Source organism: Collinsella sp. BIOML-A6, assembly GCF_009875845.1.
In the GTDB taxonomy this organism is placed as follows: Bacteria; Actinomycetota; Coriobacteriia; order Coriobacteriales; family Coriobacteriaceae; genus Collinsella; species Collinsella aerofaciens_H.
Genome location: NZ_WWSL01000017.1, coordinates 1,332 through 58,205, shown reverse-complemented (window position 1 = coordinate 58,205; position 56,874 = coordinate 1,332). Strand labels below are relative to the sequence as shown.

Genomic DNA, 56,874 nt, shown 5'->3' with positions numbered 1-56,874 from the left:
GTCATGGCCTTCGCGCCGGCCTTGAGCGCGCCGCCGGCGGCCATGACGCCCATGCCGGCCATGCCGCCGAGCATGGACGGGATGACGCCGCCTCCGCCGACGCTGCCCGCGACCGCCGGGACGATGAGCCTGATCATCGCGGGCAGGAGCACGATCACGCTGATGGTGAGCATCAGCGTGATGGCCTGGCTGTCGTCCCCGGATCCGGCGGTGACCATGATCGAGCAGCCGGCCGCCATGACCAGCGCGGCCACGGGCTTGTACAGCAGGAACGCGAACAGCCATCCCATGACCTTGCCGAACGCCTGCCGGCCGGTCTCCGTCCAGCTCATCGCCGCCCACATGGGCGCGACGCCGACCATGATGGGCAGCAGGCCGGCGCGCAGGTAGCAGAACACCTTGCTGATGAGGTTGCAGAGCCACATGACGATGGTGAGGGCCAGGGCGATGGGCAGGTCGAGGTTGAAGAACTCGCTCGCGGCGAGGGTGTTGTGGCTCCACGCGGTCTTCATCATCGAGGAGGCCGCCTTGAGTACGCCGGCGGTCCACGTGTCCACGGTGCCCTGGAACAGGTTGACGAACCCCGCCAGGCACACGCTGGTGAGCATGGCCCACATGAACGCCTTGCCCAATGGGATCAGGTCGCGGCCCTCCTGCGTGGTGATGAGCTTGAAGCCGGCCGCGAGCACGCCGCACACGGCGGCGATCAGGAGGAACGGGTCGACCTGGAGCCTCACCCAGTCCGACACGAAGAACGAGGTCCCCTCGCCGGGCGTCCATGACATGAGCGACGGGTTCGTCACATGCGACGCGCCCGCAGGGTCGCCCATGTACGTGGTGGACGCGCGTTTGAAGAACATCAGGGCGATGGACGCGGCGGACGAGCCCATGAACACGCCGAGGAATATCCATCCGACCCGGCCGAGCAGATGCCCGTCCATGCCGCCGCCGGACGCCTCGCCGATCCGCCAGACGATGCGCGCGCCCAATATGGTCAGGCTGATGGCCGCGGCGATGACGAGCACCGCCTGCGCGATGTTGAGGTACTTGTTGGCGTTCGCGTCCCACGCGTCGTACATGGGGGTCGCGTTGGCCTGCAACGTGGACACGGTGCCGGACGATGCGACGAGCGTGTTGCGGCTCGTGCTCAGCCAGTCGATCGTGTCGTCGGACTGCTGCTCGTACATCGTCCACATGGTCTTCTCGAGCCAGCTGAGCTTGCGGGTCTTGTCGCAGGAGCCGGTGGACGCGTTGTAGGTCCAGGGTCCCTGCTCGGATGTCTCCTCCTGGTAGGTGTTGGCGAGGGCGACGCACTGGTTCGCGGGGACCGCCGCGAGATACGCCTTCGCGCTGCCGTTGAAGTACGGGTTGATGGCGTTGGCCCAGTTGGCCTGCGCGTAGGCGAGCTGGTTGCCGCGGATCAGCTTGCCGACCCCGCCGGACGGGATCTTCATGGAATACACGGTCTGCGTGTCGGAGATCTCCTCGTCGCCGAATTTGAGGTCGCCCTTCAGCGAGTCGAAGTTCGGCCCGCCGCATGCCGTGAGGGAGAGCGTCGCCGCCAGCGCGAGGAGGATCGCGGCCAGGCGGCCCTTGCGCCGGCCTGCCATCCGCTCAGCAGCTTTCCGCGACGGACAGGCCGAGCGCGCTCATGAACGCCAGCGCGCCGGAGACGATGAAGATGCCGACGACCCAGTTGATGAGCTTGTCGAACGTGTCGTCACGGTCCGGCACGCCGTCGCCCTGCTGGCGCAGCACGTGCACGCCGATGCGGATCAGCGCGACGATCGCGACGACCAGGCCGAGGGCCTTGACCCAGCCGAGCGCGGTGGCCACGGGGCCGGAGAAGCCCGGCGGAAGGCATGCCTTCGGGTTCTGCAGGTCGGCGAGGACCATGCCGTAGGCGGTGGCCTCCGCGGCCGTGATCGTGGCCGTGATCTTCGCGGCAAGGATTTCGGACAGCATGTTCTTCTCTCCTTTTCGGATGATGGTCATGTCCATCCCATCGTCGGCCCTGACGGTAGGGCCGACGGGGCACGGCGTCTACAGGTTTCCGTCCCGCCGGCCGAGTTCCCCGGCCATCCGCGCATAGGCACGCGGATACCGTTCGGGGAACCCGTCGAGGTCAAGGCCCCTGATATGGGGCAGACGCCACAGATACGGTGCGACGGAGCCGACGAGCAGGACGCCCCTGCGCAGGGCACGCGGGGTGCTCACGGTCGGCATGGTGACCGCGACGCCACACAGGACGGTCGGGCCGAACAGTCCCGCATCCCAATCCGCGAGCAGGGAACGCAACGATTCAAGCCCGCGCCCCGTGCACATCGAGCACAGGACGATCCGGCTTGGTCTCGACGGGTCCGTGCTGACGGGCAGGGCACGGCCCGCCTCCGCATACCGATCCCTCGCGCTCATGAGGATGGTGGTGCATCCCGCTCCCCCATGAGCGGCGACGAGCCAGACCCTGTCGGTCGGCTGCGCCGGAAACGACGGCAGGAGCCGTGTCATGGGCGGCCGCGACGGCAAGGCCGGACCGGTGACGGGGCGTGGTGGCAAGGCCGGCTGGTTCATCATCTCCATACCTCCCGTTCAACGGCGGACGGTATGGCCGTCGGTGGACGGGCCCGTATCCGCCATGGCGTCGGCGCGCGGCCGTTCGCGTTCTCCGTCCGGCCCGTCCGTTCCGGTCCGATGGTTCGGTTCGATGCCGTGGATCAGGGCGGCCGACAGGTTCCTGAGCATCTCGTCCTCAGGTTTGACACGGAACAAAAGATCCGCGAAATGCTTGCATCTCGCTGCGGAATCGCCTTCCAGATAGCTGATGGACGCGGCGATGCGGTACGCGCCGGCCCGATCGGCGGATGGTTGGATCAGACACGCGAAATCCTCGAACAGGGCCGGGATGTCCTGGAGGAACGAGCAGGCGATGGCATGCGACACGTCGTAGTCGGACGGCAGCATGATGGAGCGCAGGTTCTCGAACACATTCCAGGTGGACCGCCCGTCCAATGCGGCGATGACGTCGAAATCCTCGAACGGGGTGTCCGGCCGGGTGATCTTGACGATGACCGCGTCCATCAGCCCGTTCGGTTCGACCATGCCCCGCAATGCGGAGACGACGCGGTCGTCCGCAATCCTCGAGACGCCCGTACGGTATCTGCTTGCCTTCATATCCTCGAGGAGCCCGTACATGTCCTCGACTTGCTGGCGGGTTGCCTGTGTCATTTCACCGGCCTTTCATCGACATTGTCCTTGATCCGGATGCCATTCCATCCTGATCCGTCGGGCGGGCCATGACGGTGCACCACGTCTACAGGTTTCCCAACCCACGAAGCAATGTGAAGACGGCCGAATATATATTGTGAGCATGCATATACGTATGCGAGTGGATAGGGAGAAGCGGGCGGGGGAAGCACAGCCAATGATGATGCTGATTGATTCGAGTGTCGGCTTTGCGGGACGGCAATGGTCTTGGGAACGGGAGTGCGATACGATGTGGTCGCCACTGATCGTCTGCGGAACCTGGTCGCCTAACGACGTGAACGCGCTGCCTCCTCATGGACGAGATTGGGGTACATTGAGCTTGTGCTTTTTACGGTACTGTGGATTGCTGGATGTTGGCGTGGGCTTCTCCGACAGATGTAGGTAGAAGGTCATGGCTCTAGCTCGATTGGTAGTGCACATGAGGTGTTCGGGTCGTCAAGCTTGCCATGGCTTTGGTCGATGACGTATCCGGCAGCGGTGGATCCGATGAGTTCCCGGGCGCTGCCGGTCTTTTTCCGGAACGAAACGCCTCTCGCCCGCCACTGACCCAGCCTGTCGCATTCGCTTGCGGCTTGGATTCGCATCTACCGCATTGCCTCCCTTTTTTTGACGTTGGCACCTGCTTAACGCCAAGGATCAGGGTGCATTCTCAACTGACCTATAAGGCCCATCCATGTATCGTTAGTGATTTCGCGCTTGAATATCGCTTCAAGCCGGGATGGCACAATGAGCGGAGTATAAGGCTATGCCTTCCAGATTGAAGTCGCATTCACGGGTCAGTGGCGAAGAATCCTAGTGGTCACTGAATGCGGAACGACGAATCAACGTAGAAAGATAGTAGCCGACACGACCCTCTATGAATGGTGCGAGTTAACATTCAGTTCGGCGTTCAGAATCGATTCGATTGGTTCGTAATGGTCAATCACTGCCTGACGATACGCTGCGACATTCCCGGCAATCGCCGCATCGAGCATACGATGATGAGATTCGGCCGTCTGGCTCAACGAAGCGGATACCTGCAAATCAAGCTGTGGCAAAACCGCCATATGCACTTGCCACAGACAGCGCACCATCTGCTCGGCCACTGCGTTATTGAGATTGCGCAGAATGCCGATATGGAAATTAATATCCTCACGGAGGAAAGTCTTGCCGGCAAGTGCGTCTTGTGTCATTTGTGCCGCGATCGCACTCAGTTCCGGCTGCGGAATCCCGTGTAACGCGATGCACACTTCGTCGGCACATCCGATGTCGAGGAAGCGACGTAGTTGCACAACATTACGTAGGTCCTCGAAATTCTGTCCAACGGATACCATTGAACGCAACGCAAGGGTCTCCACCATTGGATCGAGCGATAATGACCCTACAAAGGTTCCTTTGCCATGCTCCACACTGACGATATTTAATGCTTCGAGTTTGCTCACCGCCTCCCGCACGGAGGAACGCGACGTTTTCATCATCTCGCAAAGTTCAGTTTCAGTGGGTAGTGAATCGCCTGGATGCAATCGTTTACGGACGATATATGCCTTAATCGTATCCATCGCCTCATCACAACGGCTGCGTTGGGAAGCACGTGTCGCTATCGCGGGAGTGAGGTCATCTGCCGCGACACGAGACAGAAATACTAAAGACGGGGGGACGGTATGATTCTCTTCTTCCCTGTTTGTCGCAGTTCCTATCATGGCGATTTCCTTTCCTCTCCGACGGACGCATCATCACAACGCATTTTTGCCGAACCATTGGGACGGCAGAATGGTAAAATACAATCCCGCGGTTTCACGCTCCCATAACAATCCTAGTGAATGATCCGGGAGAACGGACATGCACTGATATACGTAGTGATATGGATTGAAACAGCGATTTACATCCCATGTGTTGCCGCCATCATGGCTTAAACGCAGTACGCCACAGCCACGATACGGACGCATCATCGAGGCGTTCGCAAAGACGACAGTATCCGAGGCTTCGCCAATCCGCCAATCCTTGCGGGTGGGGTCGGGCATCATGACGGCGTTCGGCTGGCAGAAAATCTCGGGAATCACGGGATCGAATTTAACTTCATCCCAAGTCTGGCCTCCATCATGGCTGATGGCCCGGCCCACGTGACCGCAAGGATGTTGATTACGGAAGAACACAACCACATCACCATTGGCGCGTTCTATGAACACTGACTCATGTGTGGTGTCTTCGTCACGATCGATGTGTCGTTCGTCAATGATCCGACCATCGTTGATTCGTCCTTCATTGATCGACATTCCACGGTGCCATGTTTCTCCATGGTCATCGGAATACAACGCACCGCCAGCATTATACTTGGCTGAATCGCCTGTGAGATAGTATGGAATCAGCAGACGCCCTTTGTGGTGCCCTTGCGACAGCTGGATGCCATTGCCCGGTGAAACGCCAAGGAATCCCATCCACTCCTCCTTAACCATGTGGCTGATTACCCGCGGAGCGGACCAGGTTTCGCCGTCATCATCAGAATGCACCTCCACAAGATAACTTGTTCGTTGGGTCAGCAGACTCTCATGAGGATCGATACCCGACTTGAGGTAGATGTTGCCTCGCGGCTTGTCGCCTTGGGTCACATTTCCTTTATCATCAACGCGATACTGAGTGGCGACGCCCTCTAAATCAGTAACCGAACCATCCTCCTGCAACAGGTATTGCGCGCCATTGGTATCGTGCAGCACAAAACGGCCTTCAGCATCGACGCCCATAGCTCGTTCGGCATTCGCGAATCCGACGCCGCCAGGAAAATGATCAATCAAAACCGTCACGCGGCCGGTCTCCCGGTCAGCCACCAGACAGGAGTCGATGGTGGAAGCTCCATTCAATCCCTTGCCGGGATAAGCAATCACCGTCTGCATTGGCAACCAAGTCGCGCCGCCGTCAAGCGAACGACGAATAACGAAATGGATTTCATTGGGCGAATCATTTGATATCGTCACACGCTGATCGGCGCCTGCGATCAGTACGCCCGACGCAGTGGTGATTAATGAAGGGATGCGGTAGCTGGCGGACCCTTCGTACCCCTTATCGAAAATGGCGGTATCAGTCGTAGGTTCGACACCGGCAAGGGCCTTAATCTGTCCATCAGTTAGCGCATAGCCAAATATGCCGCCATTACGCACTTCGCCATACAGTCGAGAACCAGATGTGTCCTCGCCGATGGAAAACTTAGTCAATCCGTTCAACGTATCTAGGAAAAACTGTCCTGGCTGATGCAACTGCAGGTAGCCATCTACATAGATGTCGATGGCGCCGCGGAAAGCCCTGATGGCCAGGTCATGGAACCCGCCGTCATTCCATAGGCCGGCAGCATGGTAGATGGCCCATTCACCATCTACCAGTATTCTGTAGGTGAAGCCTTCGTCGTCGATGGACACGTTCATCGCCTCGCCCTGCTCATTGGCCGCGGCCACAATGGTGCCGAACTGATTCATGCCGCGCACGCGGAAGCAGGCGTAAATGGTTCCGGCAGACAGTTTCTCGATGCGTCGTAGGTCATGTCCAGCCAAATACGCGGCGGCGAATTCGACATCGGCGATCGGCGACACGGTAGAGGCGGCAATCCATTCGCTATTCAAGGCCTCGTCATGAATCGTCATATTGGAGACGACGCCCTTCGCCGTCTCGATGATGCCTTGTTCGGCATAACGGGTCGGCACCAGGTTAGTGGCATTAGCGAAGCATTGATAACCGTCAAGATACACACGCGTGCCAAATTCGCCGAAGGTCAAGGTAAGGTCATGCCTACCACCAAGGCCAACGCCAAACGTGTCCTCGATATCGAGTTCAATGGGTGGCTCATTGGACGGAGACTCGACCCACAACGCGGCATGTCTGACCGCGACTGACATCAACACCGCGTCGTCCGAGCGAATCACCATGAGCGGCGTGTCGACTGACGTCTCGAATCGTATTGATATAGAGCCTGATTGATGAGGAAAATCATTGGCGGACCATGCGTATGACGAGACCACGGCAACTCCTTCGTTCTTGGTCACCACCCAGACATATGATGTCTGATGACATAACAAGTGTATCATGACTTTCTGAAACACAAAGGAATCAACGCCAAGAAGCGCTATGGCTCATATTCAACGACCATCAATGTCCACTTTGACGATAGTGTTGCGGGGCATCTCGACTTGCATGACTCTTATATGAGACGAACCGCCAAGCAGACAAGGCGAGGTGGCTGAATCCGCCGGTGGATGGCGTGCCGTTTCGCGGAGGGAACCAACGAAGCGTGCTCCGTATTCTTCTGTTGGATCGACCATAAGGTCCCAATCTTGGCGCTAGGGCGGCTATCAGCCTCCTGAGCAGCAAGGATGGTTCTTGGCGACACCACCACCGAGCAGATGTTCGGCCATGCGAAAGACCGGTTCTACACTGTGCAACGAGTTTGACTCGTACGAGCGATCCAAGGCCAGGTCCGACACATTATGCGTTGGAACATATGACATCGGATACGGCTGCGAGGGACATGCCACGGAATTCCTCCAGGGCATGTCCCTCGCGGCCTGGCCCCTCTATCTTCACAAACAACACCTAGCAAAACGGAACACTGTTCCATGGTCGAGGCCTTGGAGGGGTGCGGGTATTAGCGGATCGGACGTCCCGCACACCAGACATGATCGACGGATAGAGTGGCTGGATCAAGCAGCAGCAGGTCGGCCGCGTACCCAGCGGCCACCAAGCCGAGCGGGGCACCGGTGATCGCATTTGGTCTATCAAGTCCGATTGCCCGGGCAGGTGTCAGCGTAACGGCGGCGATCGCGTCAGGAAGTCCTATACCTAGCTCCTTGACGGCACGTTGGACGGCGACTTCAAGTGTCAGAGTGGAACCGGCAATCGCACCATTGGATATCAGACGAGCATGGCCATCAACTACGGCGACATCCAACGCACCGAGTTTATAGGCTCCGTCAGCGCAGCCGGTCGCGGCCATCGCATCGGTGACGAAGGCCACGCGGCCGGGGGCCATCGACATACCGAGGGCGACCATGGGGTTCCGGACGTGGAAACCGTCGTTAATGAGTTCGATGATGATGCGCGAATCATTGACGGCCGCCGGGATGGGTCCAGGTTCGCGGTGATGCATGCCATTCATCGCGTTGAACATGTGGGTCATGATCCGCGCACCCCGATCGAAGGCACGGCGGGCCGTGTCGTAGTCGGCATCGCAATGGCCCACCGCGGGAGTCACACCGGCCCCGGCGAACCGGGAGATGGCTTCGAGGCCATACTCACGCTCGGGTGCGATGGTGATTTGACGCAGACATCCGTCGGCGGCTTCCAGCAATGCGTCCACCCGTCCGGGTGTAGGATCAACAAGGCAATTCGGATCGTGGGCGCCCTTGCGCCCCAGCGCAAGGAATGGTCCCTCCAGATGCGCACCCAGTACATCGGGGCGCCGCGACGTCTCGCGCGCGACGACGGCGAGGTTGGCGCACATCACGTCGAGCGGATTGGTAATGAGGGACAGCACTTGCCGCGTAGTTCCATGGTTCATATGCCAGGCACGCGCCACAGCGATGGCGTCGGCCCCATCATCGAAGGAACATTCCCAAGCGCCATGGGCGTGAATATCCACATAACCGGGCGCCAGCCATGCCCCTTGTCCATCGATCACGCGGATATGATCCGCACCGCCCATCATCTCAATGTGCGTGGCGAGATCATCATCGAAGGTGCCTGACGCATCGATGGCGCCATCGACAACGCTTACCCAGCTATGCGGTATCACGCCACGCGCATCGACCAGCTCAACTCCCTTAATCGCGAAAGTCTGTGCGGATCCGCACACGGCTTTATCGATGCGGCGACCCTCCTCGATATGTCCGATCATGGTCTTGCTTTCCCGTTTCAGATGCCTTGCCAGTCCGGCTTGTTGTCAGTGACCCAGCGGTAATAGTCGACATTATGCAGTTTGCCGGCCGCCGCCTCATCGATAACCACCGTGACATGTGGATGTAACTGCAGCGCTGAGGCCGGGCAACTGGCGGACACCGGTCCCTCCACCGTTGCGGCCACAGCATTCGCCTTGCCCGTGCCGAAGGCAAGCAATACCAGATGCCGGGCTTTAAGAATCGTGCCGATGCCTTGGGTGATGCAATGGGTGGGCACTTCGTCGAGGTTGCCGCCGAAGAATCGTGCGTTGTCGACACGAGTCTGTCTGGCCAACGTCTTGATGCGCGTACCGGAAGCCAGTGAGCTGCCTGGCTCATTGAAACCCACATGGCCGTCGGTGCCTATGCCGAGAATCTGCATATCAACGCCACCAGCCGCCTCGATGGCGCGATCATAAGCCGCCCCGGCACCACGCATCACCTTGGCATCATTCATTGATGCGCCATTTAACGCGTCACCCGGCACATGAACCTTCTGCGGATCAAGCCCGATTACATCGGTAACCGTACGTTTGATGGTAGCGTGATACGACTCCGGGTGAGTCAATGGCAACTCGAGATACTCGTCGAGCGCATAGCCGCTGACCTGAGACACATCGATGTGGTTGGCCTTGACTCTTCCGGCCAGATGCCTATAAACCTTAAGAGGACTAGAGCCCGTGGCTAAACCCAGTACGGCATCCGGCTTCGATTCGATGAGCGTGGCGGCGCATTGAGCGACCAATTCGCCTGCTTCATCCTCATTTTTGACAATGACTACTTCCGCCATGGCGGTTCCTTTCCAACGATTCTCGATATCCCCCAGTTGGAGCGGGACCATTCCGGCTAGGGGGATCATCGACTCTTAGCGCGTCGATGCGCTCACCTCGGCCGGTGTACGTTTCAGCTCCATACCGCAATCGACAAGCACTCTTGCGATAGCCGCAACATTCTCGCCTTGAAGCGGCAATACGGGGTTAGGCATCTGATTCGTATCGAATACGCCCAGTAGTGCCATTGCCGTCTTAAATGCGCCGACACCCGCGCCGAAGCCGGAAACTCCTTGCGTCACATTCACAATGGCCATCAGCCGTGCTAATTTGGCCTGCTCAGCACGTACGGTCTCCCAGTCACCGGACTGATAGGCATTCCACATGCGCACGTACCCTGTGCACTCCACATTGCCCAGCCCCGGCACCGAACCATCGGCACCCGCCATATAGGCACCATCGACTACGATCTCCTGACCAGTAAGCAGGGTGAGTGGGTGGCCCGCATCCGCGTTGGCATCCACGAGGAACCTAAACGCCACATCGTCGTTTGAGGAATCCTTGACGCCCGTCAGAACACCATCCCTACCAAGCCGAATCAGCATGTCATTCGATAGCTTGACATGCACACACACCGGAATGTCATAGGCGAACAACGGCAGTTCAGGCACGGCCTCGTGAATGAGACGAAAGTGGCGCTCGATTTCCGGTAATCCGCCCAGCGCATAGAAAGGCGCGGTGGCGACAATGGCCGAGGCACCGAGTTTTTCGGCCTCAATGGCATGTTCGATAACACGGTCGGTCTCGGTATCGATGCAGCCGACAAACACCGGAACACGGCCATCGACGATCTTCATAACGGCCTCAATGATGTCTTTGCGTCGCCCATCGGTGGAGAAAGCGACCTCACCAGATGAACCGAGGGTGAATACACCATGCACGCCGGCCGTAATCATACGATCCAACGAACGCCGGAAGCTCGACAGATCCAGCTGACCGTCGGCAGTCAACGGAGTGACGACGGGGGGAATGACGCCGTGGAAATGTTGGGTCATAGTAGTGTCTCCTTAGTGATTAATGGATGTGGTGATTGATAGGATCACGCGCATTCAGCGGCGGTCGGATGCAACAGCGAGGGCGCGGCGCCCATGAGGATTTTGGTATAGTCATCCTGCGGATCGCGCATCACCGATATGGTTGCGCCACGTTCGACGATCGTGCCCTTGTTCATTACCACGACTTGGTCCGAGATGTAGCGCACGGTTTGGATGTCATGACTGATGAACACCATCGACAAGCCCAATGTTTTCTTCAGATCACTCAATAGGTTGAGAATCTGCGCACGGACGGACACGTCCAGTGCCGAGGTCGGTTCATCGGCGATGATGGCATCCGGGTTGAGGCTCAAGGCGCGCGCAATAGCCACACGCTGACGCTGACCGCCGGACAGCTGGCCCGGCAAAGCACCCAGCACCTGGCTAGGGAGTCCGACCATATGGATCAGTTCCTCAGCCCGATTGAGTCTGGCTTTCCTGTCACCCAGCTTATGCACGACCAGTGGATCAATGAGCTGGTCGATCACGCTCATGCGCGCGTTGAGGGCAGTCGCCGGATCCTGAAAGACCACGGAAACCACGCGACCGATGGCCATGCGTTCTTTGGCGGTGCGGTGGGTCACGTCTTGACCTTTGAAGAAGACCTTGCCCGACGTAACCTGTTGCAGTCCGCACATGATGTTAGCGGTGGTGGATTTACCGCAGCCGGACTCGCCGACAATGCCGATGGTCTGACCGGGCATGAGCTTCAGGTTCACCTTATTGACCGCGGTGATTCTGTTCTTGTGGAACAATCCCGAACCGGCTCGCGTTGTGAAAACCACCTCCGCATCCTTAAGCTCGATGATCGGAGCGCGGGGATCAGCCTGCGTGTGATCTGACATGACCTGACTCATCGTGCACCTCCTTCGGTTTCGACAGTGGCGACTATGCCGGACGTCGCATCAGAGTCTGATGGCAATGGCAATGCCGCATAGCAATGGTAGGTTCCAGGCACCTGCTTCATAATGGGTCGGGTATTGAGTCCGACATCAGGGTGACTGCTACGTGGGGCGAATCGATCGCCCTTCGGGAAGTCGGCCGGACTGGGTACCGTGCCAGGCACTTGATGCAAGCGGGCGGCACCAGCCTCAATTGATGTGACCGAACCTAGCAGGCCGCGGGTGTACTCATGACGGGGATCTGTGAGAATCTCCTTGGTGGAGCCCTGTTCGACGACCTGACCGGCGTACATCACGGTGATCGAGTGAGCGACCTTGGCCACCAGAGCGAGATCATGAGACACGAAAATCATTGCGAAACCCAACTTCTCGCGCAACTCGTTCAAGAGTTCTATGACCTGCTTCTGCACGGTTACGTCAAGCGCAGTAGTAGGCTCATCACACACTAAGAGCTTAGGGTCACGAGTCAGGGCCATGGCGATGAGCACGCGCTGACGCTGACCGCCGGACAACTCATGGGGATAAGACTCCAATGTACGCTTGGGATCAAGTCCTACCAGTTCAAGTAATTCCTCAGCACTGCGCGTGCCGCCACGACGAGTCAGCTGCTTCATCTGTGACTTGATAAGCATTGAGGGGTTCAACGAACTCAAGGCATCCTGATAGACCATGGCCATCTCGTGGCCTCTCAAGGCATTGTGCTCCTTGGCGCTGAGTTTGACCAAATCCTTGCCATCGAACAGAATCTGCCCGCTGATTTTGGCCTTGGGATCCAGAAGGCCCATAATGGCCAGAGAGGTGATGGATTTGCCGCAACCGGACTCGCCGACCAGGCCCATCGTCTCGCCGGGACGCACCGAGAAGCTCAGGTGATCCACAACATTGACGTCTCCATGACGAGGAAACTGGATGCATAGATCCTTGACCTCGATCACTGGGGGTTCGGTGCTCGTTGGTTGGAAACGGTCCGTACGCTTCAACTCGGCTTCGCGCAGCTTGGTCAAGGATTCGACCAGCGCCTCATGCTGCTCCTTGTATGCAGCAACGGGATCGGTGAGGATACGATCCTCCTTACGCTCAGCCTCAGCGTCCGCGGCCGTCTTGGTAACGGTCGCAGTGGGTGCGGCCACCATGGCATCGGTAATGCCTTCGGACAGGATATTGAGACAAAGTACCGTGATCATAATCGCTAAACCAGGGAACATCGCCTGCCACCAGTAGCCGAAAATCACACCTTCCTTGGCGGAGGACAGGATATTGCCCCAAGTGGGGGTCGGCTCAGGAATGCCCAGGTTGATGAAGCTCAGTGAAGCCTCGAATACGATGGCATCAGCAACGCACAGCGTGGTGAATACCATCACCGGGGCAGCGATGTTACGCGTGACGTGCTTGTAGAGAATCCACGGGGCGCGAGCACCGGAAACGATTACGGCACGCACATAGTCCTTGCCATATTCGCTGATGATATTGGCACGCACGATGCGGGCGATCTGCGGTACATACAGAATGCCGATGGAGATGATGATGCCAATCATCGACTGGCCGAGAATCGAAACGAACACAGCGGCCAAGGCGATGCCCGGCACCGACATAAACACGTCGAGAACTCGCATGATGATCTCGGAAATCCACGTACGGCTCACCGCTGCGACGGCACCGATGATCACGCCAAGAATCAGGGCGAAGAGGATCGAGAGCAGACCGATCACCAACGAATAGCGGGCACCGTAGAAAACACGCGACATCACGTCACGACCCACTTGGTCGGTTCCGAAAAGATGATCGCTGCTAGGTGGCTGATAACTCAAGGTGATCGCCAACGGATCCTGTGGGGAGATCAACGGAGCGAACACAGCCACCAAAACCAATAAACCCATGAAGGTCAGAGCCAGCTTGGCACCGATTGTCATATTGCCGAATTTATGGAACCCGACACCAGGCTTGGAAACGGCGTCGGCGATTGTTCGTTTGCCAAATAACATATCAGACCTCCCTGATACGCGGGTTGATGAGGACATAGAGCAGATCAACGACGATATTGATCACGACGAACGCAAGCGCCACGATTAGTACCACGCCTTGGACCAGAATCGGCTCATTGCCATTAATGCCTTCGAACAGCGCCGTACCCATGCCGGGCAAGGCAAAGATGATCTCAGTGATGATTGCGCCTCCCATGAGGTAGCCGATCTTCATGCCGAGGGTAGTCACCGGGGTGATCAGCGCGTTACGAAACACATTGCGCGCAATCACAACGCTCTTAGGTACGCCGGAACCGATGGCAGTGCGCACATAGTCCTTGTCCAGTTCCTCGACCATCGAAGTACGGATGATGCGTGTCAGCTGGCCGGCAACCGGTAATCCCAGCGAGAAGGCCGGCATGGCCATGCGCCTCAGATAAGCGGTCGGATTATCGAGAAATGGCTGCAACATACCAGCTCCAGGCAGCCAAGACAACTTGATCTGGAAGATGTAAATCATCAAAACACCCAGCCAGAAGCTCGGGGTCGCAATCGCAACGATGGAAATCACTCGTATGGCCTGATCAACCCATGTATCGCGGTACAGGGCTGCGAGCACGCCAAAGATCACGGCGAAGACCACCGCAATCACCAATGCGATGAACGTCAGTTGCAGTGTAATCGGGAAGGCCTGGGCGATACGTGATGATACTGAGTCACGATTAACGCCATATGTGCCGAGATCCCCTCGGAACAAACCTCCCAGATAGGAGAGGAATTGCGCATACCATGGTCGGTCGAATCCCATCTCATGGCGATAGGCCTCGAGCTGGGCCGCGGTGGCATTCTCACCGAGCGCCGTGGCGGCCGGATCATACCGTGAGAACGACATGAGGAAGAATACCAAGAAGACAACGCCGAACGCCACGAATGGCAAGGAGACCAATCGTCGCCCCAGTAAACGGAGTAAGTTACTCAAATGTCAACCCTCATTTCTCATATGAAAATTGATGTGCGCCCCGGGCACGGTAACGTCCCAAACCGTGCCCGGGAACGATGCATCAGCCGATTTTGCTGTTGAGTAGGTACAGACCCGTGGTACCGATGGGGCTGACCTTGGAGAAGGACCCCTGACGGACGGCAGTGGAGATATTACGATGGAACAGGCCGTATATCGGTACTTCGTCGGCGACAACATCCATCGCCTGATTCCAATAGCTTTGGCGCTGGTCCGTGCTTGAGGTCGCAGTGGCCTTCTCCATGAGTTCGTGAAGCTTGTTGTATCCATCCGTGCCATACCAGAAAGTGCGTTGGCGAGTCCATGTCGAATCGCCAAGCCACCAATTCAGTAGCACATCGGGATCGTTGCCGAACACAGTCGGATCTCCGGGGGCGAGCACCATTGAGAAATCGGCGTCATCCTTATCGGTAATTGTCGGGAACAGTGCGGAAGACTTCATCGACTGGATATCCACATTCATGCCAATGGCCGCCAAATCATTCTTGATCTGCGGAGCCAGCTGGGTAATCCAAGTCTGATCAGTGGTATATAGCGTGAAACTGATTGGGGACGTCACACCGGCTGCCGCCATCAGCTCCTTGGCTTTATCCACGTTGTAAGAGTACACGGTGGAGGCCTTATTATAGTATTTGCTGTCTTCCGGCATGAAACCGGTCAGCGGCTTGGCCTCTCCGGAAAGCTGGTTCTTAATCAGATTGTCCACATTGATCGCATAGAACACTGCCTGACGCACACGCTTGTCATCGAAGGGCTTCTTCTTCGTATTGAACATGATAAAGGCCTGGTTGAAGCCGCCGACGGTCTGAATGTCGGAACCGGCAGACTTCAAGGTCTGGAAGGCATTAGCGGGCACATTCTCCATGATGTCGTTCTGTCCCGATTGCATGGCGGTGACACGGGCGGTGTCATCCACGTTGACATTCCATACCATGTGGGCGGCCTGCGCCGGGAAGTCGCCGTTATACAGGTCGTTCCTGTCGAATTTGACCTGTTGATCATTAATCTCCGTGTACTTCCACGGACCCGAGCCGATCGGCTTCTTTTTCAGATCTTCGTCCGATTGCGAGGCTGGTACCACGTGCACCAGCGACATGCGCTCCTTGACCAAGTTGAATGGGGTCTTGAGCTTGAAGGTCAAGGCGTTATCCCCGTCGGTCTCGATGGTGTCGATGAATTTCAGCATCGGCTGATATACACTGCCTTCGACCATCATGCGGTCGAATGATGTTTTCACATCGTTGGCGGTCACCGAATTGCCATCGGAGAACTTGGCCCCGTCACGAATGGCGACCTTGTACTCGGTGTCGGAAATCTTCTCGGGATCGCCCTTGGCCAAACCGGAAGTCAAATTACCGGTGGACATATCAAGAGTGTACAAGGCCTCGGTAACATGCCAGTTACCGCTCATCGGCAGGGCCATCGACGTTGACAACGGATTAAAGTCACGGCTGGAATACGCCACTTGCGCGGTAATGGTGTCCTTCACCACCGTACCGGATGCCGAGGTACCACCCGACGAACCACAACCAGCCAACGCCATCAACCCGGCCACCGTGGCGGCGACCGCTACTCTGAACATTTTACGTTTCATGGTCACTCCTCTTCCTCGAGTTTGTTGCGAACCTGTTCTGCGGCGCCAGACGATTGCCGCCCGGACCGTCGGACACTCCCCAGCTAGGCTTCTCTGCCACGGATAGTTATCTGACGTCAGAACTATCAAAATCATATGATGTCTGATGTCTGTTGTCAAATTGTGTCTCTTTCTGGTTCCTCAGCACGCTGACATCCGTCGGCTCGCCACAACCGTGTATCGGGAGGCACTCTTCCATCCGCCATCGCGCCGGTGCACGCGCATCATCTCAACGAGACGTAACTCTAATACCTGGCTACTTAACCAGTCGGCGGGAGGGCCTCCTCATGCTGATATCCGGGCGATTCCGAACACCGAGGTCACAAGGATGCTATGTCTCACATACGCGCCGCAAACCAACGCGTAATCGATGTGGGATGTGTGATGGCGGTGCCGACAACCGCTGCCCACGCTCCCATGGCCATCACCTGGGTGAGTTGGTCAGGTGTATGGATACGACCTTCGCACAGTACTGGCGTGGCATCGCCAAAGGCCGCGACCATCCGCCCGAGCAGGTCGAAATCCGGACCATCGGTTTTCTTGCGCTCCCCTGTGTATCCGGACAGCGTGGTGGAAATAATATCGCTGCCGGCTTCGACCGCACGCTCAGCATCGGCAAAGGAACCACAATCAGCCATAACAACGATGCCTTCGTCATGCAACGCACGGACGGTATCGGCATAGGTGCGGCCGTCAGGCCGTGGCCGACCGGTCGCATCGATGGCGACGATGTCGGCGCCAGCGGATGCGCAGCAACGAGCATGGCGCAGTGTCGGCGTGATATACACTCCCTCACGGCCGTCTTTCCAGATGCCAATCACCGGCACTTCAACCTGTCCCTTGATGGCGGCGATATCGGATAGGCCTTGGCAGCGGATACCGACCGCGCCACCTTCCACAGCCGCCATCGCCATCTGCGCCATGGTCTCCGGATGGCGCAGCGGCTCGCCCGGATATGCTTGGCAACTGACCACCAGTCCACCTTTTATTGCTTCGATCGCAGGATGCATAGCTAGTTCCCTTCACTTGGTTTCGATGTACAGGATTATTTATAGACATGCGCGCTTTGGTCGCGCTCAACGGAGCGGCGGCGCACCCAGCGGATCACGCATGGAAGAAAGATCGTTCGGCGGCGACAGCGGCACCGATCAGTGGGGCCGAACCACCGAGTTCGCCTTCAATTAATGGTGTCGGACGAATCAAGGGCAGGGCCGAGGCCACGAATCCGCTGCGCAGCGCATCCCACCACTGCGGGCCCGCTTTGACCACCGAGCCGGAGACAATGACCACATCGGGATCGACAGTATTAGCTATGCCACCAAGTACGAAGCCCAGAGCATGAGCGCTGGCCTCAATCGTACGCATGGCGTGTTCCTCGCCGGCCATAGCGCGGCGTGCAACCTCGACTCCGTCAGGGACCATGGTGGCGTCGGCGACATTGACCGGCAACGTAACGTTGTAAAGATCTCTGAGTCCCGTACCGGAGGCGACCGGCTCAATATGGCCTTCCATAGTGCCGCAGGAGCAACGGAATCCCTTGCCCAACCTACTAGCGACATGACCCAAGTGTCCGGCCGCGCCATGCGCACCAGTAAAAAGACGTCCATTAACAATCAGCGCACCGCCGATACCCGTACCCACTCCTAGCGACAGCACCACTTCATTGCCACTTCCCGCTCCGAATATGGCTTCGCCAATACCATGGGCACCGACGTCACCAATCATATGGACCGGGATGTCGGTAGCCGCGGCGAACGCGTCATAGACGCGCTGTCCACGCCATCCCGGCAGAATATCGGTGGCCGAGAGGATTACGCCATTGCGCGAGTCGGGAACACCGGCAGTCGCAATGCCGATGCCGGCGATAGGCATTCCACCGGGTTTTGCCGCCTCTTTCAGTCGTCCGCGGGCGCAGTCGACCAACCTCCTACACAGCACTGTCCCCCCGAGGTCAGCTTGGGTGGGTATTTCTTGGAGGTCCTGCACTTGCGGCTTTTCGTCGCGCTCGTACTTACCCTGATGAATACGGTCGGGCAATGTCACGAAGGCTGAGGCGATTTTGGTACCACCAATATCAAAGGTGAGATAGGTTCGTGCGGTCATCAGAGCACCACCGCATCGTGAATGTGAGATAGGAATTCGAGACGTTCGGTCAGCGTGGCGTCCTCGGGCACCACGACTTTGGCGCCGATATAGTCTACGGCATCGTCCGCCGCACATACGCAGGCACGAATCCGTTCAACATCCATCAGCGAGGTTGGTTCATCAGGGGCCATCGGCAGGTGACCATCAATCCAGGCATAGCCATATTGCGTCTCATCAGGGCCTGCTCCGGAAAACATCAGCCCTTTAAGTACTCCTGCTTCACGGGCGGCACGGACATGATCTTCGGCTGTTCGGGCGACACGACTCTCAACCACCGAACGTCCCCAATTAATGATGATTCCGATGCCGGTGTCTCGTGCCAGCTCAATCTCCGACTCGATTGGAAGGAAGCCCTTTTCCGGTTTCTGCCCTTCGACGTAACGGTCACAGTGCTCAATCACCAGCTTGGCGCCATGCCAGTCCCAGTCAGCCATGGCTTCCAAAGACATGGCCATAGCACTGGCATCACTCAACCTGGTTGGCGCAGTGTGGATTTCTACATAGGCCACGTCGGCCGAACCCCTGCGTTGGGTGAAATCTTCGAACGCCGTATGCAGATCACCCATCATCATCAACGCGGCCATGCGGCCGTCCACGTCGGGACTGGCCAGGCCGAAGTTCGGATTCTTCCATACGTGCTGCATGGTACCGGGAATAGCGGTGATGGTATTGGCATGCCAATGTGTGGGCAGTACCTTGGCCAACCACCGCCGCGACTCAACATCAGCTAAATCTCCTGGAAAGGGAATCTCGGCACCGTTAATCCATCTCTGGCGACCGAGAAGCCGGTAGTAGTCGCACTGATCCTCACGGGACCGAGGCAGTGAGGCATATGCCCCGACAATGAATACCGATTCCGCCATGATTCCTCCTTGAATTCGATGTGGCGCGACACCACTATTCATCAGACATCATACCTCTTAACTGTCGCTCCTGCTACTCGCTACCCACCGTATAGTCACATTCCCGTGCATCACAGACGCACTCCGGCGCCCTCTTTTTATTGCCCTGGTTTCCTCCAGCAATGGCAGAATACCGCCGCTCCGTCTCCCCTGCCATTCCATGATGCTCTTTATACACTCAAATGCTTATACGCTTCATCCGACGCTCGGGTGAGCCGACCCATATGGTGATTAGACTGGGGGACAATGCCACTCGATCCATGAGGAGACCATGTCGCTCATGGTCACACCTTTCATAGCGGCTGTGAGCTTGAGACGGCGATGCAGTTCCGCCTCGAGGCTGAACGTCGCGTGAACGGTCCGTCCGGCACCCCGCGCGTCACACCCGTCGGAGGATGCCGCGGTGAAGGTCGCCTGGAGTCTGGATGCCGTGTCGATCGGCTTGCTGATGTTCATAACGGGTCACATCCTTCCCTGTTCGAGTCCCGCGAACGCTTCGATGAGCTCGTGGGCCACCAGCCCGTACCCGCTTGCGTTCGGCAGGCGGCCGGATTCGCTCGACCTGCGTATCGACTCCCTGAACGGGATCATCGCGTCGAACCGCGCCAGCCCCCGCTCGGCGAGGTATCGTTCGGCCCGTCTCAACGCGACGGTGTTCGCCCTGACCTGGGTCAGGAGCACGCTGCTGGGCCTGTCGATGGCTTGGGACGTCTCCCACATGCGGTCTAGGTCGAGACCGCCGGGCGTGCTGACGAGCACGACCAGCGTGCTCGCGTCGACCGCAGCTGCGATCAGGTCGGACTGGCTGGGCGGGGTGTCGACGAGCACCCACGTGTCCGGATCCGATGGCGGGACGGCGACCGTGAAACGGTTGGCGACCAGTACGTCGAACGGCAGAGGGTCGCCCGCGGCGCGGGCCTTGGACGCCCAGAGCGTCGCACTGCCCTGCGGGTCGATGTCCCTGACCTCGACCTTGCGGCCGAGACGGCTGAGGGCGAGGGCGGTGCAGATGGTGCTGGTGGTCTTGCCGACCCCGCCCTTCATGTTCGCCATGGCGATGATGCGTGGAATACGCGCTGTGCGGCTCATGTCCGGTCTCCTTTTCCGTCTGGTTGTGTTTCCCTCTCGCTCCCGCCGTTGTCGGCATGGGTCCGGATCCAATCGGAGGACCGTCGGACCGCGACTCTCTGCCGATAGGCGTACTGGTCCTCGCTCCTGCGCCGGCGGCCCTCGCGGGTCGAGGACTGCATGCGCACCTCCCTGACGAGTTCGGGATGCTCGCGCACCCATACCGTCAGGTTCCGGAGACGGGCGGGACTGGAGTCGGACAGGTCCACGCCGTCCTCCTCGGCGCGGTGGCGCAATAGACGCCTTGCCTTGACGTCGATCCCGCCCACGCGCCCGTGCTGTTCACGGGAGATGATGGTCTGCGCGATGCATTCGGCCTGGATGGGGCACATGTCGCACAGGATCCGCGCGGTGGTCTTCAGGACGCGACGGTCGGACTTGTTCTTGACCCGTTCGTTGTCGGTGCCCCACATGAGGTCCTGGATACCCAACGGCAGACCGGCACAAACCCCCGCCACCCGGCCGTTCGTCTCGTTCATCATGTCATCCCGATCCCTTCCCGACGGTTGAGTTCGTCGGCATGCCGCCTGCACGCCGTGTACCATTCGCTAGGTTTGCCATGGCGTAAGCTTCCTTCATGGCTATATTCGCTTTCGTGGGGTTTCATGTCGGCCAGGACGTGCGTGCAGGTCACGGAATGCACGTGACGTGTCACATGCGGCCCGGACGGCGCAGTCGCATGGGCCTGCCCGTCATGGGTGTGTGTCGAGGCGTCGAACGAACGTCGGCGTTCGATCCGGGAGACCGCGTAGTCGTTCGCCAGACGGTCCCAGACACGGGCGAGGTCCCGGACCGTGAGGATACGGGCCAGCCAGTACGTGTTCGCAGGAATCCAATCAATGACGTCGGCGACACGGGCCGCCGCGACCGTCTCGTCGATGCCGGCAGCATCAGCGATGTGGGCGATGAGCCCGGATGCCTTGGCGAGGTCCCGTCCGGATGGTTCCGGTGTGGGCAGCGAGAGCCCGGAACGTACGAGCGTGAGCCGGTCCACCACGCTCCGTGCCGCCTCCCGTCCGCCGATTATGCCGTTTCGTGTTCCGCTTGCGAGGTCCTTCCCGCTTGCGGGGAGATCTCCCATAGGGAGAGAGGGGTATTTGTTTATATATTTGTTCATATATGGGTCTGTCACCGATGACAGGGCTGTATTGTCACCGATGACAGGGCTGTCGGAGCCGAGCCCGTGCGGTCCTGTTCTTTCGTCGATGTCGTGGATCGGCTTGCCCCCAACGTTTTCCAGCCCTGTCATTTTGACAGTGCCGTGGATCTCCTTCCTCTCGGTGCGGGCCTGTCTCGCTTGGCGGCCGGGTTTCAGGGCGACTTTCTCCAATGTGACGCCCATGCAACATTCCCACACGATGGAACGGTATGGTTTGGCGATGTATTCGCCGTGTTCGTTCCATTGTGCGAGGCTCTGGTTGCCACGGCGGATCACGCCGGCCTTCTCGAGATCACGCAGGGCGCGACGGACCGAGGCCTCTGAGCAGTGGGCCTCGAGCATCAGCGTGTCAATCGTGGGCCAAGCGCTACGCCCGTCGGGCTGGCAGCGGTCGGCCAGGGCAATCAGGACAAGGCGTGACGTGGCGGTCGGGCACGGGGCCTCGCGCAACGCCCAGCTCGTGCACTGCCAACTCATCGCGCACCCCTTCCGATGAGTGTCATGATGGCGTGCAGGAGACGCGCGAGCAGACTTCCCGCCGTCAGGACGGCGTATAGGAGCGGGGTAAGCAGGCCGAGGCAGCAGAATACCGCGATAGTGAATACCAGATACATGGCTTCCATGTCAGTCTTCCCTTTCCGTTGCTTGTGAGGCCGTATGCGACTTCACAAGCCGGGATGCGATCTCGTCACCGACCGCCGCCGGTCGGCACAAACTCCATGTCATGAGCAGACCGGGAACGAGCAGAATGGCAAGGAGGATAAAACATACGGTCCACATGGGTCAGTTCTCCTTCCACGCGGGATGGGCGAGCATGGATGCGATGCGTCCGCCTCTATCGGTCATGGCATCGAGCTCATGCATGGATTTCCCATAGGATTCGGCATCGACGATGCCACCTAGGACGGTTGGTTTGATGGACGAATGCTGGCTGATGAGCCGGCTGAATCCACGGAGTGTGTCCCCGATACCCTGTAAATAGGCGAGACGAACGATCTCGCCGATAGTCATCGTGGCGTCAACCTCACCGACGATGCCCGTGATACGCTCCATAATGTGGTCGAGGTCGGCATAGAACTGTTCCGACATGGGATCGTTATGATTGACGGTCATCTCTGCTTCCCTACTTCCTCAATGTGTGTTCCCATGGACCACATGGACAGGTCACGAGCGTCCAGTGGGTTCCCATGGCACCACAGACCCATGGCTACAAGGAGGACCCCGAGGAGAGCCAACGGGATTAGAATCAGGATGGATACCATTATGCCGGCCGTAGTGCCGACATCGGACAAAGCCACAGCCGAGAGGAGACAGACCGTCGCTCCGTGTCCATAACGGATGGACAGGCACATCCAATAATCCGATTCATCCGGCACTGAACCCGTGAGCGGCATATCTCGCCCGACGGCATGTCGAGCCGAATGACTCGGATCGGCGACATCATGGATGACTGTTTCGGCTACTATGTTCATTGTGTGGACCTTTCTTCGTTAGAGACAATGCCTGACCGGTACTTTCGCCGGTTATCGGTCGCGGGAGGTTCGTACCCCGGCCCTGTTCCGTGGTCTTTCACTTCCGACGGAACGGGGCCTTCCTTTTCTCCGCCACTGGTCGCAGAAACTCATGGACATCGCACTTCATCATCGGCACTCTCCGAGCCCGGCCCGCCCCCAGCAATCGGCCACAAGGTATCAATCCGTCCAAGCAAGTAATCGGTCGACACCTTGAAGAAATCGGCAAGTACCGAAATGTCTTTCATGGTGAAAGAACGAACGCCAGTGAGTTTGTTGGAGAAGACCTGTTCGGATAAGCCAATCGCCTCGGCGACTTCTCGTTGAGTGCGTCCGTTTTCCTTGATAAGCCCCGATGCCCTCTTGCTTATCTTGAGCATATTTAATTGATTTTGATTAGTCACCATGCAGATAAATATAACACAACTAATCTATTATGATTATTGGAGTGTCGATTTTGATAATTATTTGGTCAGAATTGCATAACTAATCGCTCATAAGTACAATTCTTAGCATGACAACTACAACTACAATGCCAGCCGTTGAGGTCAGCCCGCAGGATGTAGCCATCCTTAACCTCAATATGCTGATGCAAATTGAGGGCAAATATCGCAAAGATCTTGCGACCTACATCGGACGTAAACCTCAGAACCTATCGCGAATGATGAACGGCGACAGTAACTGGGCAATAAACGATATGTTCAAGGCTGCGCAGTTCGTAGGCGTCACCCTTGACGTCCTGACCGACCCATCTCTTACTCCAGCGAAGGCAATCGCCATCATCAGCAAGTACGAAGACGATTACGAAGGAGGTTCATCTGTCGTTGATGCAATCAACGACAGTCGAATACGCAGGGCATGGATTTTGACGGCCTGAAAACTCACGTTAGACCGCAACCTTGTTCCTAGGCTCATCTAGGTTTATGAAGCTCATAACCCAGAGGTCCATGGTTCAAATCCATGCCCCGCTACCAACGCCTCCGGATTCACATTAAAGAATTCGGAGGCTTTTTCTATATCGTCCAAGCTCCACGGATGTTTCCCAGAGAACTTCTGCGAAACTGCTGGCCTTGTAACACCAAGGACATCCGCCATGTCCTGCTGGTTCATGCTTCTTGCGGCCATCATCATTCGCAGATTAAAACTAACGAGGTCTTGCAAACCGCGTTTCTTCGTCGCCACTGGTTTCTTTTCGACTGTTTTCACATTACATATGGTAACCAGAAATTCCCTAAATTAGCAAGACGACACTCCGATGATCTCAGAAATAACCAATGGTGACTATTATATGTGACCATGAGTTACATAAAGTTATCATCAGATACGATAGGTAAAACTATCAGACTTCTACTAATTGCAAATAACATGTCACAATCCGACTTAGCTAGAGCACTCAATATATCTAGACCAGCAGTAACAAGAAAAATCAATAATCAGACTGCATTTACAACAGCGGAAATAAACATCATTGCGGATTTATTTCAGATTTCTACAGATTCACTATTAGGTCGCTCACAGGATATGAAAAATGCGTGATCAGCTTGCATACGGAAGCTCCCTCCCGGGGTTAGGCAGGAGGGAGAGTTTTCAATGTTTTGGCCATGGGCCCAAAGCGAGGAAACCCATGAACCGCTTCTCACTATACACGATTCTAGGGCCGAAGTGGTTCATTGCGGACGATGTCGATGAATACCGGAACTTTTATGGTTAGGAAGCACTAATGAGCGTTGCGGCAGTTGATTGGGCGTTGAGGCGAGCCCCTGTAGGCGCGGATGCGTCTGCGCGTCTGGTACTCGTGTATCTTGCGGACCGTGCGGACGATGAAGGGCGGGATGCTTTCCCGAGCATTGCCACTCTTGTCGAGCAGTCCCACCTGTCCAGAAGCACTATCAAGCGTATTTTAAGGCGCCTTGAAGAGCAGGGGCTCATCAGTCGTGGTGACCAGTTAAAGGTTGCCCATTATCGTATCGACCGTCGTCCCGTGGTCTGGGATCTGCATGTGGAATTGACCGTGGACGACTCACGGGAGGAGCGGGGGCCCAAAATGACCCCTCGTGAAGAATCGCATGATTCCGCGGTTTCCGCGGGGGTTCAAAATGAGCCCCCGCTCAGTGAGGAAATGCGTGAGAATCGTGAGCGGAGGTTCACTGGTGCACGGAGCGGGGGTTCACTGGTGGACCACAAACCATCCTATAAACCATCCATTAAACCTCTTTATCCCCTTGAAGGGGATGAAGGCGATGTGGCGGCGATTCCCGATGATGGTTTCCCGGATGGGCCTGACGAACGGATACTCGATGCCATCCGTGAGGACGATGCTCCTACCGCTCAGGATGAGGGTGGGGATGCGCAGCGGGTTGTTTCGTTGATGGCTTCACTGCGTGAGTCCGCTCGTGTTGAGCTCGCGCCGTTCAAATCCGAGAAGTCCCACACGAGGTTCGAGCGCAGGCAGCTTGCAGCGGCTGCCCGTCTTGTGGCCGCGTTTGGCGTGGAGCGGGTGGAGCGTACCGCTCGGTGGGCGTTGGATGCTAGCCAGCCGTTTTGGAGGTCCGTGGCGTTCACTCCTGAACGGTTGGAGCGTAACTGGACACAGGTTACGAGCCAGATGAGTGTTCCACGGCCTTCCACAGGGGCTTTCGCGGATTCTTCCCCGGTCTCCCATGTTCATGTGCATTCTCGTGGTTGCGAGCATGTGCAGCAGGTTCTGGGATACACGAATCCCGGGGATTGTGTGGTGGATTCACGCGCAGCGCACGTCCTGGATTTGCTTCGGTCTGGGTATGGCGTCGAACGGATTCGCGAGACCCTTGCCGCGCGCGAAGTCACTCCTATAGCTCGATAAGCCCATGTTTTCAATGTTTTTCCAAGGTTTAAGGGGTTAATGATGGAAGGATTTAGATCAACCGGTTCAACGCGGTCGTGGCGTTCAGCATCGAAGTGTTCGACACTCTCACCGGCTCGTGCCGATGAGTTGTTTTTCGCGGATGGCGCGCATCCTGACACGGTGGCGCATGCGAAAACGTATTGCTCTACGTGTCCCGTCAAGGCTCAGTGTGCCGCGTGGGGCGCGGCTATTAATGCTGAGTTTGGTGTCTATGGCGGCGTGCCGTCGTATGCGCGTAAAAGTCTGGTGAGTTTGTACCGCCAGGCTCATCCCGATGAGAACACGGCCGCATTGAGCGAAGACGAACGTTTCACGAGATTCGCTGAATGGATAGAAAAAGATCCCAGTGTGATTGGTCAGGCCATTCATCATGCCAGCCACTCGCATAATCGCGCGTACTGGCGGAGGAAGCGTGCACGCGTAGTCAGTGTCCAGGCTGGGGATATCGAACTTAATGGGATTATTCGCGTAGCCGACATTGAGCCTGTTCCAGGCCGTTGTGTCCAGCTGACTCTTTTCTAAGGTTTTTAAGTTTTACCACCAATCAATCTAAGGAGAAAATAAGGATGATCAAAAATCATTCATGTGTTGCCGCTGCCGTCGCAGCGGGTGCGTGCGCGTTGGGGTTGGCCGTCCCGCCTGCATTTGCGGAAGATACCGCGCCTCTTCCAACGCCGTCAACCTCAACGACGAAGCCTGCTGAGCAGTCATCCGAGACGGCTCCTGGCACGAAGCCTTCCGATCCGCTTCCAGCACCAACGACAGCGCCGACTACGACGCCTACCCCAAAGCCACAGGACACGACGCCTACCGAGACGGCTCCAGCACCAGCCCCTGTTCCAACGACGAAGCCTTCCCGGCCATCGGCAACAACTCCCGAGCCAACTCAGTCGGTAACCGACGATGTGACCGTTCCCGCTCCTGGCACCGCACCGACCACGGTCGGCAAGGCGCCTAGTGCTTCCCTGCCGGTTCGTCGCTCGTATACGTCTGTGCGTTCTCGGTATCGTTATGCTACGCGTAGCGGCGCAGCGTCCGCTCCTCGCCTCGCACAGACCGGTGCGTCCATTGTTCCACTTGCTGTCGTTTCGGCCGGTTTGATGGTTTTGGCCGGGGCGGGTTTTATAGCTCGTCGAACGTTCGACCGCTAAAAAATTCATCGTTGTCTTTATGTCCTTCATCCCCGAGATGTTTCGGGGATGATGAATGAGCAGGCCGTGAGCACACCCATGTGTGCTCACGGGTATTGGAAAAAGATTGCTAAGGAGAAAATGATGTTTACTACGGTTATTGAAGTAGGTTCGGCGGTTCTTGCCGCTGACGCGAATAGTGTCGTGACGAGTGTGTTGAGTACGCTTGCAACCTGGGTTGTTGTTGGCGGTGGTTTCTGGGCGGTGTGGGGTGCTGTCACTTTGGGTGGCGGTCTGTCTGACCATAACTCTCCTCAGATTCAAAATGGCGTGTGGAAGATTGTTGGTGGCGCGATCATTATTGCCGCTGCCGCCTTGTTCAAGACTCTTGTGTGACGAAGGTCTGACCGTATCATGTTTGATTTCAAGGATGGGTTAAAATCCCTGCTGAACCAGATCAGCCAGGGGATGGATCCGACAATATCAAGCTTATTGACTCAGACTCCGGCGGGTAAATATCCTGATGCTTATCAGACGGTAACGAATATTGCTACTACCGCGGTCAAGCCTGTCGCCATGACTGTGTTGGCGGTGGTGTTTAGTCTGGAAATTCTTCATGCGAGCCAGAGCATTGATCAAGATGGTACGCAGGGTGTACGCACGATTACGAAGTCGTTATTCAAAATCATTATCGTGTATATGGCTGCAATGAACGCGTCATGGCTGTGTGAGCTTATCACGTATTTGATTCAGCAGATCGGCACGGGGGTCAGCAGGCTCATAACGCTTCCTGGAACATCATCTGATGCTCCTAAACAACTGTTGGGAAATGCTCTTGAGTCGAGCGGCGCTCTTGGCCAAGCAAATCTTGGCCAACAATTAGTCGCAATCATTATGCTGCTTATTCCCTTCTTGATTTCCAAGCTGGCGACGCAGGCGGTGCAAATCCTTATCATTGCGCGGTTTGTTGAGCTCTTGATTCTCACGGCGTTTGGCGCTCTTCCCATCGCTTTCCTGTCGTATGACGGGACGAAAAGTTGGGGTGAGGCGTATATCCGCGAGTATGCGTCGTGTGCGTTTAGCAATATCACGCTCCTGATAGGCCTAGCCGTATATCAGCCTGTTGCCAACAGCATGCTTACTCACAATCAAGATCTGATGAAGATGAATCTTAATCAGGTGGTTTTCGATAATTGGGGACAGCTCATCACGGTGAGCGTGTTGATGGTTGCACTCGTCCTCATCAGCCAGAAGGCATCTAAGGCATTGTTCGGTCAAGCCTAAATGAACAGGAGAAGTTTCATGCTTGTGATGGATGTTCCCACGGATATCAACCAAATAGACCCGAAGCAATGGTTTGGGCTTACTGGTCGCCAGTTCCTGTGCGTGTCCGGTGTCGTTGTATGCGCCGTAGGGTCGATTGCTTGCCAGTTCCTCGCGCCTGCAGAGGTTTCTCATGTAGTCGATCAGGTCATCATCATTCCTATCGTGCTTTTGGTATAGGTGGGCTGGTTCAAAAAATCCGGACTGCCTGTAGAGGATTTTCTTGTCCGGTATTGGCAGTGGCGCATCGTGTTGACGCGTAAGCCTCTTATCCGTGAGGGAGAGATCCCTCATGACAGGTATGCCACGCGGCGCGAACTCAAGATCGTCAACGAGCACGTCGAAATGGCGCCTACCGTCCAGGACGCTTAAACGTTCATCAGTTAATGGTTAAAAAATATAGTTCTTAAGGAGTTTTCAATGTTTGGATTGGGTAGGAATCGTGGGTCTCATGTAGATCAGGGGCATGTGCAGAAGGCAAAGAAGGAAGCTTTGACTGCGGCATCCATGGTGTTTCTGCATGGTATCCGTAAGGATGGCATCGCCTATGTTGGGGCTGGCTGGTGGAGCGCTACGGCACTGATTAGTGATGTCAATTATCAGCTTGCCTCTGTAGATACGCAGAAGAAGATCTTGAACGCATGGATGAGTACGTTGAACATGTTTGATGAGAATACGCGTATTCAGGTGACGAGTGCGAATCGTATGCTCAACGGGCGTAGCGTCACGCGTGGCGTGTACATGGATGCTGAGGGTCGTGATGGTTTGGATTCGTATCGTCAGTCGTTTAATGAGCTCGCTGCTGACCAGCTCAAAGGCCTGGCGTCGAGCACGGTGACGGACAAGTATATTACCGTGAGCGTCAAGGAGCTTGACCAGGACAAGGCAGTCGTCAGGCTCAATCGTCTCTTGTCAGGGTTGAAGACGCAGCTTGCTTCCATGAGTGGCTGCACGGCACATCGTCTTGATCGCGGTGAGCGCCTTCGTGTCTTGAGCTCGATGCTGCAACCGGATGAGCCTTTTACCTTTAGCGAGGAGCTCTTCGAGCAAGCGCCGAAGAATATGCGGGCGAAGGATTTCGTCACTCCATGGAGTATGGATTTCAGGAATAAAGATCAGATTACTCTATCGTCTCAAAGTGAGACGTTCATGACCCATGTGTGGTTGGAGGCATGGCCGGCACAGTTAACGGATACCCTTATCTCCGATCTGGCTGATATTACTGCTCCGATAGTGGTCAATGTGCATATCGCGCCATGGGATCGCGCGTCCGGCTTGGAAAAGGTCAAGACGAAGCAGGCAGGTGTCAAGGGCGAATATGACAGGAGCGTTCAAAAGCTCGCTAAGCAAGGATTGGGCGCGGAGAGCGTGCCTGATTCTATTACCGAGCGTGTGGATGAAATGACTACGTTGCTTGATCAGCTTCGTACGTCGAACCAGCGTATACTGGACACGCTTGTTTTGGTGAGCATGAGCGCTGATAGTGAGGATGAGCTCAAGCAAACGCTTCTGGAAGTGGAACGTGTCGCACGTCGTTTATCATGCAAGATGAGCGTGACACGTTACATGATGCCTGAAGCCCTGAACGCCATGCTGCCATTGGGCGTCGATAGACTGCCGATGAGGCGAGCATTAACAACGGATAGTGCGTCGATTCTCATCCCTTTCACCGCTCAGGAAATCATGGAGTCTCATGGCCAGTTTTATGGGATCAACGAACGCAGTGGCAACCCCGTAATCGTGAATCGCAGCGAGCATATGAATTCCAACGGGTTCATCCTGGGAACGACCGGCTCAGGTAAAAGTCAGTCCGCTAAGGCCGAGATTGCGCAGCGTGTATTGAATTCTGCCGATCGCGTAGTCATCATCGATCCTGAACATGAGTATGTGCCGCTGGCGCAGGCTTTGGGTGGACAGGTTATCACCGTTTCTGCGGGCTCGGCGCAACATATGAATCCGATGGATATTAATCTGACGGGTAGCGATGATACCGACCCCGTGCGCTCCAAAGTATCGGTTGTCTTGGATCTGTTAGGTGCTCTGATGGGCGGCACGACAGGTTTAAGCCAGCTCAAACGAAGCATGATCGATACGGCTGCGATGAACGTGTACAGGGATACGCGCGCTCAATTGGATTCGACCGGATCGTATACGCAACCAACCTTGGTGGATCTGAAGGAGCAGATCAAACGCGTGTATGTGGACGTGGAAAATCCTTCTCCTGAAGCACAGGATCTCGTCACCGAGCTGGAGATGTTTACGACTGGTTCCTCTTCTGGTTTCGCGCACCTGACGAATGTTGATCTTTCCGGACAGTTCATTGTTTTTGACGTGTCCGCTTTGGCTGGTCAGATTCAAACGTTCGGCATGATGGTCATTCTCGACCAGATTTGGAGCCTGGTACGTGCAAACCGTGATACCGGTTTGCGCACATGGTTGTATGTGGATGAGTTCCACCGTTTCTTCCATAACGAGTATTCCATTCGCACTTTCTTGGATATTTATAAGAGGGCACGCAAATATGGCCTGGGCGTTACCGGTATCACTCAGAACATCGATGAGCTCTTGGGCAATGATCAAGCACGTTTGATGCTGTCGAATGCGGATTTTCTTCTGCTGATGAATCAGAAGACAACGGATGCGGAAATGCTCCAGGATCTCCTCGAACTGTCGGATGAACAGGTGCGGTTGATGACGACCGCGCAAGCAGGATGTGGTCTGCTCAACACGAACGGTGTTTCCCTTGGTTTCAATAATCGCATGAATCAAAGGAATCTTTTAGCGAAATTGTATTCGACCAAGTTCGGCGACAGCCTACCACAAGCGGGAGGTGTGCTCTAATGCCTGCGTATGAGCCTGGAGGGCATCAGGCATCGGACAGCCTGTATATCCAGGCTGCTTCAGCTTCTCAGGTTACCCAGGTAAGTGCTGGCGCGGCTAAGAGTGTGGCGAGTTCGACCGGTAATGGCGCGGCTCGCGCGTATCAAGGCGTAAAAGCTGCTGTACGCAATGCGAAGTACGGCACTCCTGGAGGGCCAAGAATCACATTACGAGGCCGCGTGTCTCGTCGTGTTTTCCTGTTGAAAAAAGGGTTGAAGGAGTCTCCTCGATCCATACTCAAGGGCGTAGGCACAGGACTGAAGAAGTCTCCTGGAGCGTATGGAAAAGGTGTGTCGAACACGGTAGGCGCTTCTATGCATGGCATGGAGTCGGGTGCGGATGATGAGCTTACTCGGCTGTCTGCATCCTCATCTCGTCTTGTTTCCCAAGCTCCACGCGCAGGGGTGAAAACCATCCGCTCAGGCGCAAAGGCTCTCAGGAAAGCCCATGGGTCAGTCAGGCGTGCCCAGCTTGCCGCAAAACAGTTGAAGTATGCGCGCTCTACCATGCAAATGGTTAAAGCGGTCGCCCGGATGGCCGCTTCTGGCTTGAGTGGTATCGGTTTAGCGCTTCTTCCGCTTGCCGGCATTATTGTTGCGCTTATTGCCGCCATTGGTTTACTGATGAGTTTCTTTAGTGGCCAATCGGAATGCGATGCTGGGAATGCCGTTGCGTCGGGTGGTTTTGGCGCTACCAGTGGCAAGCTTGAGGGGTTAAAAACTACACAGGTTCGCGGCGTGACCGCGGTAGATTATCAAGCCTTAGGTATCAAGCCTTCATGGTTCGAGGATGATACTTCCGCGTACCAGTTTCAGCAGTGCACGTGGTGGGTCGCTAACCGGTGGAAGATGCTGGGCTTGCATGTCGACCATCACATGGGCAATGGTGTCGACTGGGCTGCGTCCGCGAAAAAGCACGGGTATCCGACAGGAGATACGCCACGTCTTGGCGCTATCGTGAGTATGTCAGGTGGCGTCCTTGGCGCTTCTGCCGGCCCTTACGGGCATGTCGCTGTAGTTGAACAGATTGATTCGGATGGCAGCATTTGGGTTTCCGAATCTGGTACAGGCGTTTTCAACACGTATGGCGCCCCTATCGTGGATAGGTATTCAAAAGCGGCATTGGACGCCTCGAAGGGCAGATACGCGTATATTTATTCCACCGGGTCCGCTCCTTCCACCACTACGGGTGATGATGCTCCCACTGGCGCTAATGAAGTGTCCTACGCGCCTGCAGGATGCCCCGTCGATGATGATGGGAATACGGGTGCGGCGTCCGCGGATGCGAAGACCGCTCAAGAGTACGCGAAGAAGACCATGAAGGAGCAGTACGGGTGGGGCGATGATGAGTATCAAGCACTCCTGAAGCTGTGGAATAAAGAGTCCGGATGGAATTACAAGGCTGAGAATAAGAGTAGTGGCGCGTATGGTATTCCGCAGAGTCTGCCTGGTAATAAGATGGCAACTATGGGTGTTGATTGGCGCACGAATTATCAAACCCAGATCAATTGGGGATTGAAGTATATTAAAGGCAGGTATGGTACGCCATCTCAAGCCTGGACGCATAGTCAGCAAACAAATTGGTATTAAAACATAGGGGTAATTTCATTATGGGTGAGTCGCAGAAAAAGGTCGCATCATTCTCTTTGGCATTCTCGCCATTATTGTGCTTCTTGTGTTGGGTATTGGTGCGGGCGTGCTGATCGGCAGCCATATGGCAGGCCCCTCGCAGCAGGCCACATCCTCATCGTCAAAGACGGTGCAGGAGTCACCAGAGTCGCCCGAATCGTTGTGGCATGGAAAGGATATTCGCAAATCCGGCAAAGGCGTGTATCCGGGCATGGATAAGGAACGCGCATGCACCCAAGCAGGCGTGGAAGCAGCATACTGGCTCATTAGTGGTTCAGGCAGTCAGCGTGAGGAAGAGCTGTATAAGCGATTCTTTCTTCCTAACCTTATAAGCGCAGATGTCGATCCAGAGTCTACCGCTCACTGGATCAACCATGGTGATCCGCCCTTTACCGGCGTTCCATTCGATATCACTACGGATATGTTCGGTACAAAAGTCGATGACAATAGTATTGCCTGCGTAGTTTCTTATGATGGTAAAGAGCATGGGAAAGATGATATACCGAATAGTTCTGACCCGTATCCGGATTCCGGCGCAATCTATTTCCAGCTTGCACGCGACGATAAGGACTCCGCGTGGTATGTGATGTCCACGATTTATAACCCTAGTGATTATCAGCGCAATATTAAGCAGCAAGGAAATAATTAACTAAAACTTCCCAACCCTAATTTATCCCTTTCTGATTCCATTCAAATAAAGTATCCAACCAATCAAAAACGGCATTATGGGCAAGTCTCAAATTGTTGACTTGACAATGGGCGTCCGCACCACTTTCCGCCTCAAATATTTGAAGTTTAGTTTGCGGATTTTTAGACTTAAGCGCTTCATAAATCGTCCTGGTCTGGTGTTGCAATTCGACGCTTTCACCTTCTCCCATGATGAATAAGCAAGGGCACAGAATTTTTTGATAGTCTACAACCTTTGCACGGCTAAACACCTCAGTAATAGCGCTCTTAAAATCAGAAGCGCCAAACTGCCAAGCATATTTTTTAAGATTTAAATCCGCAGACTCATTCAAATCTCCAGCTAACCTTAAAACGACATTCATTAACCAACTTGGAGTTTTTAAGCTTGACCCAAATTCTTTTCTAAAGAGTTCCGCAATGTCATAAATGGCTGTACTCGCAATCCATGCATGAATTCTCGAATCTTCTTCGGCAGCTTGTGCGGTAAAATACCCCCCTCCGCTGACACCATAAATGGCTAAATCATTCAGCTCGGGATTTCTGCCTTCCAACCAGTCTATGCACAGTGAAATTGGAATAGCGGCATTCACATCAAAAGTTAACCCTCTACCAGGGTTAGTCCCTTGACCAGGAAGGTCAACCATTAAAACATTGTAACTTCGCCTCCATCCAGGATAGCCAGCAAAGTAAAATAAATCTTCGCGATAAGTATCCCCGCCACCAACCATGATCAAGGTTGGACAATTATTGCCGCTGTGAAGATAATAACCCGGTAAATAGGAATCCTGATAATCAATCGTTAGTTTTTCGACTGGGGCTCCCAGCGAATGGACTGCGTCAGAAAACGCTCTCTCCATTTGATGAACGGTAGACAGATATTCGTCAGAAAATGGATTGATAAACTGGATTGCTGAACGAAATGAATAGGTCTGTGCCAGATAATACTGTGCTTTTGTTTGCCCACTCAAATCCGAATTGCTTACTTTTTGTTCAAGATAGTCCCCATGTGATAAAAAGACATTTTTCCAGTCATCGGGCTTTGGTGATTTTCCCAACTTTTGGGCAAGATAATAAAGTTCTCCGTGAGAGAAGCCAAAAACTTCGCCAATACCTAACAACCAATTAAAGAAAAAATCCGTATCACCATTCTTGAAAAATATTCGGGTGGATTGCCTTTTTAAAATGACCTCATTTTCCTTCATCACTTACCTCCTGTTTTCTGGATTTTTCATGTGGGAAGTTTTAGTAATTAAATGGTTGCCATCCAGTATACCAAGTGTGGCACTATAATAAATGAGGGGATTCTTTTCTGTCCATCCCGCCAAGCACCTCTGTCCCTGTCTTCTTCAATCAGCGACGTAGCGGATACACCTCACCTCGGAGAGGTGGAAGACGGCTCTCAGATTCAGGATGAACGAGCTGGTGATGCGACGCTATCGTCTCCCTGAGAAGCGAGGCCCTCGATTCTGGTGTGGTCGGTTTGGCTACAATTTGCTTGCGTATTTTTGTACCTTGGCGAGGAATCGTGTGCGCTTGCGTGGGGTTGATCTACGTAAGTAGGACATCTGGTGGTGTTTGATGGTCGTGACGCCGCACATGATTTTGAGAATCTGGTGATGGAGGACCTTACCATAGTCAGGCTCGAATAAGCGTGCATAGAACCCCGGAGTATCGTTCGTGGTGATAATCCATGCTTTCTTGCCCTTGAGCAACCCCTTGGGAAACACTCCCCGATACACGTAAGCGAACCCTTTGGAGAAGACACGATCGATGAAGCCCTTAAGGATGGCAGGCATGCCGGACCACCAGATCGGGTAGATGAATACGAGCAGGTCCGCGTCGGTAATGATCCGACGGTACCGCTCGGTATCCGGGTCGATGTTCAGGTTGCGGCGCAGATGGTTTTCATCGAAGCGCAGGACCGGATCGAAGTTCTCCTTGTACAAATCAACCACGGTTACTGAGTGTCTGGCGGGGTTATCTTCCAGCCCCTGCATGACGGAGTTCAGGATAGCGTGGTTGTATCCGTTGTCATTAGGATAAGCGTAAAGCACTGCGATATTCATGAACCTATTGTATGAATCGGGACGTGCCTGTTGTCATGGATATGTCCCGATAGCTTAATCCTTGATGAGCAAGGCCGTATCATTGAGATACCGTCCCCCTGAGAAGCAAGGCCCTCGATTACTGCCAAGGCATCGCCTTTCGCCCCACCCTAGGGGATTTAGCTTAATTTTCGACTGTAGAACGGTTTGAGACCGCGCAAAATATAGACGCACATCGCATTATCCAATCGTCCGAGCTCGTCCGCGGTGAGGAGTTCTCGCTTTTGTGCGGATTGCTGGATGCTGTAGGAGCCGTTCATTCCCTTGTTCTCCGTTGTTGATGTTGTCCAAATGGTTTGATTGCCCAGTATTGTGCTATACCATTTCGTGGTTGTCTCATCATTGCCGCCCAGGAAGAGCTTGCTGTCGCAGTTGGCGGTGATGGTTTCCCACTCGTCCTTGTAGAGCGCCTTGATCTGGCTAATTGTCTGGAGGATGACCGACACGCTCATGTTTCTGCTGCGCATGGTGGAGATAAGGATCGGGAATCCTGGTATCTTGCCAATGTTGGCAAACTCATCCAGCATGCAATGCAACGGAATGGTTAATGCGCCGCTCGCATTGTGGTCTGCTTTATACATGGTGGTTTCGAACAAGCATTGATAGAAGATGGATGCCAGATACGTGAATGTCTGGTTCGTGTCACTGATAATAATGTAGATGACGGTGGGCTTGTCCCCTACCTGGTCGAGCTGCATGGTGTCATTATCCAGGATGGTTTTAATACGCCTCGCGTGCAGTCCTGCTGTTTGGTTCGCAAGTGTCGTGATAATGGAGGCGCGGGTTTCTGCGGGGCCTTGCTCGTAGGTTCGGTATTGGCTGCAAGCGAAGTCGAGGCCTTCAAGCATGGCAAGGCTTTCCCCGTCATAATCATCCGCGGATTTCTCAGCGTCCTCGATGAAGGCGCGCGTTTCCGCCATAAGGTCATCGATAGGGCTCGCTTGGTCAGGGTCGGATTCACTTGCGCTCATCTGGCTGAGCATATTCATGACGGTGTTCATGTTGCGCGTTTCCGGATCCTCCGCAAAATACGTGTAGGCAAGCAGGCTGGTCAGCAGGCTTTTGGACGCTTTATCCCAGAAGTCGCCATAGTTTTTGGTGTTCGCTCCTGTGTTGGTGATGATGTTATCAGCAAGCCTTATGAGGCTTCCTTCTGGATCATCAGGATTCATATAGTTCAGCGGGTTGAAGTGGTCTGAGGTGGCCATGTCGATGAGGTTAAAGGTTTTAATCCGCCACCCAGCCTTACGCATCTTTTCGGCCGTTTGGTGATGGATTTCGCCTTTCGTATCAGTGATGGCAAGACTGATTGGAGTGTGATGGGTGGCCATGTTGGTCATGTTTGGTAGGACATAGCCGCGCGTCTTGCCCGAACCCGATGCCCCGGTGACCAGGACGTTGAGGTTACGCCTCGTCTTATATGTATCCAGGGCGAGGGCTTCACTGTGGGTCATGAGGAGTGTGTTACCCGGGTTCTTGTCACTGTAGGGTCGCATGTCCGTGCTGCTTGCCCAAGCGGCGCTGCCGTGTTCCTCACCGTCTCTTGTGACGTGTTGCCCGCTGTAGTGGTAGAGCAAAGCCAGGAGCACAATGGCTGCTATGGCGGCGCCTGCGATGAGGTCTATACGGTTCATACTGGGGACCGGGTTTTTATACGCATCCAAGCTTGCATTTATCGCGGCTAGGGCATCGTGGGACGCTATGTAGGATACGCGTACTGGCCTGCTGACGATATTGCCCGCATAAAAGCCCATGAGAGTAAGGATGAGCCATATGATGGGGCTCATTTTCTTATTCGATGTCATTAGTGCCTCCTTGATCGTCGTCCGTCATCACGGTGGCCAAGTCCGCCCATGGATTCATGGAGGGTAGTGGCGGAGTTTTCGCACGTTGGCGCCGCTGCGCCTCATGTTTGATTTTCTCGATGAGACTTGTTTTCGTCCATTGCCCTTCTGGCGGTTGGAATTTGCCGCGCACTCCTGGAGCGTAGGGTTCATGTGCATCCTCTTGTGCGGCGTCATCGACTATGGGGGTCTCGTCCCTGAGCTGACTGTGGATGAGAGCATGGCTTGGCTCCTCAGGCTGCACATGATGCTCGCCCATACATACGATATGCGGGTTGGCCAGGCTGTCTGCGATGGTGATGCTCATGCCTGTCCCGCTTGTCTGCTGGTGTGGGTGGCCATGTTCAGGATACGAATTTTCATGTTTTCGCTTCTACCGTCGAGGCCGACGGTTTCTGGGCCGGTTACGACGCCTTTGATGATGACATCTTGACCTTTCACCCATTCCTGGAAGCTGACCCATTGGGCTGTCTTTTTGACGGCTTTTGCATCCACATATGTTGTATTTCCCCGCTCGTCATGGCATGCAAGAGTGAGATAATAGACGACTGTCGAATCATCTGGAGTGTATTTGGTCGGCACCGTCACGATTTTGCCGTCACACCATACCATGTCACCGACATGCGCTTGCATCACGCACTGCTCCTTTCGCTGTTACTTTTTTATTGTTGCGGGTTTCTTCATGGTGTGGCGTTGTGCGTTGCCGGTTGTGCGGCGTGCTTGCGAGCGGGCCTGGGCGCCTTTCTTTACCGCTTTTTGCACGTCTTTTTTCGTGAGCTTGTGCCCTTTCTTCCGGGCTTTGACCTGGTTAATGTTGTCTTGGCCGTACAGGTCGAGATGGTCTACCGTCTGTGGATGCTGATTCAAAAACTCGTTCGCTTGGCTGATGGTCGGCTCGCCTTGGAGGAATTCCCGCGCCTCTTTTTCTGGGATGAATCCTTGGGCTACTTGCTCACCGATAAGCTCTTTCTGCCGCGAGGTGGCGGGAGTTGCGTGCCAGTAATCCGGCCGTTCGACCGACACGGTTGCACTCTCCACTTCTACGGGGATTCCTGCTTCTTTCAGCTCAACCTCTTCGCGGGCAAGGGACTGTTCATCGACCTTTTCCATATCAGGATCATTCAGTTCCCTGACTGTTTCTTGAGCGTCGGCGATCGTTTGGTTGATGTCGTCCGCGCTCATGGTCGGGTGTATGCGCGAGAGTGTATCTTGCACAAATTGCGATGCTTGCAGCGGGAAATCAACAAGAGCCGTACCGTTTTTCTTGTTCTGGCTGATATGAAAATCAATCCCGCTCTTTTCCAGCTCAGCTGCGAGTTTATTGCCTTGCTCGAAGTCAAAATCAAGGCGTGCGGTGGCTCCGCCTGTTTTCCGATTCAGGTTTTTCAGGCTCATCTTTCCTGTCGTCTGATGCTTCTTGATTGCCTGATGGGTCTTATGGACCGCTGCTTTCGAGATTCCAAAAACTGCTTGGATAAATGCCTGGGCACCATGGGCCGTCAGTCTTACTGCTACGCGTGCCACGGCCTCGGTTCCTTCCTTGATGGCCTGGGTCGTTTGTTCCTCCAATGGCATTTGTGACTCCTTAGCGTTAATTTCCTTGGTTCTCTTTTACCTTTTATCGTCCTCGTTTTTTCATGATTTTAGGGTCATAAGACATCTGCTTATGGACACGGATTTTTAGCGGGAGAATCCCGGTCTTTGCCTCTGATCGTGTTCACGTATTGACTCGTCGACGGCTTGAATCCGTGTCCGGAGTGTGCTGATGGTGTCTTCCAGTCTGTCCATGTGCTCATCGATTTCAAAGAGTTGTATTTCACTATCTTCGTTATCCTCATCCAACGCGATCCTGCTGATAACGTCTTGGCGCGCAATCATCAAACTGGTCAGTGTTTCATCAGCCTGTTGGAGCGTACCGGTCAATTCCTGTATCACGTTATTCGCACTTCCACCATTGCGTGCGATCAGGGATAGCGCTGTTGCTTGCCTGGAAATCTCACCTGCCATACGCATCTGATTTCTCATCCATCCGTTCTGTTTCGCGTTTCCATGCAATTCGATCCGTGGCATATGGCGTCGCACGTCTTTAAGGTCATTCCAGGTTTGCGCAGGCTGTCCGAATGCCGCGTACAAGTCACGCATACTCATTTTTCCCATGCCCTTCCCCTGCCGGTCGGAGACAGGAATCCCGGTGTCCTGTCCGAAATAGATACGGATAGTCGTACCGGTTCTTGTCGCCATGGTTTTTGGCACAGTGATACGTTTGTTGCCCTTGGTGTGCGGGATGATGATGCGGATTTTTTCGGGGTCTTCGTAGTCTATGAGTTTCCGATTGACACTGATATGCTTCAAGGCTTGATGGTTCAGTTTCATCATCACAGCACTCTCATCGTAGGCCATGCCGAGGCGATTATCACGGTACTTTCTCCCCGTTGCCAGGTCAGTATAGGTGATGTGTGCGCCACGAATGTTCGCCTCCACCTGATATTTTTTGAGCGTATTGCTGAACTCAGTAAAGGTTTTGGATTCCGTGCATGCACGGTCAATCATGTCACGAATACGTTGCTTCTGCCCTTCCCCACGAAGGCTCGCGTAATAGTCGCCACTACGCAACCACAAGGTTGGGTTCTGGCTCGTCTTCATGTCTTGTCCGTGGCGTGGACTGACATTGAACCCGTATTCTTGGCACAGTTCATCACTGATAGGTGTCCACCTTTTCATGAGTGTGTTCTTATCCAAGCGCATCTTGTAATGCGTCTTGCCATTCGTATTACAGATGATGATGTGATTATGGATATGGTTCCTATCAATGTGTGTAGCAATCACATACTTGTAGGCTCCATTGTCCGTGATTCTGTTGGCGAATTCCATTCCTAACCCATGCGCCGTGACCGGGTCAACATCGTCTTTGGGGTCAAAGGATTGGATCACGTGACGAGCTAAGGTCGTGTTCTTCTTCACGCCTGCCATGCTGTTTTTATCGTCCGTCATCATCGCCTCGGCAAGATTGCTTGGATTCCGAATATCGGGGTCATCGTGGAATAACCAGGAAACGGTCACGTAGTATTTGTCTTGTGTTTTGTCATCTCTGGTGATGTAGGCAATAGCTTTATTCAGACTCGTTTTTATCTGTCCGACCTTGACAATTGCCATGATTATTCCGCCTGTTTTCCGTACGCGTGGGCTGCTTGTTTTTCGATGAGAATGAGATTCTCTTCATGGAGTCTATCGAGTTTTTCCTGTACGAGTCGGAGTAGGAGTGTGGCCTCGCGTATCGTTTCTTGACTGATGTTTCTCCTCGCATTAGCGACATGTGCAATTTGATTAATATTGTTTGCCATTCCCCTGATTTGTTCGTGGAGCTTGTCGGTGTCAGCGTTGATCTCTACCGTGATGGTAAAAGGCTCCGAGAGAATAGAGCGCGCCCATTTACTAAAGGATTGGCCGTCCCCCGCTTCAACTTGGTAGCGCTCATAAACATGATTCCACTCCTCGTCAGTGAAGAGAACCGTTCTCCGAATATTTCTGGTTCGGCTGCCTTTCCAACTCATTTATATGCCCCTATTCATGTGTAGCTACATTCTCATCATGCACACGATCGCACACGTATAAGGAACATAAAATACGAAGGGATTGTTCATCTTCTTTCATTGCTGGCAATGAAAAACTGCGAGGGGTGTGGGTCTCCCACAAGGACAACGATTTTTATCGTTGCGCCTAGAGTACGTACTCTAGGCTATCCTTGCTATTCCCACACGGCCGAAGGCTGCCGTGGGATGATCGGACGGCAACCGGTCAATTTTATGGGAATGGCACGGAGTGAAAAAGCAAGAGGTTTCACGCGTTGCCTTGTGCAAAATGAGCATAGAAAAAGAGAGCTAAACCGGCTAGGGTCTAACTCTCCTATAAGAGTCGTGCGTGGTTAGTGTCCACAGTAAAGATTTGCCGCGAGGGAGCTCGCCTCGTGTCCACGAGTTTTCAATCCTTACGGGTCGGTTCGGGCAAGACGCGCGGCATCTCTTCAAGCAATTGTTTTATTTCTTCCACATTGACGTGTTTCATAATCAAAGGCGTTCCAACGGTCATGCCGCCTAAACAAAAAGGCAACAACGAACCATACATGAACCATATTCATGGAGCTAATCCGTATCTTGCTCGGCAATGAGGAATTCATATGCTTTTATGCCCCTGTCTCTGTGTGGTCCGTGATTGAATGAATGATGTCACATGCAATAGGCAATTTTGAGGAAAGGGAAGCCATGTTGGCTGATGATTTGAAGGCCGTACAGCGCAAGATCGTTAAGGATTCTTTCGCGGATAAGATGGCCGCGTTAAAGAAACAGGAGGCTGAGTTTTCCGACTTGGTCAGTGACCTATTCGCATTGCGTTCTCTGCATGATTCTTTACAAGAAAAGATGAACGCATACCGGGATACGTATTTGAATAGGAATAAGGCACGCTTGGTTTTGGAGGCCGGAGTCACTACTGCTGAGTTGCGTTATATTATGTCCGCTTCAACCAGCCTCGAAGCACAGGCAGGCGAGGAAGCTCAGCACAGTGAAGAAAACGAAACACCGCAATCAGACATGGTCCAAGAGTAAATTGAGAAATACAAAAGAAGCAAGGGAAAGATAGGAGGTTATCATGACGATGGATTGGGGCGATACCGTCGCGTTACTGCTTCTCATATCTCCTCTTATCATTGTCGTGCTCGCTCTCGTCATCGGTGCCATTACTCTCGCTTTTGGAGCGGGTGCCGGGATTCTCGCCGGCATCATGAATTTGATCACTCGCCCTATTCAATCAATCTTGTGGGTGGTTAAGTGGCTGCTTCTTATCGCCGCATCGTTTGCGGCGTTGTGGGGTTTCATCTGGCTGTTCTTCCCCGGGCATCGTCTTCACGGTGGGCTTATTCTTGCGGGGGCGGTTCTCGCTGGTTTTACCAGCGCATCGTGCGAAGTGGGACGTGACTGGCTCAAACAGAAAGCTATTGAGCGTGCGCAACATCGTCAGGTCAGGCGTGAGCTTAAACAAGCTGCTCGCCAGTACGAGGACACTGTAAAATAGTGGAAAAGTTTTCAATGGGTTTACGGAGGCTATGATGCAGGCAGTAATGGAAAAGACACGCGCCACGGAAGATGTGCAGCATTTCATTGACACGCATCCTTATGCGAGTGAATATTTCATTGATGCTGATGCGCTGCACGCGGACGGGGCCACCGTGGAGGCGTTCAAGACTTACTTGGATAGGAAGCTCCTGAACGCACGCGTCGACAGGTTTGAGGATGACATTCATCTTTTTTATGGCATTCAGACCGAGAATGCTCAACTCGCAGGAGAAAGTCTGGGTTGGAATGCTGTTGATCTGGAATATCAGCCATGGTTCCGACGCTACTTCAGCAGTGTTATTTCCTACGAACCAGGTTCTAACGTGGAAGATGTATTCCATTCACTAGATGAATGGGATGCTAAAGGCTGGAACCACGAGTCGGACCTCGATGATTTCTTCCCAAAAAACTAGACGCTGATAATTATGGCCGGCACTTCATCGCGAAGACTCATCCATTTTGATCTGCTCCAAGAAGGCTTGGAATATTTTCATATAGACTCCTCCGCTGCCTATCGTCGCATTCGTTCCTGGATGGATGGGCATGGTTTTGACCATGACCAATTATCTGGGTATCTTTCTCGCTCACCACTAACTGATCGTGAAGTTTACAGACTTCACGATCAGTTCATACGTGAAAATCCAGAGATCGCTGCATGCATCGAAGGGTTCCAGGTTTCCACGATCACTCAAAATATGGAACTCAGCGCACGCACAACCAGAAAAGTCAAGCATTTCGGTTCCGACTACGAGAAGGTTTCTCGCATGGCACGAGCCACCAGGGAGGCACGCAACAGGAGCCGACCAAGATCAACGGAGCCGAAGACCTCCCACCATCATAGGTAGAATTCATCTACTCCGTACACTGTTCTAGAGGTGTGTAGTAAACGAACGTTTATTACACACTTTTTTATGTTCCGTAGCCACCGCCCAACACGCCGGGAAAAGTGTGAAACAACCCATGTAAAAAACAGCGAGGAGAAACACCCATCTGTCCCACCAGTTTTTACACTGAGCAATATGAGAATCGGTTATGCACGAGTAAGCACACTCGGCCAAGACGAGTCCCTTCAGACCGTCGCACTCCAAGCGACAGGATGTGAGAAAATCTTTATCGACCATGCGTCAGGCGCGAAGACAAGCAGGCCTGAACTTGACCGCATGCTCGATCTTCTACGCGCCGGGGATACGGTGGTGGTATGGAAGCTCGACAGGTTAGGGCGTTCCACCCAGCACCTCGTTTCCTTGATCAACCACTTCAAAGACAATGGCGTAGAGTTCGTGTCACTGACAGAGAATATGGATACCTCTACCCCTGGAGGAATTCTGATCTTTACCGTTTTCGCTGCCATGGCGCAATTTGAGCGTGATCTTATCCGCGAACGTACCCGGGCCGGTCTCACGGCGGCCAGGGCACGCGGTAGGAAAGGTGGTAGACCCGCCAAACTCGCCCCAGACCAGATTAAGGCTATTCAAAGCCTCTACACCAGTCAAACACTGACCGTCACCCAGATGGCTCAGCAATATCACGTGTCGAGAAAGACGATTTACAACGTTTTAAGACAGTACCGTATTATTGTAGTACGGTAGTAATGTAGTATTTCTTTACTGTGGTGGTATCTCAAGTTGTGCACGCATGGCCACATCCCTCAAATGAGTATCGTCAAGCTGCGCATACACCTGTGTTGTTTCCACGCTTTTATGACCGAGCAAGGCCGCCACAGCGTAAATGTCATGGCTCGTTTGATAGGCACGAGTCGCGTATCTATGCCTTAGACTATGCGCGGAATACCCCTTCGGGAGGATCCTTTTCAGATGGCGCGATATGTAGCTTGCTTCGACATGTCCGCCAAAGCGTCCAGGGAAAACATAACCATGGACTTGTAAGACCAAAGTGGCGAGTCGCTGGGTGACGGGAATAATTCTTTCTTTTCCACCTTTACCATGGACCAGCAAGGAGTACTGCCCGGCAGTTTCGCTCACATCAGCACTGTGTACGGCAGCCATTTCGCTGCGTCTTAACCCCGCGTCCGCTCCTAGAAGGAGCATAAGGCGCTCTTCGCCGTTTGCTTTCATAAAGGCTTCACGTAATGCCATGTCGCCAATAGGATGTGGAACACCCTGGCTGCGTTTTACCGTGGGAAGATTCGCCGTGGGGTCGCTATTCTGGCCAATGTTATGGGATAGGACGAGGTAACGGTAAAAATTGGTGATGGTTTCCTTGTACGAGTATCGTGTCTCTGCCGCCCAATTTTTACGGGCGAGAACAGAGATAATGTCATCAAAATCAACCTGGCTAAAAGGCTTGCCCATCGTACTGGCGAAATAGTGTAGCTTATAAATACGGCTTTTAATGGTTTCTTGGCTTTTGCCTGCGGCGCGTAAATACTTTTCCCATTTTGTAACTCTGTATGCCCATCCGCGTGGCCATACGAGTGTCTTTCGTTGCGTTGTGCACATACCTTTCCACGCTAGGAAACAAGGCAACACGCCATAACATCCATTACGCCATTTAACTGAAATGCGAAGTAATAACCAGTTCAAGTAACGTATGAGAACAATCATGCAAATTGGGATCCATAGGCCGCCTGCAAAGCGATACCTGAACTGGTTTCCCACTCTTTCGGAGTGAAATACACTTATTGGTCAAGCCACGCTTCTAATGCTTGATGGACAAATTCCTGCACGGTGAGATCCTGTTCAAACGCCTCACGCTTCACCCTTTTCCATTGCTCAGGATCTACTTTGATACTCGTCGTCTGCCAGTACGCAGAGGAACGTGTGTTATCTGGCACGTTCGCAAGCTGTGCCACTGTTGTCCTTTTCTGCGACTGTGGGGTCAGGTTCATGTTTTTCATGTCTTATTCGCCTTTCATCATAAGTTCTATTTCTTGCCACGCTTGTGCATATTCCCACAGCTTTTTAGGATTATGCCCCATCGAAGTTTTAATGTCCTGGCGCTTGTGAATCTGCGCATCAAATAATGGCGTCGCCCACCGGTTAAAGGCTTCCATAACGGCTTTCATAGCACGTGTGCCAGACTCTACGCGTACGAGAAGCACCGCTGCTGGCTTATCCGTAGCCGATAGTGTACTCCATGCCTGCTGGACATCAAGTGGGCTATCTGAGCTTGGAACAATAACGAAGTCAGCGGTTTCCAATGCCGCCTGCAATCCTTGCCCCGTTGGTGCAGCATCCACGATTTCCATCACGTTTTCTTTTTGCGGACGGCGTAGTGTTGCTGGGTTCGCTGCCTGAACCTCGAAACCAAGAGGATCGTTTTCGTTTTCCGCCATGAACGCCCATTGACTTGCGGATCCCTGGGGATCCGCATCAAGGAGCACAACCTCGTGGCCTCGCGCTGTTGCCGTAGCCGCGAGGTAGATACTTGATGTGGTCTTACCGACGCCACCTTTAGCGTTTGCTATTGTGATTCTCATATTTTCCCCTTGTACAGTATTAGAGTAATGGAGTAAAGAAGTAAAGAAGTACTGTAGTGCGGTAGTGTTGTAGTACTACTATTAAGGAAAAGAAAAGGTTCTTCTGAATACTCGTAAGACATTGGAAATAAAAGCAAATCCAGAGGTCCATGGTTCAAATCCATGCCCCGCTACCAATTGAGATAAGCCGTCAGATGAATAATCTGGCGGCTTTTTCGTTCACGGCAATGGCAGTTTCACACTACGACCGGGTACTGCACACTCCAGCACCACATAGCGCCGTTATCACCGCACAAATTGGCCCATTCCCACGGAAAACCGATCCGTTTCCACAAAAACCGACCTGTCTATGACATCAAGCGCTGGAATCAGACCACTTTTTATGGGAATGGGCCACTCAATCACGGAAAACGGAAACCAGGTGGTTTCCCGCGCTTTTTGCGAGATCCAGCCGCGTGGCGCGCCTCAGCAATCCGCCCAAAGCCAAAGGTTGTTCCTACTGGCTGAAAATCCCGCAATCTCCAAGGTTCAACGGGATACATTGACCTCGTTGACTACAACAAGGAGGTCACAAATGACACAAGATACCGCTCCCCTCAAGGGAATCAAGGTCATCGACTGGACTCAGGTGCAGTCCGGTCCTTCCTGCACGCAGATGCTCGCCTGGATGGGCGCTGAAGTCATCAAGGTGGAGAAGGTTCAGGGCGGAGACCCGACGCGTAACGAAATGAACGACGTGGACGGATCGTATTCCCTGTACTTCCTTCAGCTCAATGCCAACAAGAAGTCCATCACACTGAACATGAAGGATCCTGAAGGCAAGAAGATCCTCACCGATCTGCTGAAGGATGCCGACGTATTCGTCGAGAACATCGGCCCGGGCGATGTCGAAAAGCTCGGCTTCGGCTGGGACGAAGTGCACAAGATCAATCCTCGCTGCATCATGGCATCCCTCAAAGGATTCAACAAGGGCAGCCGCTTCGAGCATGTGAAGGCATTCGAGCCCGTCGCCCAAAGCGCCGGCGGTGCGGCTTCGACCACCGGCTGGTATGACGGCGAGCGCAATGTGCCAACCCAGTCCGGTGCGGCTTTGGGCGATTCCAACAGCGGCATGCATCTGCTGATCGCCATCCTGTCCGCACTGCTGCAGCGCCAGCGCACCGGCGAGGGCTGCTACGTCTACCAGTCCATGCAGAACGCCGTGCTGAATCTGTGCCGTGTCAAGCTGCGTGATCAGCTGATTCTCGATCGTCTCGGCAAGCTCTCCTATTATGACTGCTATCCGAACTACAAGTGGGGCAAGGCCATTCCGCGTGCGGCCAATGCCGAGGGCGGTCTGGTGCTCGGCTGGTGCTATCGCGCCAAGGGCTGGGAGACCGATCAGAACGCCTATGTGTATATCGTGATCCAGCAGTCCAAGAAGGGCTTCGAGAACTTCTGCCACGCCATGGGCTTCGAGGATTGGATCACCGATCCGCGTTTCAACACCGCCAACGCCCGCGATGAGCATAAGGAAGAGGTGTACAAGCGCGTCGAGGAATACACCATGCAGTACGACAAGTACACGCTGACCAAGGAGCTGGGCGCCAAGGGCGTTCCGGTCGGCCCGGTGCTGGACTGGAACGAGCTGGAGAACGATCCGGATCTGAATGATGACGGTACCATCGTCACCATCGATCAGCAGGATGCCCGTGGTGACTTCAAGACCATCGGCATGCCGTTCACCATGAGCAACTTCACGCCTGATTACCAGCGTGCGCCGAAGCTTGGCGAGAACAACGAGGAGATCCTCAAGGGTCTGGGCTATAGCGACGACCAGATCTCCGAGCTGCTTTCCAATGGTGTCATCGGTGGCAATGATGGCGTGAAGGCTGATCTGAAGTAGCCTTTGCCGCTCGTCGCGACTTTCCTCAGGGGTCGAATCCTTCCGGTTCGGCCCCTTTTTATGTTTTACCGTGGATTGGCGCCCCATACGCCGCGTGGCTTTTTCATATCGATTCGAATGCAGTGGGCATTCACTGGCATCTGATGCAACCACCATATGATCGGCATGCACTGCGTTATGCGCGTTGCTCACGCATGCAGCAAAAAGCCCCGCACCTTTCGGTACAGGGCTCATCAAACCTATGGAAACGGTTCAGTGCACGCAGAACGGTACGAGCCAGATCCACAGCAGGCAGGTGGCTGCGAACACGACGGTCGAAACGGCCGTGGTCGAAGCGCCTTCCTTGACATAGATGTTGTAGCGGCTGGAAATGATGATTCCGGAGAATGCCGGCGGCAATGCCACCGCCATGACCAGCATGGAGATCTTGTCGATGTCGCCGCCCATGCCACATAGCAGACCCACGCCCAGGAACACGGCCGGGGTGAGAATCAGGCGGAAGAACGTGTTCCAAATGGTTTCCCAGCCGAGAGAGAACTTCACGGTGGACAGTGCCAGGCCTGCGGCGAGCACGGCCACACCGGAGTTGGCCTTGGCGATCAGGTCGAAGGTCGGCGCCACCTGATCCGGCACGTGGACGCCCAGCAGCACCAGGATGATGGCCAGCAACGGCGCCCAGCAGACCGGCTGCTTCAGTGCATTGAGCAGAGCCTGAAGGTTGCCGTTCTTATTCTTGCCCGCATTCGAGGAGCCGTGTACCAGGAGTTCAGCCGTCTTATCCGCCTTGGCATCCTTGGACGGATCGACCGTGACATCACCCTTTGCGTCGACCACGGTTTCGGCGGACAGTTTCGCACGGTCCTTGGCTTGGCCGAGATTGATCAGATACATGCCGATAGGAATGGTCACGGCGTTGACGACGATGGAGATGATGGCGATGACCAGATTCGTGCTCACGGTGTCGCCGTAAATCGGGTCGAGCACTGCGAATCCGAGGAATCCGATGGTCGGAGAGCCTGCGATCAGCGCACTGACGGCCGCTTCCTGGATGCTGCGGTGAAACAGCAGACGGCACAGGTAGTAGCAGACCATGAACATGACGATGACGCCGATGAAGCCGATGGCGGTCAGCGTTGCGTCCTGTGCGAGCATTTCGCGGGTGGCCTTGATGATGGATACGAACAATGCCGCAGGAAGGGCGATGTTGAGCACCACTTTATTGAGACCTTGACGCTGATCATCGTCAAAGTAGCTGAATTTGCCACAGATATAGCCCAGTGCCATGATGACGATGATCGGCACAATATCGTTTATCAGAATATTTACCATTATTCAGTTCTTTCGATCTGGAGCACAGACCCGCGGGCGCACGCATCCCACCGTTCGCACGCCCGCGGACTCGCACTCACCTGGTTACATGCGTGCACCGGAGACGTAATCGTGCGAGGTGACTTCGGAATCGACCAGAGGACCGACCACTGGCTTCGGGTTCAGCGCGCCGATGTTGCCGGATTCCTTGCCCGCATATTGCGCGATCTGCACGTGCACGAAGCTCGGACGCCCGGATTTGACCGCTTCCTCGACCATCTTTTCGACATCTTCAGGGGTTGTGGCGTAATAGCCCTTGCCGCCAAAGGCTTCGATCATCTTCTCGTAGTGTGCCTCATAGGTCAGGGTCAGCGGCGACGGGTCGCCATCATTGCCGAGGTTTTCGAAGTCGCCACGGTAGATGCCGCCGTTGTTGAGCACCACGAAGGTGATTGGCAGGTTATAGCGGCAAGCCACTTCCACTTCCATGCCGTCGAAGCCAAAGGCGGAGTCGCCGCCTACGTACAGCACCTTCTTGCCCGTGGAGACCGCAGCGCCGATGGCGTAGCCGGTGCCGCAGCCCATCACGCCCCACGTGCCGCAGTCCAGACGATGACGTGGCTCGTACATATTGATGATGTTGCGGCAGTCATCCAACGAGTTGGCTCCCTCATTGGTGAGGATGAGATCCTCATGGTGACGGTCGTAGACCTTCTTGATGGCGCCAAGCGCGTTGTAGTGCCCCATCGGCACCTGATCGGAGTTCTCCTTCGCCGCGAACTTGGCCACGTTCTTGGCACCGGCTTCCTTCAGCATGCCGAGCCATTCCTCAGAAGCCTTGAACGGGAACTCAGCCAGCGAGCCGTTGAGCATGGTCATGGCGGACCTGATGTCTCCGACCACCGGAACGGCGATCTCACGGGCGTTCTCGATCTCTTCCGGATCGATGTCGATCTGGATGAACTTCACATCCTTGTTCCACAGCTTGCCCTGGCCGAAGGAAAGCATCCAGTTGAGGCGTGCGCCCACCAGCAGTACCACATCGGCGCTGCCCAGGGCCAGGGAGCGGCAGCTGGCGGTGCTGTGCGGATCATCGTCCGGAATCACGCCCTTGGCCATGGACATCGGCTGGAACGGAATGTCGGTCTTCTTGACGAATTCGCGCACTTCCTCTTCGGCGCGGGCCATCGCCGCACCCTTGCCGACGACCATCAGCGGACGCTTGGCCTGATGGAGCAGTTCCAACGCCGCATCAACGGATTCGCGTGCCGGCGGCATGGACGGAGCCGGATCGGTGGCGGTCCACAGCAGCCTGTCGGCATCATCCTGGCTCAGCGTCTGGGCGACGGTATCGTCCGGGAAATCGATGTACACGGCACCCGGGCGACCGGAGGAAGCGACATGCATGGCGCGCGCCACAACCAGCGGAATGTCCTCGATCCTGTCCACGCGGAACGACGCCTTGCAGAACTGCTTGGCATAGCTCATCTGGTCAAGACCCTCATATTCGCCTTCGGAAAGATCCACGACGTGGCGGGTGGACGATCCGCCGATCATGATGACCGGATAACCGTTCGTAGTCGCCTCAAGCAATGCCGGCAATCCGTTGAGGAAACCGGGGGCGGATACGGTCAGGGCCACCGATGGCCTGCCGGTAATGAATCCATCGGCCGCGGCCGCGTTGACCGCATCCTCCTCATGGCGCATACCGATGTAGCGCATGCCCATGCCTTGGGCGATGCGGGCGAAATCGGTGACCGGGATGCCGACCACGCCGTACATGTTCCTGATGCCGTTCTCCATCAGAACCCTTGCAAGGTAGTGAGGGGAATCGGTCAGATTCTGACGCTGCACGTTCTCGTTTTCGTCTGTCATTGTTACCTCCAATCAAAACGACAACGTCATGATTGTAGATAGGCAAAAATGTGAATTCGTCGGTAGTAAAAACCGTTCGTCAGTGGCTTAAAATCAACGATTTCCCGGTATCGAAGTCATATGCTTGATTTTTTTGGAGGGGGCTCCCCGAAGTCTTTCGACAGTACCCCCTGTCACATGGATCGAAACACCCTTCATCGACGTTGCACGGCAAACAGCATGAATGCCCCCGTCGCCAGCGCGGCGATCACTATACCAAGCGCCAGCATGAACGAGCTTCCCGTTTTCGGCATCTGCATCTCGTCGGCCGCCACCACCCTGACGCGCTCAAGTTCATCGGCATATGAGCTGACCGCCGCCCCGACACGACTGTCGCCTTCATATTTCCAGACGAATACGTACCAACCCGACTGCTGTGCGCTGATGTGCACCGGATTGCCATGGGCATCCTTTTCACCGTCGCCCACACGAAAGGTGCCGCTGACGGCCGGGTAGTCCCAGGTGCCGATCAACCGGTGATTGTCATCCTCCTCAGGCTCTTCATAGGTGTCCGGCTCGCAATCATCGGCGGCCCACCACACACTTACCTGCGCATATGGCGTATCCGCACCGAATCCATAGTCTTCGTTGCCGGAGAATGTTCCATGATCGTCCGGAAAGCCAGATACGGTGATGCTGTCGGAAATCTCCTGCCCTATCGTTGCGGTTTGCCGATCCGCCTTGGATCGCACCTCGAGCCGTGCACGATTCACGTTCGTCTCCTCGGCGTCGAGGAACGCACTGACCACATCGCCTTCCAACGTCCGTTTGACCGCATCCGTCTGCAGGTCGCGTTCGATGGCCCACACCCATGTACCGAAGCCGCCATCACCTCGCGCCGCATATGCCGTTGATCCAGACGGCTGGGTGACCGCGAGCGCCTCCCGCTGCGGTTGTTGGGCATTCAACGTGATTGAACCGTATGCCGAAGGGGTGTATCCGGCCACCGCAAGCCGTGCTATAAACGTCTGCGCGTCTTCGCCATCATCGGGTACGATGCGTTGACCGAGCCGCTCGCCTTCCAGCCCATCGAAATACCAGCCAGTGGCCTGATATGCGGCGCCTTCCGGCCATGTTTGGCCTTCAGGCATGTCGAGACGTACGGTGTCGCGCACCTCCTGACCTGCATCGACCTGCTTCGAGGCGACCGTCGTCGAAATCCGCGGATGCGTCGGCATGACGACGTCGAAGGTCAGCAGGTCGGCACTGTATTGCGTCTGATCGTCGAAGGTGACCATCTGCTGTGCGGTGGTGGCCTGTTCCAAAGCAAGCCGTTTATAGGTCACCTGAACATTGACGCCGCCGCTGCCGGTCGCTTTCCAATGCAGTCTCTGCGCCTCCTTGGCCGTGACACCCGTCACTTTGGCCTTGTCATTGTCGAATACGGCGGGTCCGCTGATGACGGCGGTGAAACGAATGCCCGCCAAGGAATCACCGTTGGCATTGCGGGCCATGATATTGACGTCGCCCTCACTCAGTCCTTTCGTGTTCTCCCGTGTGACGACCATGGAATCACAGACGTTGTCCGCGGCTTCCTTCCAGAGTTCGTTCACTTTCTGTTCCAGCCCGGCGTAGATGCCGAACAGGTATGTCTCATGACGGCTCCAGACGGTCTGATCATCGTAGGCGCGATGTACGAGTACGCCGATGGCGGCATGCAGCAATGCATCGGTTTTCAGACGGTTGCCGTTAATCAACCATGCCAGACGACGTGAGGTGTCGTCTGAGGCCATGACGACGGAATCGGTGGTGATGTAGTCCGTTTCCATTGCGATTTGCCGACAATAGTAGTTGTGCCCTTGTGTGCCTCGGGCACTTACCCCAATGGTGTATTCCCTGCCATCGAGCGTATATGGGTAGTAGGTTCCCGCCCTGGCTTTTTCCAGCTGAGCGGCTTGCGCCGTCGGGCATCCCGCGGCCACGACCATTATCAGCGCCAGCACCATGCTGACGAGGATGGCGAGGCTCCGTTGCTTCATCGCATTCATGACATTTCCTTCGTGAAGATGTTGTCGCACGTTTTTCGTGAGGTGAGTCGAGGGTGCCATATGAGCGTTGCGATGATGGCGATTTTCGGAGGTTGTGGACGCCTCAGCGTCTGCTTCGGCGTGTTGTGGATAACTTGGTGGCCGAAACAACGCAAGTTATCCACAAAAAACGATTCACCCGACGCAATCGTCGAAGTTATCCACCGAAAAAATGGATTTAGGGTGCATCAAGTTCCCTTCGGGAGCGTCACGCCTCTATAATCGGCGGTATGGCAGTAGAAAAGAGCGCATCCGCGCACACCAGCAAAGCAGCACCGGCAACCGACAAGAAGCCGGTCCGCAAACGTCGTACGACCAAGGCCAAGGCCGCGGTACCACAGGTGGTCGGAGAGGCTCCTGCGCCCATTATCGAACGCACTACACCGGAACAGTTCGGTCGTGTCAATGTCATTGATATCACCCCGGCCGCCGACAACGGCCTGTTCCCCGCTAGGGTGGAGCTCGGGGAAGCATTCACGGTGACTGCCCAGGTATTCATCGAAGGCCGCACCAAGGCCGGCGCCACCGTGTCGGTACGCAGCGCCCGCGGCCGTGAAGTGAGCCGCACCCCGATGATCTGCTCGAACCCTGGTCTGGACCGTTGGACCGCGATGGTCAGCATCGGTGAACACAGTGACCTTAAGCCTTGGGACGCCGACTACGCGTCCGTCAAACGCCAGCTGGGCGATTGGAATGTCGTGATCGAAGGCTGGGAGGACACGTATCAGTCCTGGCTGCATGACGCCGCCATCAAGGTCGAGGTGGGCGACGATGTGGAGAACGCGCTGGAAAGCGGCGCGCAACTGCTCGCCCGTTGGGCCGGCGCCAAGGATTCCAAACTCTCTGCGGCCGACAAGAAGATTTTGCAGGCGGCCGCCAAGACCATGGCCGACAAGTCACTGTCTCCGGCCGACCGTCTCGCCGCCGCCGAAACAGCTGATATCCAGCGCCTGCATGAGACCAATCCGCTACGAGACGGCCTGTCCGAATCGAATCCGCAGCGGTTCCGCGTGGAACGTCCGAAGTCCAGCTTCGCCGCATGGTACCAGTTCTTCCCGCGTTCGGAAGGCGCCTACTACGGCGAAGACGGCAAAATCGTGCAGGGCAATCTCAAGACCTCTCTGGCCGGCTTGGAGCGTGCGGCCGCTGAAGGGTTCAACATCGTGTATCTGCCGCCGATCTTCCCCATCGGTGTGACCAATCGCAAGGGACGCAACAATTCGCTGATCGCAGGCCCGAACGATCCGGGCTCCCCGTTCGGCATCGGCTCCGAGCTTGGCGGCCATGACACCGTCGACCCGCTGCTGGGCACCATGGATGATTTCAAGGCGTTCTGCGAGCGCGCACACGAGCTCGGTCTTGAGGTCGCGCTCGACTTCGCCTTGCAGTGCTCCCCCGATCACCCGTGGGTCAGGCAACATCCGAATTGGTTCCGCACCAAGCCGGACGGCACCATCGCCTTCGCCGAGAACCCGCCGAAGAAGTATCAGGACATCTACCCCATCGACTTCAACGCCGACATGCCCGGCATCGAAAAGGAAGTCGAGCGCATCATGAACCTGTGGATCGCCGCAGGCGTGACCATTTTCCGCGTCGACAATCCGCACACCAAGCCGGTACGTTTCTGGCAGGATGTGATTGCCGCCGTGACCAAAAAGCATCCGGAGGTGCTGTTCCTGGCCGAGGCATTCACCCGTCCGGGCATGATGCGCGCCCTGAGCTACGTCGGATTCACGCAGTCGCACTGCTACTTCCCATGGCGTAACGGCAAGGGCGAACTTGAGGAGTACCTCGAGGAGACCAACGGCGACGGCGGTTTCTACCAGCACAACACCTTCTGGCCCACCACGCCCGACATTCTTACCGCCTACGTGCGGGACAACGGCATCGCCGGCCATGCGGTGCGTGCGGTGCTCGCCGCGATGGGAAGCCCAAGCTGGGGCATCTACAACGGCTTTGAGCTGATCGAGAACAAGCAGCGCCCGGGCTTCGAGGAGCAGATCGACAACGAGAAGTACGAAATCAAGGTTCGTGATTGGGCCGAAACCGACAAGTACGGCATTGCGGAGCTGCTGGGTTCGCTCAACAAGATCCGCGGCGAGCACCCGGCATGCCGCAGCTATCACAATCTGCATGTTCTGCCGAGCGACGATGCGAACATCATCGCATTCCTGCGCCAGACCCCGGCCGAACTGACCGGCACCGGCAAGGCGGATACCGTGATCGTGGTGGTCAATCTTGACGGACACAACGCACATCAGGCCATCGTGCACTTGGAGCGTGGCGAATTCGGTCTGCCGACCGACAAGCCGGTGAAGGTACGCGACGAACTGACCGGCCGCGAGTTCGAGTGGGGTTGGGACAACTTCGTCTCACTCGCACCGTGGGCCGACGTGGCGCACGTGCTGACGGTGGTCGAGGACTGATTCCGCTCAGCCCGTCGCACCTGATTGAACAAGGTCCCCCAAGCGAAAGGCGTCGTGGTACGTTCAGCATCGGAGAGGCCGGCAGGCCGTCCGAGATGCCGATTGCAGCAACAAACTCCATTACGCAACATATCGAATGAACAACACCGATGATGCCCGGAAGCGGGTATCCTAAGTAACGAACTACTGCTGATCACACCGATCAAGGAGAAAACAATGGCAGAAACCTTCAACGTCGTGGTGGAAATCCCGCGTGGATCCAAGAACAAGTACGAAGTGGATCACGAGACCGGTCGCGTGTTCCTGGACCGCACCCTGTTCACCTCTATGGGTTATCCGGATGATTACGGCTACATCGAGGGCACTCTGGGCGAGGACGGCGACCCGCTCGACGCCCTGGTCATGATTCCGAATTCCGTGTTCCCGGGCTGCGTGGTCGAGTGCCGCGCCGTCGGTCTGTACCACATGGTCGACGAAGCCGGTGGAGATGACAAGGTGCTGTGCGTGCCGGCCGATGTGCGTTTCGATGACATCAAGGACGTTGATGACGTTTCCGAGTACCACAAGGCTGAAATCAAGCACTTCTTCGAGCAGTACAAGGCTCTGGAGCCGGGCAAGGAGGTCCTGCCGGGCGATTACTGGACCGGTGTCGCCAAGGCCGAGGAAGAGATCGTGGCCGCCCGCAAGCGCCTCGAAGAATCCGAGAAGTGATTCTTTTCCACAATGAGTAAGGCTCGCCGATATCAATCGGCGAGCCTTTTCTGTTCCCATAGCGGCCCAAAACCTCCATACACTGGAGGAATCACCCCGCTCAATGCCAGATCTGCGGCTCAAAACCTCCAGTGATTGGAGGAATTTGACCGCTCAAACCCCGCCCGGCGTCCAGATTCATCCAGTGACTGGAG

Annotated in this window: 54 protein-coding genes; 17 read left to right on the top strand and 37 right to left on the bottom strand. The window is 55.2% G+C overall.

Annotated features, from left to right (window positions below):
* From GT495_RS07050 to GT495_RS06935, 22 genes are all read right to left on the bottom strand, one after another.
* The coding region (locus tag GT495_RS07050) for a hypothetical protein (protein ID WP_204986904.1) at window positions 1-1,610 on the bottom strand (1,610 nt) is incomplete at its 3' end.
* 4 nt (window positions 1,611-1,614) lie between these two features.
* Window positions 1,615-1,965: a hypothetical protein gene (locus GT495_RS07040; RefSeq protein ID WP_034520697.1), complete on the bottom strand. Its 351-nt coding sequence runs from the start codon at window positions 1,963-1,965 to the stop codon at window positions 1,615-1,617.
* Window positions 1,966-2,043: 78 nt separating this feature from the next.
* A complete protein-coding gene (locus tag GT495_RS07035) occupies window positions 2,044-2,580 on the bottom strand; it encodes a hypothetical protein (protein WP_034520610.1) in 537 nt (178 codons plus the stop codon).
* 9 nt (window positions 2,581-2,589) lie between these two features.
* Entirely contained in the window at window positions 2,590-3,225 is a 636-nt protein-coding gene (locus GT495_RS07030) for a hypothetical protein (RefSeq protein WP_034520609.1), read from the bottom strand.
* An 893-nt stretch (window positions 3,226-4,118) separates the two neighbouring features.
* Window positions 4,119-4,943: a FadR/GntR family transcriptional regulator gene (locus GT495_RS07020; protein ID WP_229059266.1), complete on the bottom strand. Its 825-nt coding sequence runs from the start codon at window positions 4,941-4,943 to the stop codon at window positions 4,119-4,121.
* Between the two features lie 33 nt (window positions 4,944-4,976).
* Complete coding sequence (locus GT495_RS11125; RefSeq protein WP_156341676.1) at window positions 4,977-7,247, bottom strand: exo-alpha-sialidase; 2,271 nt, start codon at window positions 7,245-7,247, stop codon at window positions 4,977-4,979.
* 623 nt (window positions 7,248-7,870) lie between these two features.
* Window positions 7,871-9,118: an N-acetylglucosamine-6-phosphate deacetylase gene (locus GT495_RS07010; protein ID WP_034520596.1), complete on the bottom strand. Its 1,248-nt coding sequence runs from the start codon at window positions 9,116-9,118 to the stop codon at window positions 7,871-7,873.
* Between the two features lie 17 nt (window positions 9,119-9,135).
* A complete protein-coding gene (locus GT495_RS07005; RefSeq protein WP_034520593.1) occupies window positions 9,136-9,948 on the bottom strand; it encodes a glucosamine-6-phosphate deaminase in 813 nt (270 codons plus the stop codon).
* A gap of 75 nt (window positions 9,949-10,023) precedes the next feature.
* The gene (locus GT495_RS07000; RefSeq protein ID WP_034520590.1) at window positions 10,024-10,983 is read right to left on the bottom strand and encodes a dihydrodipicolinate synthase family protein; all 960 of its coding nucleotides are present in this window, start codon (window positions 10,981-10,983) and stop codon (window positions 10,024-10,026) included.
* A gap of 44 nt (window positions 10,984-11,027) precedes the next feature.
* Complete coding sequence (locus GT495_RS06995) at window positions 11,028-11,879, bottom strand: ABC transporter ATP-binding protein (RefSeq protein WP_034520587.1); 852 nt, start codon at window positions 11,877-11,879, stop codon at window positions 11,028-11,030.
* Window positions 11,876-13,906: a dipeptide/oligopeptide/nickel ABC transporter permease/ATP-binding protein gene (locus GT495_RS06990; RefSeq protein ID WP_034520585.1), complete on the bottom strand. Its 2,031-nt coding sequence runs from the start codon at window positions 13,904-13,906 to the stop codon at window positions 11,876-11,878. The genes GT495_RS06995 and GT495_RS06990 overlap by 4 nt, the downstream gene beginning before the upstream one ends.
* Window position 13,907: 1 nt before the next feature.
* Window positions 13,908-14,864 (bottom strand): ABC transporter permease, encoded by a 957-nt coding sequence (locus GT495_RS06985; protein ID WP_155807168.1) that lies wholly within the window; start codon window positions 14,862-14,864, stop codon window positions 13,908-13,910.
* An 82-nt stretch (window positions 14,865-14,946) separates the two neighbouring features.
* Window positions 14,947-16,497 (bottom strand): ABC transporter substrate-binding protein, encoded by a 1,551-nt coding sequence (locus GT495_RS06980; protein ID WP_034520584.1) that lies wholly within the window; start codon window positions 16,495-16,497, stop codon window positions 14,947-14,949.
* 377 nt (window positions 16,498-16,874) lie between these two features.
* Complete coding sequence (locus tag GT495_RS06975) at window positions 16,875-17,546, bottom strand: N-acetylmannosamine-6-phosphate 2-epimerase (protein WP_034520583.1); 672 nt, start codon at window positions 17,544-17,546, stop codon at window positions 16,875-16,877.
* 94 nt (window positions 17,547-17,640) lie between these two features.
* A complete protein-coding gene (locus GT495_RS06970) occupies window positions 17,641-18,639 on the bottom strand; it encodes an ROK family protein (RefSeq protein ID WP_034520581.1) in 999 nt (332 codons plus the stop codon).
* On the bottom strand, window positions 18,639-19,544 hold the full coding sequence (locus GT495_RS06965) for a DUF4862 family protein (protein ID WP_034520579.1): 906 nt from the start codon (window positions 19,542-19,544) through the stop codon (window positions 18,639-18,641). Before GT495_RS06965 ends, GT495_RS06970 begins: the two co-directional genes overlap by 1 nt.
* 270 nt (window positions 19,545-19,814) lie before the next feature.
* Window positions 19,815-20,039 carry a hypothetical protein gene (locus tag GT495_RS06960; RefSeq protein WP_034520577.1) on the bottom strand — a complete coding sequence of 75 codons (225 nt, stop codon included), beginning with the start codon at window positions 20,037-20,039 and terminating at the stop codon, window positions 19,815-19,817.
* A 6-nt stretch (window positions 20,040-20,045) separates the two neighbouring features.
* A complete protein-coding gene (locus tag GT495_RS06955) occupies window positions 20,046-20,672 on the bottom strand; it encodes a ParA family protein (RefSeq protein ID WP_034520575.1) in 627 nt (208 codons plus the stop codon).
* Window positions 20,669-21,193, bottom strand: a complete 525-nt coding sequence (locus GT495_RS06950; protein ID WP_034520573.1) for a WhiB family transcriptional regulator — start codon at window positions 21,191-21,193, stop codon at window positions 20,669-20,671. The genes GT495_RS06955 and GT495_RS06950 overlap by 4 nt, the downstream gene beginning before the upstream one ends.
* The gene (locus GT495_RS06945; RefSeq protein ID WP_034520570.1) at window positions 21,190-22,347 is read right to left on the bottom strand and encodes a helix-turn-helix domain-containing protein; all 1,158 of its coding nucleotides are present in this window, start codon (window positions 22,345-22,347) and stop codon (window positions 21,190-21,192) included. Before GT495_RS06945 ends, GT495_RS06950 begins: the two co-directional genes overlap by 4 nt.
* A 306-nt stretch (window positions 22,348-22,653) precedes the next feature.
* Window positions 22,654-22,983 carry a hypothetical protein gene (locus GT495_RS06940; RefSeq protein ID WP_034520568.1) on the bottom strand — a complete coding sequence of 110 codons (330 nt, stop codon included), beginning with the start codon at window positions 22,981-22,983 and terminating at the stop codon, window positions 22,654-22,656.
* A gap of 508 nt (window positions 22,984-23,491) precedes the next feature.
* On the bottom strand, window positions 23,492-23,761 hold the full coding sequence (locus tag GT495_RS06935; RefSeq protein ID WP_065468625.1) for a helix-turn-helix domain-containing protein: 270 nt from the start codon (window positions 23,759-23,761) through the stop codon (window positions 23,492-23,494).
* 134 nt (window positions 23,762-23,895) lie between these two features.
* Between GT495_RS06935 and GT495_RS06930 the strand changes: the two genes are divergently transcribed.
* Window positions 23,896-24,258 (top strand): helix-turn-helix transcriptional regulator, encoded by a 363-nt coding sequence (locus tag GT495_RS06930; RefSeq protein WP_034520564.1) that lies wholly within the window; start codon window positions 23,896-23,898, stop codon window positions 24,256-24,258.
* Between the two features lie 53 nt (window positions 24,259-24,311).
* Here GT495_RS06930 and GT495_RS06925 read toward each other — a convergent pair whose 3' ends face one another.
* Window positions 24,312-24,563, bottom strand: a complete 252-nt coding sequence (locus tag GT495_RS06925) for a helix-turn-helix transcriptional regulator (RefSeq protein WP_204986903.1) — start codon at window positions 24,561-24,563, stop codon at window positions 24,312-24,314.
* A gap of 114 nt (window positions 24,564-24,677) precedes the next feature.
* Here GT495_RS06925 and GT495_RS11120 point away from each other — a divergent pair, with 114 nt between their 5' ends.
* The 9 genes from GT495_RS11120 to GT495_RS06875 all read left to right on the top strand — a co-directional run bounded on the left by GT495_RS11120 (window position 24,678) and on the right by GT495_RS06875 (window position 33,875).
* Window positions 24,678-24,917, top strand: a complete 240-nt coding sequence (locus GT495_RS11120) for a helix-turn-helix domain-containing protein (RefSeq protein WP_034520561.1) — start codon at window positions 24,678-24,680, stop codon at window positions 24,915-24,917.
* Between the two features lie 184 nt (window positions 24,918-25,101).
* Window positions 25,102-26,223, top strand: coding sequence for a helix-turn-helix domain-containing protein (locus GT495_RS10735; RefSeq protein WP_204986902.1), 1,122 nt, complete (start codon window positions 25,102-25,104; stop codon window positions 26,221-26,223).
* Between the two features lie 42 nt (window positions 26,224-26,265).
* On the top strand, window positions 26,266-26,787 hold the full coding sequence (locus tag GT495_RS06905; protein WP_204986901.1) for a WhiB family transcriptional regulator: 522 nt from the start codon (window positions 26,266-26,268) through the stop codon (window positions 26,785-26,787).
* Window positions 26,788-27,539: 752 nt separating this feature from the next.
* Window positions 27,540-27,791: a hypothetical protein gene (locus GT495_RS06900; protein WP_204986900.1), complete on the top strand. Its 252-nt coding sequence runs from the start codon at window positions 27,540-27,542 to the stop codon at window positions 27,789-27,791.
* 18 nt (window positions 27,792-27,809) lie between these two features.
* Window positions 27,810-28,679: a type IV secretion system protein gene (locus GT495_RS06895; protein WP_080821968.1), complete on the top strand. Its 870-nt coding sequence runs from the start codon at window positions 27,810-27,812 to the stop codon at window positions 28,677-28,679.
* Window positions 28,680-28,697: 18 nt separating this feature from the next.
* Window positions 28,698-28,898 (top strand): PrgI family protein, encoded by a 201-nt coding sequence (locus GT495_RS10730; protein ID WP_204986899.1) that lies wholly within the window; start codon window positions 28,698-28,700, stop codon window positions 28,896-28,898.
* A 240-nt stretch (window positions 28,899-29,138) separates the two neighbouring features.
* Complete coding sequence (locus GT495_RS06885) at window positions 29,139-31,559, top strand: VirB4-like conjugal transfer ATPase, CD1110 family (protein WP_080821967.1); 2,421 nt, start codon at window positions 29,139-29,141, stop codon at window positions 31,557-31,559.
* Window positions 31,559-33,187, top strand: a complete 1,629-nt coding sequence (locus tag GT495_RS06880) for a CHAP domain-containing protein (RefSeq protein ID WP_080821966.1) — start codon at window positions 31,559-31,561, stop codon at window positions 33,185-33,187. Before GT495_RS06885 ends, GT495_RS06880 begins: the two co-directional genes overlap by 1 nt.
* A gap of 106 nt (window positions 33,188-33,293) precedes the next feature.
* A complete protein-coding gene (locus GT495_RS06875) occupies window positions 33,294-33,875 on the top strand; it encodes a hypothetical protein (RefSeq protein WP_204986898.1) in 582 nt (193 codons plus the stop codon).
* A 16-nt stretch (window positions 33,876-33,891) separates the two neighbouring features.
* On the opposite strand, the gene GT495_RS06870 is transcribed toward GT495_RS06875, so the two are convergent.
* The 8 genes from GT495_RS06870 to GT495_RS06840 form a co-directional block, all read right to left on the bottom strand.
* Complete coding sequence (locus GT495_RS06870; RefSeq protein WP_080821964.1) at window positions 33,892-35,115, bottom strand: S9 family peptidase; 1,224 nt, start codon at window positions 35,113-35,115, stop codon at window positions 33,892-33,894.
* A 282-nt stretch (window positions 35,116-35,397) separates the two neighbouring features.
* On the bottom strand, window positions 35,398-35,979 hold the full coding sequence (locus GT495_RS06865; protein WP_080821963.1) for an NAD(P)H-dependent oxidoreductase: 582 nt from the start codon (window positions 35,977-35,979) through the stop codon (window positions 35,398-35,400).
* 158 nt (window positions 35,980-36,137) lie between these two features.
* The gene (locus GT495_RS06860) at window positions 36,138-37,823 is read right to left on the bottom strand and encodes a VirD4-like conjugal transfer protein, CD1115 family (RefSeq protein ID WP_080821962.1); all 1,686 of its coding nucleotides are present in this window, start codon (window positions 37,821-37,823) and stop codon (window positions 36,138-36,140) included.
* Complete coding sequence (locus tag GT495_RS10670) at window positions 37,810-38,169, bottom strand: hypothetical protein (protein ID WP_080821961.1); 360 nt, start codon at window positions 38,167-38,169, stop codon at window positions 37,810-37,812. Before GT495_RS10670 ends, GT495_RS06860 begins: the two co-directional genes overlap by 14 nt.
* Window positions 38,166-38,498, bottom strand: coding sequence for a hypothetical protein (locus tag GT495_RS06855; protein WP_204986897.1), 333 nt, complete (start codon window positions 38,496-38,498; stop codon window positions 38,166-38,168). The genes GT495_RS10670 and GT495_RS06855 overlap by 4 nt, the downstream gene beginning before the upstream one ends.
* Before the next feature lie 18 nt (window positions 38,499-38,516).
* Window positions 38,517-39,437: a DUF3801 domain-containing protein gene (locus GT495_RS06850; protein ID WP_204986896.1), complete on the bottom strand. Its 921-nt coding sequence runs from the start codon at window positions 39,435-39,437 to the stop codon at window positions 38,517-38,519.
* 105 nt (window positions 39,438-39,542) lie between these two features.
* Window positions 39,543-41,015, bottom strand: coding sequence for a relaxase/mobilization nuclease domain-containing protein (locus tag GT495_RS06845; protein WP_080821959.1), 1,473 nt, complete (start codon window positions 41,013-41,015; stop codon window positions 39,543-39,545).
* 2 nt (window positions 41,016-41,017) lie between these two features.
* Window positions 41,018-41,413: a MobC family plasmid mobilization relaxosome protein gene (locus tag GT495_RS06840; protein ID WP_080821958.1), complete on the bottom strand. Its 396-nt coding sequence runs from the start codon at window positions 41,411-41,413 to the stop codon at window positions 41,018-41,020.
* Window positions 41,414-42,121: 708 nt separating this feature from the next.
* On the opposite strand from GT495_RS06840, the gene GT495_RS06835 reads away from it, so the two are divergent.
* The 4 genes from GT495_RS06835 (at window position 42,122) to GT495_RS06820 (ending at window position 44,559) form a co-directional block, all read left to right on the top strand.
* Window positions 42,122-42,463: a hypothetical protein gene (locus GT495_RS06835; protein ID WP_080821957.1), complete on the top strand. Its 342-nt coding sequence runs from the start codon at window positions 42,122-42,124 to the stop codon at window positions 42,461-42,463.
* A gap of 43 nt (window positions 42,464-42,506) precedes the next feature.
* Window positions 42,507-42,929, top strand: coding sequence for a hypothetical protein (locus GT495_RS06830; protein ID WP_080821956.1), 423 nt, complete (start codon window positions 42,507-42,509; stop codon window positions 42,927-42,929).
* Between the two features lie 34 nt (window positions 42,930-42,963).
* Window positions 42,964-43,383, top strand: coding sequence for a hypothetical protein (locus GT495_RS06825; RefSeq protein WP_204986895.1), 420 nt, complete (start codon window positions 42,964-42,966; stop codon window positions 43,381-43,383).
* Window positions 43,384-43,989: 606 nt separating this feature from the next.
* Complete coding sequence (locus GT495_RS06820; protein WP_080821954.1) at window positions 43,990-44,559, top strand: recombinase family protein; 570 nt, start codon at window positions 43,990-43,992, stop codon at window positions 44,557-44,559.
* Between the two features lie 15 nt (window positions 44,560-44,574).
* Here the strand turns inward: GT495_RS06820 and GT495_RS06815 are convergent, their stop codons facing one another.
* The 3 genes from GT495_RS06815 to GT495_RS06805 all read right to left on the bottom strand — a co-directional run bounded on the left by GT495_RS06815 (window position 44,575) and on the right by GT495_RS06805 (window position 46,409).
* Entirely contained in the window at window positions 44,575-45,534 is a 960-nt protein-coding gene (locus GT495_RS06815; RefSeq protein ID WP_080821953.1) for a tyrosine-type recombinase/integrase, read from the bottom strand.
* 74 nt (window positions 45,535-45,608) lie between these two features.
* The gene (locus tag GT495_RS06810; protein WP_080821952.1) at window positions 45,609-45,827 is read right to left on the bottom strand and encodes a hypothetical protein; all 219 of its coding nucleotides are present in this window, start codon (window positions 45,825-45,827) and stop codon (window positions 45,609-45,611) included.
* Window positions 45,828-45,830: 3 nt separating this feature from the next.
* Window positions 45,831-46,409 (bottom strand): ParA family protein, encoded by a 579-nt coding sequence (locus GT495_RS06805; RefSeq protein ID WP_080821951.1) that lies wholly within the window; start codon window positions 46,407-46,409, stop codon window positions 45,831-45,833.
* A 574-nt stretch (window positions 46,410-46,983) separates the two neighbouring features.
* Here GT495_RS06805 and frc point away from each other — a divergent pair.
* On the top strand, window positions 46,984-48,294 hold the full coding sequence (gene frc, locus GT495_RS06800; protein ID WP_003843361.1) for a formyl-CoA transferase: 1,311 nt from the start codon (window positions 46,984-46,986) through the stop codon (window positions 48,292-48,294).
* 252 nt (window positions 48,295-48,546) lie between these two features.
* Here frc and GT495_RS06795 read toward each other — a convergent pair whose 3' ends face one another.
* The 3 genes from GT495_RS06795 to GT495_RS06785 all read right to left on the bottom strand — a co-directional run bounded on the left by GT495_RS06795 (window position 48,547) and on the right by GT495_RS06785 (window position 53,504).
* Window positions 48,547-49,623 carry an AEC family transporter gene (locus GT495_RS06795; RefSeq protein WP_003838691.1) on the bottom strand — a complete coding sequence of 359 codons (1,077 nt, stop codon included), beginning with the start codon at window positions 49,621-49,623 and terminating at the stop codon, window positions 48,547-48,549.
* Between the two features lie 84 nt (window positions 49,624-49,707).
* Window positions 49,708-51,477 (bottom strand): oxalyl-CoA decarboxylase, encoded by a 1,770-nt coding sequence (gene oxc, locus GT495_RS06790; RefSeq protein WP_129880193.1) that lies wholly within the window; start codon window positions 51,475-51,477, stop codon window positions 49,708-49,710.
* A gap of 194 nt (window positions 51,478-51,671) precedes the next feature.
* Window positions 51,672-53,504, bottom strand: coding sequence for a peptidase (locus tag GT495_RS06785; protein WP_161162692.1), 1,833 nt, complete (start codon window positions 53,502-53,504; stop codon window positions 51,672-51,674).
* Between the two features lie 269 nt (window positions 53,505-53,773).
* On the opposite strand from GT495_RS06785, the gene GT495_RS06775 reads away from it, so the two are divergent.
* Both GT495_RS06775 and GT495_RS06770 read left to right on the top strand, forming a co-directional pair.
* A complete protein-coding gene (locus GT495_RS06775) occupies window positions 53,774-55,969 on the top strand; it encodes an alpha-1,4-glucan--maltose-1-phosphate maltosyltransferase (protein ID WP_129880195.1) in 2,196 nt (731 codons plus the stop codon).
* Between the two features lie 216 nt (window positions 55,970-56,185).
* Window positions 56,186-56,680 (top strand): inorganic diphosphatase, encoded by a 495-nt coding sequence (locus GT495_RS06770; protein WP_003838679.1) that lies wholly within the window; start codon window positions 56,186-56,188, stop codon window positions 56,678-56,680.
* Window positions 56,681-56,874 lie beyond the last annotated feature (194 nt).

What these genes read in the sequence shown, in the direction of transcription:
- GT495_RS07040 (WP_034520697.1), bottom strand. Translation starts at nt 1,965, where the DNA reads ATGCTGTCCGAAATCCTTGCCGCGAAGATCACGGCCACGATCACGGCC.
- GT495_RS07035 (WP_034520610.1), bottom strand. Translation starts at nt 2,580, where the DNA reads ATGGAGATGATGAACCAGCCGGCCTTGCCACCACGCCCCGTCACCGGT.
- GT495_RS07030 (WP_034520609.1), bottom strand. Translation starts at nt 3,225, where the DNA reads ATGACACAGGCAACCCGCCAGCAAGTCGAGGACATGTACGGGCTCCTC.
- GT495_RS07020 (WP_229059266.1), bottom strand. Translation starts at nt 4,943, where the DNA reads ATGATAGGAACTGCGACAAACAGGGAAGAAGAGAATCATACCGTCCCC.
- GT495_RS07010 (WP_034520596.1), bottom strand. Translation starts at nt 9,118, where the DNA reads ATGATCGGACATATCGAGGAGGGTCGCCGCATCGATAAAGCCGTGTGC.
- GT495_RS07005 (WP_034520593.1), bottom strand. Translation starts at nt 9,948, where the DNA reads ATGGCGGAAGTAGTCATTGTCAAAAATGAGGATGAAGCAGGCGAATTG.
- GT495_RS07000 (WP_034520590.1), bottom strand. Translation starts at nt 10,983, where the DNA reads ATGACCCAACATTTCCACGGCGTCATTCCCCCCGTCGTCACTCCGTTG.
- GT495_RS06995 (WP_034520587.1), bottom strand. Translation starts at nt 11,879, where the DNA reads ATGAGTCAGGTCATGTCAGATCACACGCAGGCTGATCCCCGCGCTCCG.
- GT495_RS06990 (WP_034520585.1), bottom strand. Translation starts at nt 13,906, where the DNA reads ATGTTATTTGGCAAACGAACAATCGCCGACGCCGTTTCCAAGCCTGGT.
- GT495_RS06980 (WP_034520584.1), bottom strand. Translation starts at nt 16,497, where the DNA reads ATGAAACGTAAAATGTTCAGAGTAGCGGTCGCCGCCACGGTGGCCGGG.
- GT495_RS06975 (WP_034520583.1), bottom strand. Translation starts at nt 17,546, where the DNA reads ATGCATCCTGCGATCGAAGCAATAAAAGGTGGACTGGTGGTCAGTTGC.
- GT495_RS06970 (WP_034520581.1), bottom strand. Translation starts at nt 18,639, where the DNA reads ATGACCGCACGAACCTATCTCACCTTTGATATTGGTGGTACCAAAATC.
- GT495_RS06965 (WP_034520579.1), bottom strand. Translation starts at nt 19,544, where the DNA reads ATGGCGGAATCGGTATTCATTGTCGGGGCATATGCCTCACTGCCTCGG.
- GT495_RS06960 (WP_034520577.1), bottom strand. Translation starts at nt 20,039, where the DNA reads ATGAACATCAGCAAGCCGATCGACACGGCATCCAGACTCCAGGCGACC.
- GT495_RS06955 (WP_034520575.1), bottom strand. Translation starts at nt 20,672, where the DNA reads ATGAGCCGCACAGCGCGTATTCCACGCATCATCGCCATGGCGAACATG.
- GT495_RS06950 (WP_034520573.1), bottom strand. Translation starts at nt 21,193, where the DNA reads ATGATGAACGAGACGAACGGCCGGGTGGCGGGGGTTTGTGCCGGTCTG.
- GT495_RS06945 (WP_034520570.1), bottom strand. Translation starts at nt 22,347, where the DNA reads ATGAGTTGGCAGTGCACGAGCTGGGCGTTGCGCGAGGCCCCGTGCCCG.
- GT495_RS06940 (WP_034520568.1), bottom strand. Translation starts at nt 22,983, where the DNA reads ATGACCGTCAATCATAACGATCCCATGTCGGAACAGTTCTATGCCGAC.
- GT495_RS06935 (WP_065468625.1), bottom strand. Translation starts at nt 23,761, where the DNA reads ATGCTCAAGATAAGCAAGAGGGCATCGGGGCTTATCAAGGAAAACGGA.
- GT495_RS06930 (WP_034520564.1), top strand. Translation starts at nt 23,896, where the DNA reads ATGACAACTACAACTACAATGCCAGCCGTTGAGGTCAGCCCGCAGGAT.
- GT495_RS11120 (WP_034520561.1), top strand. Translation starts at nt 24,678, where the DNA reads ATGAGTTACATAAAGTTATCATCAGATACGATAGGTAAAACTATCAGA.
- GT495_RS10735 (WP_204986902.1), top strand. Translation starts at nt 25,102, where the DNA reads ATGAGCGTTGCGGCAGTTGATTGGGCGTTGAGGCGAGCCCCTGTAGGC.
- GT495_RS06905 (WP_204986901.1), top strand. Translation starts at nt 26,266, where the DNA reads ATGGAAGGATTTAGATCAACCGGTTCAACGCGGTCGTGGCGTTCAGCA.
- GT495_RS06900 (WP_204986900.1), top strand. Translation starts at nt 27,540, where the DNA reads ATGTTTACTACGGTTATTGAAGTAGGTTCGGCGGTTCTTGCCGCTGAC.
- GT495_RS06895 (WP_080821968.1), top strand. Translation starts at nt 27,810, where the DNA reads ATGTTTGATTTCAAGGATGGGTTAAAATCCCTGCTGAACCAGATCAGC.
- GT495_RS10730 (WP_204986899.1), top strand. Translation starts at nt 28,698, where the DNA reads ATGCTTGTGATGGATGTTCCCACGGATATCAACCAAATAGACCCGAAG.
- GT495_RS06885 (WP_080821967.1), top strand. Translation starts at nt 29,139, where the DNA reads ATGTTTGGATTGGGTAGGAATCGTGGGTCTCATGTAGATCAGGGGCAT.
- GT495_RS06880 (WP_080821966.1), top strand. Translation starts at nt 31,559, where the DNA reads ATGCCTGCGTATGAGCCTGGAGGGCATCAGGCATCGGACAGCCTGTAT.
- GT495_RS06870 (WP_080821964.1), bottom strand. Translation starts at nt 35,115, where the DNA reads ATGAAGGAAAATGAGGTCATTTTAAAAAGGCAATCCACCCGAATATTT.
- GT495_RS06865 (WP_080821963.1), bottom strand. Translation starts at nt 35,979, where the DNA reads ATGAATATCGCAGTGCTTTACGCTTATCCTAATGACAACGGATACAAC.
- GT495_RS06860 (WP_080821962.1), bottom strand. Translation starts at nt 37,823, where the DNA reads ATGACATCGAATAAGAAAATGAGCCCCATCATATGGCTCATCCTTACT.
- GT495_RS10670 (WP_080821961.1), bottom strand. Translation starts at nt 38,169, where the DNA reads ATGAGCATCACCATCGCAGACAGCCTGGCCAACCCGCATATCGTATGT.
- GT495_RS06850 (WP_204986896.1), bottom strand. Translation starts at nt 39,437, where the DNA reads ATGCCATTGGAGGAACAAACGACCCAGGCCATCAAGGAAGGAACCGAG.
- GT495_RS06845 (WP_080821959.1), bottom strand. Translation starts at nt 41,015, where the DNA reads ATGGCAATTGTCAAGGTCGGACAGATAAAAACGAGTCTGAATAAAGCT.
- GT495_RS06840 (WP_080821958.1), bottom strand. Translation starts at nt 41,413, where the DNA reads ATGAGTTGGAAAGGCAGCCGAACCAGAAATATTCGGAGAACGGTTCTC.
- GT495_RS06835 (WP_080821957.1), top strand. Translation starts at nt 42,122, where the DNA reads ATGTTGGCTGATGATTTGAAGGCCGTACAGCGCAAGATCGTTAAGGAT.
- GT495_RS06830 (WP_080821956.1), top strand. Translation starts at nt 42,507, where the DNA reads ATGACGATGGATTGGGGCGATACCGTCGCGTTACTGCTTCTCATATCT.
- GT495_RS06825 (WP_204986895.1), top strand. Translation starts at nt 42,964, where the DNA reads ATGCAGGCAGTAATGGAAAAGACACGCGCCACGGAAGATGTGCAGCAT.
- GT495_RS06820 (WP_080821954.1), top strand. Translation starts at nt 43,990, where the DNA reads ATGAGAATCGGTTATGCACGAGTAAGCACACTCGGCCAAGACGAGTCC.
- GT495_RS06815 (WP_080821953.1), bottom strand. Translation starts at nt 45,534, where the DNA reads ATGATTGTTCTCATACGTTACTTGAACTGGTTATTACTTCGCATTTCA.
- GT495_RS06810 (WP_080821952.1), bottom strand. Translation starts at nt 45,827, where the DNA reads ATGAAAAACATGAACCTGACCCCACAGTCGCAGAAAAGGACAACAGTG.
- GT495_RS06805 (WP_080821951.1), bottom strand. Translation starts at nt 46,409, where the DNA reads ATGAGAATCACAATAGCAAACGCTAAAGGTGGCGTCGGTAAGACCACA.
- frc (WP_003843361.1), top strand. Translation starts at nt 46,984, where the DNA reads ATGACACAAGATACCGCTCCCCTCAAGGGAATCAAGGTCATCGACTGG.
- GT495_RS06795 (WP_003838691.1), bottom strand. Translation starts at nt 49,623, where the DNA reads ATGGTAAATATTCTGATAAACGATATTGTGCCGATCATCGTCATCATG.
- oxc (WP_129880193.1), bottom strand. Translation starts at nt 51,477, where the DNA reads ATGACAGACGAAAACGAGAACGTGCAGCGTCAGAATCTGACCGATTCC.
- GT495_RS06785 (WP_161162692.1), bottom strand. Translation starts at nt 53,504, where the DNA reads ATGAATGCGATGAAGCAACGGAGCCTCGCCATCCTCGTCAGCATGGTG.
- GT495_RS06775 (WP_129880195.1), top strand. Translation starts at nt 53,774, where the DNA reads ATGGCAGTAGAAAAGAGCGCATCCGCGCACACCAGCAAAGCAGCACCG.
- GT495_RS06770 (WP_003838679.1), top strand. Translation starts at nt 56,186, where the DNA reads ATGGCAGAAACCTTCAACGTCGTGGTGGAAATCCCGCGTGGATCCAAG.